This is a genomic window from Winogradskyella jejuensis, assembly GCF_900129745.1.
Classification (GTDB): Bacteria; Bacteroidota; Bacteroidia; order Flavobacteriales; family Flavobacteriaceae; genus Winogradskyella; species Winogradskyella jejuensis.
Genome location: NZ_FQWS01000001.1, coordinates 1,384,117 through 1,441,787 on the forward strand (window position 1 = coordinate 1,384,117; position 57,671 = coordinate 1,441,787).

Sequence of the window (57,671 nt, forward strand, 5' to 3'; positions counted from 1 at the left end):
TATGGAACATATCCTTACGGTGAATTTCAAGCCAGTATTATATCCATCTATACAAAGGCTGGCAAAGGACTTTTTGGTGCTTTAGATATAGATAAGACATTAAATGTGCAAACGATAGAAGCATTTACAATAGAGAAAGAATTTTACGTTCCGGATTATACAAATGCTACTGCAAGAAGTTTCTTTGAGCCCGATTTTCGTTCTACTATTTATTGGAATCCAAATGTTGTAAATAAAAGCGGAGAACCTAAAAATATTAGTTTCAGTCACTCTGATGATTCAGGAGATTTCATTGTTGTTATTGAAGCTATAACTGAAGATGGAAAAATAGGTTATAAAACTCTGGAATATTCAGTGGCGGAAACTAAAGATTAATGTATAATTATAACGATAGATTAAACGTAAATTTAAAGGCAAAATTATCTTCTAAAATAGGTAAATGATAGCCGCCATATCTGTAGGCAAAACTTAATCCAAACCCAAAGATCAATTTGTTAATTTCAAAGCCAGATTCTGAATACAATTTGTCTAATGTTCCAAAACTTATTCCTTGATGTTGGTCAATACTGCGCATGTTTCCTAGTGCATATCTAGAGATTAAGACCATTTGTGGTCTAAAGCGTCTTGATACATTAAAAGGTTTTAAATAATGTTTAAATTGAAATGTAGCAAAACGGTCACTAAAAAATTCATTAAAAAACATCGTTTCGAAACTGTTTAGTCCAGCAACAGAAAAACGCTGCATTATGGTTTCTTTTCTAATGTTATTAGGGTAGGCGTGATAAAGATGTGTTATAGGAGTCTCACCTGAAGAAAGACCGCCTACAAGCGTTAATCTTGTTAAAGATTGATTACCGTGGTCTATTTGCTGAATTGTTCTAAAATCGAGTTTAGTAAAATTAAAATCGCTATTAAAAAGGCGAGAGATACTCTGCGTGACTTGCGCAGTAAATTTGGGATACCCATCTATTTTTTCTTCTACGCGCCTATCTATAATTTCAAATTTACTAAAGGGGCTCCATTGCAAACTAAGTTTTGCTGTAGAGAGATTAAAGGTGTTAAATGTATCTCCATTATACAAGAAATTGTAATTATATGTTGGGTTTACACGACTTACTGCAAATTCTGTTTCAGACAGTAAATGATTGGTAACTCTATGCTGAAGTGAAACGGATTTTGTGATGTGACGGTGGAATAAGTCAATGTTGAGCAATCTAGGTTCAAAAAAAGAGAAGAAACGCTTGTCAGTCAAAAATTTTGAACTTCCAGTTTCCTGAAGATCATCAGTATAAGTAAGGTTTACCCAGGTATCTGTTTGCTCATTAACCCTAAAACCACCTCCAATACTGTATTTAGAGTCTTTATCTCTGAAGCCATAAACAAGATAACCATTAACTCTAAATTTTTCTGAAAATCCATCGTTGGTAATACCGCCAAGACCAGTTCTAAAACCTTCAAACTGATTAAACTTCACTAAATATCTAAGGTCAAAATTAAAATACTTTGTTGGGAGATATCCCAACCCAATATTCTCTAGAAAGACCCTTTTTTTTAAAGAGTCTTTCGTTTTTTCTTTCGCCTGTTCTTCAGAATTATTTTCAGGGTCTATTTGAGCTAAAGCACAAAATGAAATGCATAACAAAATTAGTGCAAAAAAGCGCTTTAACATCTTAAGGGTTTGTAGTTAATGGATTAAAAGAGGGAGCTTGGTAGTAATCCTACACGGTCATAATCTCCTTTTCTTTTACTCCAAGTATATGGTCTACCTTACTAACGTATTTATCAGTTAGTTCTTGTACATCTATTTCTGCATTTTTTTGTAAATCTTCAGAAACATCTGTTTTTTTAATATCGTTATTAGCATCTTTACGTGCGTTACGGATACCTACTTTGGCATCTTCTGCTTCAGCTTTTGCTTGTTTTGCTAAATCTTTTCTACGCTCTTCTGTCAAAGGTGGGACATTAATGATAATAGTTTCGCCATTATTCATTGGATTAAATCCAAGATTAGCCAACATTATACCACGTTCAATTTCTTGTAGCATAGATTTTTCCCAAGGCTGTACGGTAATTGTACGTCCATCAGGCGTATTAACATTTGCAACTTGATTTAGAGGTGTTTGAGAGCCATAATAGTCTACCATAACACTACCTAACATTGCTGGGCTGGCTTTACCTGCTCTAATGTTAACCAATTGCTTTTCTAAATGTTTAATAGCAGCATCCATTGCTTCGTTTGCTGTATCTATTATAAATTGAATGTCTTCGTCCATGTTATATAAATTTAATTGACGTTTATCAAAATTTAAGCCAAACATTTACAAGTTGACTTCAGTACCAATGTTTTCTCCAGAAACTACCTTAAGCAAATTACCTTTTTTGTTCATATCAAAAACGATAATTGGTAATTCATTTTCTTGACTCAGCGTAAAGGCTGTGGTATCCATTACTTTTAAACCTTTTCTTAGAACATCGTCAAAAGTAATATGGTCAAATTTCACAGCTTCAGAATCCTTCTCAGGGTCAGCATTATATATGCCATCTACGCGAGTTCCTTTTAAAATGACGTCTGCTTCAATTTCAATAGCTCTTAAAACAGCTGCTGAGTCTGTAGTAAAATAAGGATTACCTGTGCCGCCTCCAAAAATTACAACCCGCCCTTTTTCTAAATGACGCATTGCTTTACGACGAATAAAAGGCTCAGCTACCTCATTAATCTTTACAGCCGACTGCAATCGCGTAGGAATACCAGCATCTTCTAGAGCACTCTGTAGAGCTAAACCATTAATTACCGTAGCTAACATTCCCATGTGATCGCCTTGTACACGGTCCATGCCGTTACTCGCACCAGCAACACCTCTAAAAATGTTTCCACCACCAATGACTATAGCAACTTGCACGCCTTTGTCCGTAATAGTTTTTATATCATCTGCATATTCCGATAGGCGAACTGGGTCGATGCCATATTGGCGATTACCCATTAAGGCCTCTCCAGATAGTTTAAGTAGTATTCTTTTGAATTTCATTAGGTCATTTCTATTTTTCTGTAAAGTCTAATGTTTTTCACCAATTTATGATTTTTACTAAATTCTAAAATCTTTATGCGGCTCAATTCATCATTTATTTTGAAAGTTAGGCAAAGCTAAACAATTATTGCTAGGTTTAAAAGTGAAAAATTATTCCCAAATCATTAAAGTAATTCAATAAAAAAGCCCTCGGGATACCGAAGGCTTTTTGAATATTTAATATAGGGAATAAATTATCCTACAGTTGCACGTTTAAATCCTGTTACTTCTACTTCACCATAAGTAGCTACGTATTGAGCAACAGTTTTCTTTTCGTCTTTAATGAAGTTTTGGTCTAATAAACACTGCTCTTTGTCTAAAGTTGTGTTGTCAGAGATAAAACGCTCCATTTTACCAGGTAAAATTCTATCCCAGATTTGCTCTGGCTTACCTTCAGCTTTTAATTCTGCTTTTGCAGCTTCTTCCGCTCCAGCTAAAACGTCTTCAGTTAATTGAGACATAGAGATATACTTAGGTACATTCTTTAATGTTTTACCTAAACGCCCTAGCTCTATGTTGTCTTTTTCGATAGCAGCAATACGAGCTTCAGTTTCTGAAGCTACATAAGCTGGGTCAAAATCTTTGTAAGACAAAGTAGTAGCACCCATTGATGCAACTTGCATAGCAACATCCTTTGCTAAAGTTCCGATATTATCTACAACAGATGAGAATCCAACAATAGCCGCAATTTTATTAATATGAACGTAAGCACCAACATAAGCTGCTTCTATAACTTCAAATGCGTTGATGTCTAATTTTTCACCAATTACACCAGTTTGCTCAACTAATTTTTCTGCAACAGTCATTCCGCCGAAATCAGCAGCTAAGAAATCTTCTTTGTTATTGTAGTTTAAAGCAATATCACCTAATTCACTAGCTAACTTTAAGAAGTTTTCGTTTTTTCCTACGAAGTCAGTCTCACAACCTAATACTAAAGCAATACCTTTAGTTTGGTCAGAGTTAATTTTTGCTACTGCAGCACCTTCAGAAGACTCTCTGTCTGCTCTTTTTGCAGCAACTTTTTGACCTTTTTTACGTAAAACTTCGATTGCTTTATCAAAATCACCACCAGCTTCTACTAGTGCTTTTTTACAATCCATCATACCTGCACCAGTTGCTTGTCTTAGCTTGTTTACTTCTGCTGCTGTAATTTTTACTGTGTTTTCCATAGTATATTAAAATTTGAAAAAGCCGCTTAATTGTTTTCGGTTTGGAAAAGAAATTAAACGACTTTTAAATATTGTGTAATTCTTTATTTATTCTTCTTCTTGAGCTGCAACTGGAGCCGCTTTTTTAGCTTCAGCTTTTGGAGCTGGAGCAGCCGCTGCTGCATCTTTATCTGATTTTTCAGCTTTTCTCTCGTTTAAACCATCTGCTACAGCAGAAGTAACAATAGATAAGACTTTGTCAATAGACTTAGAAGCATCATCATTTGCTGGGATAACGTAATCCACCTGACGCGGGTCAGAGTTAGTATCTACCATAGCAAAAATTGGAATATTTAATTTTTGTGCTTCTTTAATAGCAATGTGCTCACGCTTGATATCTACAACGAATAAAGCACCTGGTAAACGTGTCATGTCAGAGATAGAACCTAAGTTTTTCTCTAATTTTGCACGTTGACGGTCTACTTGTAAACGCTCTTTTTTAGATAAAGAGTTGAATGTACCATCCTTCTTCATTCTATCAATAGAAGCCATTTTCTTAACAGCTTTACGGATAGTTACGAAATTAGTTAACATTCCACCAGGCCATCTTTCTGTAATGTATGGCTGGTTTACAGCACCAGCTTTGTCAGCAACGATGTCTTTTGCTTGTTTTTTTGTAGCTACGAATAAGATTTTCTTTCCAGAAGCAGCGATTTTTTTCATTGCTTCTGCAGTTTCGTTAATCTTAGCTGCAGTTTTGTAAAGGTTGATAATATGGATGCCGTTACGCTCCATATAGATGTAAGGAGCCATGTTTGGGTCCCACTTACGTGTTAGGTGACCAAAGTGTACACCTGCTTCAAGTAATTCTTTTACTTCTACTTTTTCCATTTTGTAATAGTTTACGTTCTGTTGAATTAGCAATGCTAAAGTGGCTTGTTTTATAAGGCCTCTAGCATTTAGATGCTAAACTAAACTCTGACGTTTACCGTCATGAGCAACAATAACTGGTTTTTAATTTTGCTGAAATATTCAGCGATTTCAATAAAATAAAATAATTCAGAATCTGAATAAACAGATTCTGAATTAAGAGTTGTTTGGATATTAACGTTTCGAGAACTGGAATTTCTTACGTGCTTTCTTCTGACCGAATTTCTTACGCTCTACCATTCTTGGATCTCTAGTTAATAGACCTTCTGGCTTTAATATTGCTCTGTTTTCAGCATTAAGCTCACACATTGCACGAGATAATGCTAAACGTATAGCTTCCGCCTGGCCGGTGATGCCACCTCCATATACGTTAACAGTAATATCAAAGTTGCCATCATTGTTAGTCATAGCTAAAGGTTGGTTTACTTTATACTGCAATGTTGCAGTAGTAAAATAATCCGCCATGTCTTTTTTGTTCACCGTGATGTTACCTTTTCCTTTGGCAACGTACACACGGGCAACAGCCGTCTTTCTACGGCCAATTTTGTGAATTACTTCCATTAGTTAAATTCTTTTAAATTAATTGTCTTTGGCTTCTGCGCTTCGTGAGCGTGCTCAGTACCAGCAACAACTGTTAAGTTTCTAAAAAGAACAGCACCTAATTTGTTTTTAGGTAACATTCCTTTTACTGACTTCTCTACTAATCTGGTTGGGTCTTTCTCAAACATTTCAGTAGCTGTCAGGCTTCTTTGTCCACCTGGATAACCTGTATGACGGATGTAACTTTTATCTGTCCACTTGTTACCAGTTAAGTTGATTTTTTCTGCATTAATAACAATTACGTTATCACCGCAATCAACGTGTGGCGTAAAGTTAGGTTTGTGCTTACCTCTTAAAAGTATTGCTACTTTTGAAGCTAAGCGACCTAAAGTTTGTCCTTCAGCATCAACTAAAACCCACTCCTTATTAACGGTAGCTTTGTTAGCAGAAACTGTTTTGTAGCTTAATGTATCCACACTAATTTGATTTATTTGCACCACTTTGGCACAATTGATTAAACATTACTCTTCCGAAAAAGAGTTTGCAAATTTACGATAACTTATTGGATTGACAAACCTTAGCTCATGTTTTTTTAAGCTGAAAATCAACGCTTTTGAAATAAGAATTGTACAGGTTTATTTGGTAGCACGTTCTAAACGGTCATTTATAGATTTACCCAATCCATAATCTGGGAATTTTTCAGCGATAATTACATCGAGTTGCATTTTATCTAACTGATGTAATGCATCATAAAGCTTGGAAGCTGCTTCAACTAAATCGCCAGATTCTGAGAGTGCCTTTTGAATTATAATTTCATCAGCTTTAATCACGCTTTTAAAGCTTATTACACCAATATCTTTACCTTTATATTGTGTTAACGATTCTTCAATATTATCAGTTAATATTGTTTTAGTTTTAGGAGCATAATGACGCTCTAACATTCCGGGCGCATCTGGTGCTATTTCTTTTTTGTTTTTTACTTCTACTTTTCCTACCACATCTTCAATTGCTTCAATAGAGGTAGAGCCTAAACGATAGACTATGGGTTCATCGTTTTCAAAACCTATAATGGTAGATTCAATACCGCTTGTGCAAGGACCACCATCTAATACCATTTTAATTTTGTCTTTAAAATAGGTGTTTACATGCTCTGCAGAAGTAGGACTAATGCTACTAAATGGATTTGCACTCGGTGCAGCAAGCGGGAAATCTAAAGATTTCAATAACTCTAATGTCGTTGGATGATTTGGTATACGTACCGCAACGGTATCTTTCCCAGCAGTAATTAAATCAGGGATTATTGACTTCTTTTTTAGAACTAGAGTAATTGGCCCTGGCCAAAAAGCATCAGCTAATAATTGGGCTTTCTTAGGAATGTACTCAACAATTTCATTTAGGTATTCTACCGAAGGAATATGAACAATCAGCGGATTAAACAACGGACGTTGTTTGGTTGCAAAAATAGAATTGATGGCCTTTTCGCTAAAAATATTACCTGCCAAACCATAAACCGTTTCGGTTGGTATAGCTACTAATTCTTCAGCATTTAAAATGGCTACAGCTTTTGATATGTCTTTTGAAATAATGCTCATAAAATTGGATGCAAAGCTACTTCAAAAAAATGACCTTTTAATGCGCCTCTAACCAATTATCACCAATATCTAAATCGACATCTAACGGAACAGAAAGTTTGTAGGCGTTTTCCATTTCGGTTTTAATGAGGGATTTCATAGCTTCTAATTCGGGTTTGTAGATGTCAAAAACCAATTCATCATGCACTTGAAGTAGCATCTTCGATTTGTAATTGCCTTCCTTTAATTTTTGATGAATGTTTATCATCGCAATTTTAATAATATCGGCAGCGCTTCCTTGTATTGGCGCGTTTACAGCATTGCGTTCTGCCGCTCCACGGACTACAGCGTTTCGAGAATTAATGTCTTTTAAATAACGACGGCGTCCTAAAACTGTTTGTACATAACCATTATCTCTCGCAAAATCTACCTGATCTTGTATGTAGTTTCTAAGCTTTGGGTATGTGGCGTAATAGGTGTCAATTAATTCTTTAGATTCAGAACGGGTGAGGTTGGTTTGGTTACTTAATCCAAATGCTGAAACGCCATAGATAATTCCAAAATTAACGGTTTTGGCATTGCTTCGTTGCTCACGAGTGACTTCAGAAATAGGAACATTAAATACCTTTGAAGCTGTTGAGGCATGTATATCTTCACCATTCTTAAAAGCTTCAATCATGGTTTCTTCTTCACTTAAGGCCGCAATAATTCGTAGTTCTATTTGCGAGTAATCTGCAGCTAAAAGAGTGTAATTTTCATCCCGCGGTACAAAGGCTTTACGGACTTGGCGTCCACGCTCAGTTCGGATTGGGATATTCTGAAGATTAGGATTGTTACTACTCAAACGCCCCGTTGCCGCAACGGTTTGCATATAATCGGTGTGTACGCGGCCAGTATTTTCTTCCACTTGCGCAGGTAAGGCATCAACGTAGGTGCTCTTTAATTTTGTAAGCCCACGATAGTCTAATATATCTTGAATAATTTGATGGTCTTTTGCCAAGTAACTTAGCACATCTTCTGCTGTTGAATATTGACCTGTCTTGGTCTTTTTTGGCTTGTCAACTAGCTTTAATTTTTCAAACAGAATCACACCCAATTGCTTAGGTGAACCAATATTAAATTCTTCTCCAGCAGCTTCAAAAATTCGGATTTCTAATGAGGCAATGTCATTAGTCAAATCTTCAGAAAGGGAATTTAGAAACTCCTTATCGAGATTAATACCTTCCAATTCCATATCGGCCAACACGCGCAACAGCGGGACTTCGATATTATCAAATAATTTTTGAATGTTAGCTTCGACTAATTCTTTTTCAAAATGTTCTTTTAGTTGTAGCGTAATATCAGCATCTTCTACAGCATATTCGGTTTGTTTTTCTAACGGAACATCGCGCATGGAGAGTTGGTTCTTTCCTTTTTTTCCAATGAGTTCAGTTATAGAAATTGGTGTATAGTTAAGATACGTTTCTGCTAGCACGTCCATATTGTGACGCATGTCGGGGTTAATTAAATAATGCGCCAACATGGTATCGAATAATTTGCCTTTGACTTCAATATTATATTTGGCTAAAACCTTGATATCGTATTTTAAGTTCTGACCAATTTTTTCGATGTCTTCGTTTTCAAAAAATGGGCGTAATTCTTCGATAAGCAATTGAGCTTCGTCTTTGTCTTCAGGAAAAGGAATATAGAATCCTTTTCCAGCCTCCCAGGAAAATGCAATGCCAACCAGTTCTGCAGTTAATGGATTTAATCCAGTAGTTTCTGTATCAAAACATACTGAAGTCTGATTTAATAAGTTTTTCACGAAGAGTTTGGTGGCCATCCCAGGCGCAATACTTTGGTAAAAATGTGATGTTGTCTCTGCGGTTTTTCTAGTGTATTCTGAAACAGTTTCTGTTGGCGATGAATTGTCTCCACCAAATAATGAAAATTGACCTGCGCCTGCAGATTTTTGTTCTTTTGGCGTTGGTTTAGAATCTGAATTAGCTTCAGTTTTTTCTATATTTTCTGAAGGAGTAGAAGCTTCTTCAGAAAATGTCTTTAGAAAATTATCCGTGAGTCGTCTAAATTCTAATTCCTGAAAGATTTCTTTTACTTTTTCTACATCAGGGTGGTCAAGTTCAAAATCTTTAGCATCAAACTCAACAGGAACATCGAGCATAATTGTGGCTAACTTTTTAGAGAGTAAACCTAATTCGCCATTGGCCTCAACCTTTTCTTTCATTTTACCTTTTAGCTGGTCGGTATTTGCTAAAAGACCTTCCATGCTTCCAAATTGTTGGATGAACTTCTTTGCTGTTTTTTCTCCAACTCCAGGTAATCCAGGAATATTATCGGATGAGTCTCCCATCATACCTAAAAAGTCAATAACCTGCAAAGGACTTTCGACTTCAAATTTTTTCTGAACTTCGGGTATGCCCCAAGTTTCGTAACCACCGCCAAAAACAGGACGATACATAAAAATATTATCTGTTACCAGTTGTGCAAAATCCTTATCTGGTGTTACCATAAAAACTTTATAGCCTTCTTTTTCGGCTTGTCGCGAAAGTGTACCAATAACATCATCTGCTTCAAAACCTTCTTTAACCATTATAGGAATATGCATGGCTTTAAGGATATTATGGATATGAGGAATTGCAGTTCGTATACCTTCAGGCGTTTCATCCCGATTGGCTTTGTATTCCTCATACATTTCTACACGGTCAGCACTTCCACCTTTATCAAAACACACGGCTAAATGGTCTGGTCTCTCACGTTTTATAACATCTAAAAGAGAATTCATGAACCCCATAATTGCTGAAGTGTCTTCACCTTTAGAGTTGATTCTTGGATTTTTTATAAAAGCGTAGTAGCCACGAAAAATAAGTGCGTAAGCATCTACGAGAAAGAGTCGTTTTTGGTCGGACATTTTTTTGAATTTTGAAGTCTATAAAACTACGAAAACAAATTAATGATTACGAATGAATGAGATGTATATTAACCAAAAAATCCGAAGTTTTTTGCTTCGGATTTATTATGTTTTTAATTTGAAATATGATGTTTATGGAGCAGGATTTGGAATCTCTGCATGCACCTCATTAATCGCTTTCATTACATCATCACTTAATGAAATATTGATGCTGTCAATGTTTTCCTCTAGTTGTTCTAAGTTGGTTGCGCCAATAATATTGCTAGTTAAAAATGGACGCTCGTTTACAAAAGCCAAGGCCATTTGTGCTAAAGATATATCGTTGTCCTCCGCAATTTTTAAATAGCGTTTTGTCGCTTCGGTAGCTTGGTTGCTGCTGTATCTTGCAAAACGCGGGAATAATTTTAAACGTGCATTATCTGCCGCATTTCCTTTAATGTATTTACCAGATAGTACACCAAATGCCATTGGCGAATAGGCCAACAGACCAATATTCTCTCGGTGTGCAATTTCTGCTAAATCACCTTCAAACGGTCTGCATAATAACGAATACGCATTTTGTATTGTAATTGGTCTTGGTAAATTATGCCGCTTAGATTCTTCGAGATACCGCATGGTTCCCCAGGCCTTTTCATTTGAAATTCCAATTTGTCTTACCTTTCCGGACTTTACAATTTTATCTAAATTATGAAGGATTTCATTAAAATTATCTTCCCATTGGTCATTAGGATTTGGCTTATAATCTCTAACGCCAAAGGTGTTTGTTTGTCGTTCTGGCCAATGCAATTGGTACAAATCAATGTAATCGGTTTGTAATCGTTTTAAGCTATTTTCAACGGCCTCGTTTAGCGCTTCTTTACTAAATCCTGTAGTTCTTATATGCGCGGTGTAATCGCCTGGGCCAGCTATTTTTGTTGCTAAAACAACCTTGTCTCTATTACCCGTTTTCGTAAACCAATTACCAATAATACGCTCGGTTTCGGCATAAGTTTCGGCTGTTGCAGGCACAGGATATAATTCGGCACAATCAAAAAAGTTAACGCCTTTATCTAAGGCTAAATCCATTTGTGCGAAACCTTCGTCTTGGGTGTTTTGGTTTCCCCAAGTCATTGTGCCAAGGCATATTTTACTAACTTTTATGTCCGTATGTGGTAGGTTGGTGTATTTCATGGCAAATTTTAATTTGTCACCCTGAACTTGTTTCAGGATTTCATTAATAACTATCTCATTTAGGTTTCGACTGCGCTCAACCCGACATTAACAATTAGCAAAAATAAGAAGACCTTTCAGGTTAGTAAAACTTGAAAGGTCTAAATGTATGTTAATCTTCAGTAGAAAAGATTCTGAATCAAGTTCAGAATGACAAAATGGTTTGTTTATATCTCATTCAACAATTTTGAAATCTCATCTAACTTTGGCGTAAGTATCACTTCGATTCTTCGATTTTTTGCGCGACCTTCAGCAGTGTCATTAGAAGCTATTGGCGCATATTCGCCGCGACCTGCAGCTGTTAAATTTTCAGGGTTTATAGAAGCATTTTCACGTAAAATATTTACAATAGCTGTTGCACGTTTGGTTGATAAGTCCCAGTTGCCACTTAATTGCGCGTTGCCTTTGTACGGTACGTTGTCTGTATGCCCTTCGATTAAAACCGCAATGTCTGGATTTTCTGCTAAAACACTTCCTAATTGTTGCACAGCCTTACGTCCTTCAGTCCCAACAGACCAACTACCTGAATTAAAAAGGAGTTTGTTTTCCATAGAAATATACACTTTTCCATCGCGTTGCTCTACCGTTAAACCTTTACCTTCGAAATTGGTTAAAGCTTTAGAGATAGCATCTTTTAGTTTGGTCATTGCTGCATCTTTCGAAGCAATGACATTTTCTAATTCTGCCACGCGTTTAGAACGATTTTCTAATTCCTTTTGAAGCTGATTTAGGCGGTCACTTTCTGCTGCTAAGGCTTGCTCTTTAGCTTCGAGTTGTGCTAAAAGTTCTCTGTTCTTTTTAGAATTTGCAGCGATTGAAGCAGAACTCTGCTCTTCTAAAGCGTTGTAAGACGCTTTTAAGTTTTCGAGATTGGTTTTTGTTGCTGCTAATTCTGTGGTTAATTGGTCACGTTCAGTAATAGCATCTTCGTATGCCTTTTGCAATTTTTCTAAATCATTCTCAAGCTTTGTTTTGGCATCAGAAAGTGATTGATTTTCGTCAGACAATTGACGATGTTCTTTTTTTAAATCGGCATATTTGTCTTCTAAATCGGTGTAAATTTTTTTAGACACACACGATGAAAATAGAATTAGACTTAAGGCTAAGATTGAGATTTTTTTTAGCATTGATTTTGTTATTTGGGTTGATTTAATTTGTTGTGATTTGAACGAGAGTAATTTTATCAGATTGTTTTTTCACTCTTTTTTTAATTACCATACCTTTTCTACTTTCAGGTGACGAAATAACTATAGTCAGCTCGTCATTTTTTAGAGTCCATCTTCCATTATTATTTAATTTTTCTTGACTTCTGTCATTACCACATTTTGCTGAATAACGACTTTTATATTCACCATTTTCTAATAATTGGATACGTAAACCGTAATTCTGAGTTTTGTCTGTCGTCCTTTTTTCATAGGATATTTCTTTTGTTTTTAAATTTAATTTTTGAGACCATATCCCAATTAAATCTTCCGAACTAAATTGAAAATCCTTGTTTACTTGGCTTAAACTAACCTGAGAGGAAAATAAAATAACAGAAATGAAAATTAATATTTTGTATTTCATTTGATGAGAAAATTAAGTTACGTTTAAATCTACTATATTAAACTTCTAATTCCAACATAATCGGACAATGGTCGCTATGTACTGCTTCGGTAAGTATAACGCTGCGTTTTAGATTTTCTTGTAAAGGTTCTGTAGCTAGCGCATAATCCAAACGCCAACCCTTATTGTTAGCCCTCGCATTGGCACGATAACTCCACCACGAAAATTTTTGCAATTCAGGATTTAAATATCTAAAACTATCTATTAATCCGCTCTGTATAAAGTTTCCTAACCACTCGCGTTCTTCTGGTAAAAACCCCGAAACACCTTTCATTTTTGGATTGTGAATATCGATTTCTTGATGACAAATATTATAATCGCCACAAATCACCAAGTTTGGAATATCTTTTCGCAATTCGTTAATATAATTTTGAAACATATCCATGTATTCAAATTTGTGACTCAAACGCGCATCGTTCGTGCCGGATGGTAAATACAAGCTCATAACAGATACATTGTCAAAGTCCGCACGGATGTTACGCCCTTCAAAATCCATAGATTCTATACCAGTTCCAAATTCTACATGGTTTGGTTGAGTTTTACTCAAAATAGCGACACCACTATAGCCTTTTTTCTGTGCGCTGAACCAATAGTTGAACTCATAGCCAGCGTCTTTAAAAAGACTTAAATCTATTTGATCTTCTTGGGCTTTTATTTCTTGTAAGCAAATGACATCAGGGTCTGTAGCTACTAGCCAATCAATAAATCCTTTTTTTAAAGCGGCACGTATGCCATTGACATTGTATGATGCTATTTTCATATTTATCTTCCGCAAAAGCGGAAGTCTCATTTTAAGTTTTAAACATAAATACTGTCTGTTCGAGCGCAGTCGAGAACTATTAAATTGAAATAATATTAAAAACCTCTCGACTGCGCTCGAGGAGACATAATTCTCATTTAGCCAAAAATAAATAATACTGTACTTTTACAATGCTTTTTATTGTGAAATATGTCTTAAATAAAGGCGTTAGTTTTCTATATGCGAATTATAATTACTTTTTTTTGTGTTCTGCTTTCATTTACTGCCTTCGGTCAGAGCAAATCGAGTAACTATCGCACAAAAAGAATAGCTGTAAAGGATTCTATAAAAATCGATTCTGTAAGCATCAACCCTAGTCTTTTTAAGGTAAAATCTAAGACAGGAGAAGTTATCGATTCTACATTATATTCAATAGATTTTTCTAAATCTGTTTTACGATTTAAAACACCTCAAGCTATTGATACCATCATCGTAGAATATTTACGTTACCCAGATTTTATAACCAAAATCTATAGCCAATTAGATGATAATATCATTGTGCAAAATACAGAGGCGAGGCAGAAACTCTATCAATTTCAAAATACAAAACGGAATACCAATTTTACGCCTTTTGATGGTTTAACCACATCTGGAAGCATTTCTCGTGGTGTCACGATTGGAAACAATCAAAACTCAGTTTTGAATAGTGAATTAGATTTGCAGATTTCAGGTAAATTAAGTGAAAAAGTATCTTTAAGAGCATCTATACAGGATGCCAATATTCCGTTACAGGAAAGTGGATTTTCGCAGCGTTTGGATGAGTTTGATCAGATTTTTATTGAAATATTTAGTAAAGATTGGCGTATAAGAGCAGGAGATATCGATTTGATGAATAACACGAGCTATTTTAATGGATTTAGTAAGCGTGTGCAAGGACTTTTTGTTAATGCAAATTTGAGTGAAAAAACATCTGTTTTTGCATCAGGAGCTTTGGTGCGTGGGCAGTTTACCACAAGTCAGTTTACGGCTCAAGAAGGCAATCAAGGCCCTTATAAATTACGAGGGCAAAATGGCGAATTGTTTGTTCTTGTGGTCTCTGGAAGTGAAACTGTTTATGTCAACGGAGTACCTTTAGAACGTGGTGAGAATAAAGATTACATCATCGATTATAATGCAGGCGAAATTATTTTCAACTCTACATTTCCGATAACTTCCGAAATGCGAATCACGGTCGATTACCAATTTAGCGAGCGTAATTATTCACGATTTACAGTTTATGGAGGTGGTAAATACGAAAGTGAAAAGCTAAAAATGAACCTCTCTGTATATTCTGAAAGTGATGCTAAAAATCAACCCCTGCAGCAAAATTTATCTACGGAGCAAGTTCAAATTTTGGCAAATGCAGGTGACGATATGAGTTTAATGACAGCACCATCTGCCGTTGAGGAAACGTTTTCAGAAAATAGAATTCTCTACCGAAAAGAAATGATAGGCGCAGAAGAAATTTTTGTGTTTTCTAACGATTCAAACGACCAATTATTTAGTGTACGTTTCACTTTGGTTGGAGACAACCAAGGGAACTATGTGTTGAGCAACGATAGTACCATTGCTAATATTTACGAATATGTGCCGCCAATAGCAGGAATTCCTCAAGGGAATTTTGAGCCAATTATTCAGTTAATTGCACCAGAGCGTCTACAGATAGCGACGCTTAACGGAACCTATATTCCAACAGAAAAGACAAATGTCTTTTTCGAATTATCTGGAAGTAAAAACGATTTAAACTTATTTTCTGGAATTGACGACAGTAACAATGATGGTTTTGCGGGGAAGTTAAAATTTCAACAAAAAATTATTAAAAAAGATAGCACTTGGAATGTTTCAGCACTTGCAGATGTGGATTATCTTCAAGATAACTTTAGAACGGTCCAACGTTTGTACCGACCTGAATTTGCGCGTGATTGGAATTTAGATAATTCTCAAGCCAATCAAGGCAATGTGAGTTTAGGAAATCAGTTATTATTTAATTCTGGAGTGCAAGTATTTCATCATAAAAAAGGGAGAGCCGCCTATACTTTTGAGCATCTTAATTATTCTGAAAACTTTAATGGAAATCGTCATAATCTCAACGCCGATTTTCGATTGGGGAACTTCACTATTTTTTCAAAATCGAGTGCATTGACGAGTAATTCTACGGTCAATGAGTCTAAATTTACACGTTCTTTTAATCGGGTAGTTTACGGAAAAGGTAATAAATGGGCGGGCGTTAAAGTAGCTTTAGAAGACAACGAACAAACCGAAAAAGTAACAGGAAACCTTACGGCTTTAAGTCAAAAATTCACCTCTTATGAAGCCTTTGCAGGTGTTGGGGATAGTACAAAATTATTTGTAGAGTTGGGTTACATCAACCGCGTTAACGATAGTCTAAGAGATGGCCAATTACAGCGTGTTAATACATCAAACACCTATTACTTAAAGTCTAGATTAATCCAAAGTAAAACCTCGAGTCTTCAACTATTTGTTAATTACAGAAACTTGAAAGCTGAAGACAATTTAGTTGAAGATGAGCAATCTTTAAATAGCCGATTAAACTACAACCAGCGTTTGTTTAAAAACGTGTTGTTGCTGAATACCAGTTACGAAACCAATTCAGGAACCTTACCACAACAAGATTTCACTTTTGTTGAGGTTGAAGCTGGTCAAGGGAACTTTACTTGGATAGATTATAACGAAAACGGCATCCAAGAATTGGGTGAATTTGAAACAGCACAATTTGCGGACCAGGGTAATTATATTCGAGTATTGCTACCTAATCAAGTGTTTGTCCAAACGCATCAAAATCGTTTTAGTCAAACCGTGACTTTTAATCCACAACCTTGGAATGTGTCAGAAAATAAATCGAAGAAGTTTTGGTCACATTTTTACAACCAAACCTCGTTTTTGGTCGATAATAAGTTGAGGCGTAATGGAAGTGATTTTAATCTTAATCCGTTTGAAGCTTTAAATGACGATAACGATAACGACCCAAATCGTTTAGGGCTGAATTTTAGTCTACGAAACGTCTTATTTTATAATCGTGGTAAGCAACGTTACACCACGTCTTACACGTTTTTAACCAATAAGAATCAAACCTTGCTATCTATTGGAGCACAGCAGAACAGATTACGAAGTCATCAAGTGAATTTTAATCACAAGTTTGCTAAAAGTTGGTTGCTAAATACCGAATGGAGCATTAGTAATTCTGAGAGCTTTAATGAAAGTTTTGCAACTAGAAACTTTAATATTGATGAAACCCAATTTCAACCAAAGTTGTCCTACATTTTTAATGAAAACGCACAGTTTGATGTGTTTTATCAATTCACGAATAAGATAAATACCATTGGAAATTCTGAAGAGTTGAGCCAAAATAATTATGGATTTTCTTTCACTTATAATAATGCACAAAAAGTGGCATTGACAGGAGAGTTCAACTACTTTCAGAATGATTATAATGGCAGTGCTAATACGCCAGTGGCATTTCAGATTTTAGAAGGTTTACAACCCGGACGAAATTTTACGTGGAGCTTGATTGCTCAGAAAAAGTTAACTAAGTTTTTAGACCTAAACTTTAATTATTTTGGGCGAAAAACTGAAACGTCGAAGACTATACATACAGGTACCGTACAGTTAAAGGCTTATTTTTAAAAAGTCAGAAATCATACGCAATCTTTTCTAAAACTTTACATCTTTGTGGTGTGATTCTAGATGTAAGAAACAACTAATTTCAATCACTATTAAAAAATGAAAAAAATACTTCTTAGCATCACCTTTTGTTCAATCTTTTTATGGTCTAATTCGCAATCTGCAAGCGTAGAAAAATCTGTTTTCGGAATACAAACGGGATTCTTAGGTATTTGGGCTCATAATGAATCTAAGCTGTCTAACCAGTTTGCATTAAGAACCGAGTTAGGTTTAGATGCGGGTATTTTAAGTAATGGGCCAAATGATTTTGGTTTGGCATTTGTAGCAGCAATTACACTTGAACCTCGTTGGTATTACAACTTCGATAGACGTGTTGATAGAAATAAACGAATAGATGGCAATTCGGGTAATTTTATCTCAATAAAAACGACGTATCATCCAGATTGGTTTGTTATTAATAATAATGACAATATTAATCTCATTGGCGATTTATCTATAATTCCCACGTATGGAATTAGACGACATGTAGGAAAGCACTTTAATTATGAAGCTGGTTTTGGTATTGGATATGTTCGCTATTTTAAAAAGGATAATGTTATTTTGTTCGATGAAGACGATGTCGCAGTTAATTTGCATCTAAGGATAGGGTATCGGTTTTAGAAAGTATCTCTTAAATAAAAAAGCCAACTCATTGAGTTGGCTTTTATTTAATTAGTTGTCAGATTACATTCTCATCAACCATTCCTTAACATCCACTTCTTTTTTTATGATGGATTTTAGGTCTTCAATCTTAACACGTTGCTGCTCCATAGTGTCTCTATGACGTATGGTTACGGTATTGTCTTCTAAACTTTCGCCATCAACCGTAATACAAAATGGTGTTCCATTAGCATCTTGTCTGCGGTAACGACGACCTACAGCATCTTTCTCGTCATAAGCGACGCTAAAGTCCCATTTTAAGTCTTCAATTATTTCTTTAGAGAGTTTAACTAAAGCCTCATCTTTTCTTACGAGTGGTAAAATAGCTGCTTTAACTGGTGCTAAAACTGCTGGTAATTTAAGAACTGTACGCGTCGTATTATTTTCTAATTCTTCTTCAACAAGTGAGTTCGAGAATACAGCCAAAAACATGCGATCGAGACCAATAGAAGTTTCTAATACGTAAGGTGTGTAACTCTCATTAACTTCATGGTCAAAATACTGTAATTTCTTTCCAGAATGCTCTTCGTGTTGTTTTAAATCAAAATCAGTACGAGAGTGTATACCTTCTAATTCTTTAAACCCAAATGGGAATTTAAATTCTATATCAGTAGCTGCATCTGCATAGTGTGCTAATTTTTCATGGTCATGAAAACGGTAGTTGTCTTCACCTAATCCGAGTGACAAATGCCATTTCAAGCGGTGTTCTTTCCAATATTTAAACCATTCAGTTTGCGTACCCGGTTTTATAAAAAACTGCATTTCCATCTGTTCAAACTCACGCATTCTAAAGATAAACTGGCGTGCTACAATCTCGTTTCTAAAAGCTTTTCCGGTTTGTGCAATACCAAACGGAATCTTCATGCGCCCCGTTTTTTGCACATTTAAGAAGTTAACAAATATACCTTGTGCCGTCTCTGGTCTTAGGTACAAGTCCATAGCAGAATCTGCTGATGCACCGAGTTTGGTGCCAAACATAAGGTTAAACTGCTTTACGTCTGTCCAGTTTTTACTTCCAGAAAGTGGGTCAGCAATTTCAAGTTCTTCGATGAGTGCTTTTACATCAGCTAAATCCTCGTTTTCTAAAGATTTACCCATTCGAGACAAAATAGTATTTATCTTTTCTTGGTAGCCTAAAACACGGCCGTTGGTTGAGATGAATTCGTCTTTATTAAAAGCGTCTCCAAAGCGTTTTTCAGCTTTTTTAACTTCTTTTTCAATCTTTGCTTCAATCTTAGCGCAGTAGTCTTCGATTAAAACATCGGCACGGTAACGTTTTTTAGAATCTTTATTATCAATTAAAGGGTCATTAAACGCATCGACGTGACCAGACGCTTTCCAAGTAGTAGGATGCATAAAAATTGCAGCATCAATACCTACAATATTTTCATTCATTTGCACCATGGCTTTCCACCAATAGTCGCGTATATTTTTCTTTAACTCTACACCGTTTTGTGCGTAATCATAAACCGCACTTAAACCGTCGTAAACTTCACTACTCTGAAATACATAACCGTACTCCTTAGCATGAGAGATTACCTTCTTAAATTGATCATCGTTATTTGCCATGCTGCAAAAATAAAAAACCGCCACAATTAATGTCTCTTTTTTCTAATTTATAGTCACTTAAAAATTATGTATTACATTTAAGTTGAAAAGCGAAAGACTTATAATTATTCAACGTGTTTCAAAACTTAATCAATCTCTTCTTTCCACAAATTTGTGAAGCGTGCAAAACGCCACTCAGTGACAACGAGAAAGTGATATGTGTTTCTTGTAGACACGATTTGCCTGTAACCAATTTTCATTTTGAAGCTAATGATGCCATAAAAAAGATGCTTTATGGTCGTGTTCAGTTAGAAAGTGCTACCGCGTTACTTCATTTTTCAAAAAAAGGATTAGTACAAGAATTACTACATAATCTAAAATATCGAGGACATGAACATATCGGTGAATTTTTCGGTAATTGGCTCGGCGCCGAATTAAAGTCTGTAGAAGATTATAAAAATATTGATGTAGTGATACCAGTCCCAATTCACAAAAACAAACTTAGAGAGCGTGGTTACAATCAGGTAACAAAATTTGGTGTGGCTATTGCCAAAGCATTAGAAACCGATTATAGAGAACATGGCTTATTAAAAGTAGAGCTTACTAAAACACAAGTTTTTAAAGATAGAATTACACGCTTTGATGATGCTGAGAAACGTTTTGATAATGGAGATTTCAGTGGGTTAGAGCGTAAGCATATTTTGCTTGTAGACGATGTTATAACCACCGGCGCAACTATAGAAGCTTGTGCAACACTCCTTAAAACAATTCCAGAGGTAAAGATAAGTGTGGCAACCATGGCAGTTGCTGAATAGTTTTGTGAATTATCTTCTTTAAGATTCGCTATTTTCACAACAATTTAGAGAATGATGTTTCGTTATTGATAGAATTAAGTTGTTAATTTGCTTAAATTTTTCAAGTTTATGTTTTCAAAATCCTTAAAGGTATTTCTTGCAATTGCAGTGTCTATTCTTTTTGTAGTAGGCTGCGCCAGTAGAGGTAGACCAGATGGCGGACCAAAGGATGAAACACCACCAGAAATTACTAGTGAATCTCCAGCGAATTTTTCGACTAATTTTAATGCTGAAGAAATTAGAATTTACTTTAATGAGTATGTAAAAATCAAAGATTTACAGAAGCAATTGATTATTTCTCCACCAATGGAGACCCCACCAGTAATTACACCATTGGGAACAGCGAGCAGGTACATAAAGATTAAGATTAAAGATACCTTAAAGCCTAATACCACTTATGCTTTTAATTTTGGAAATAGTATAGTAGATAATAACGAAGAGAACCCGTATCAGTACTACAGGTATGTGTTTTCAACAGGAGATACGATAGATTCTTTGTCTGTAAAGGGCGCTGTTTTTGATGCCGAGAGTAGAAGTGCAGACCCATTTATTTCGGTAATGCTTTACGAGGCAGATACGAGTTATACAGATTCAATTATATTTAAGCAAAAGCCGAAATTTATTACTAATACTCTAGATAGTTTAACCATGTTTAGCATTGAAAATATCAAAGCTGGAACCTATAAAATTGTTGCACTTAAAGACGAAAATGGGAATTTTACATTCCAGTCAAAAACGGATAAAATAGGATTTTATGAAGGTACAATTACTGTGCCTACAGATTCTACATATAATATTAAGTTGTTTAAAGAAGAGCCAGACTTTAAAGTGTTTAAACCAAGTCAAGTTGCTGAGCAGCGTATTATGTTTCCATTTGAAGGAAATTTAGAAACTGTAGACATAGAAATTCAATCAGATTCTATAAAAAATCTAGAATATAAGCTCACCAGAGACAAAGAAACGGATAGTTTATATTATTGGTACAAGCCAAAAGTGGAAATAGATTCTGCTTCATTTTTAGTAAAGAGTGAATCGTTTACAGAGACATTTAAGTACAAGTTTAGAAAAGGCGAAGAAGACTCTCTAGTCGTTACACCACTAAGAGCAGGAACTTTAGGTTTTAATGATGTATTTACACTCGAAGCTACTACGCCTTTCAGTAAAATTGACACTACAAAAATTAAACTTATAGATAACGACTCGTTAAAAGTACCCTATAAAATAGAGCTAGATGAAATTTACAATCGTTATAAATTTAAAGTTGATTTGGAGGAATCTCAAAAGTATAAAATGGAGCTTTTACCATCTGCTATTACAGATTTTTATGGCGAAGTTAATGATACGCTCAACTTTAGTTTCTCTACTCGAAAAAAAGCCGATTACGGCAATATACGCGTTAATTTAGTTAATGCTAAACTCCCTGTTATTGTTCAGCTAACGGATGATAATGGAAAGGTTCTTTATGAACGATATGCAGATGAATATCCTGTAGTAGATTTTAGTGATATTGACCCGAGGCAATACCAACTACGTGTTATTTTTGATGAAAACAAGAATAGAAAGTTTGATACAGGGAATTACCTTAGAAAAATTCAGCCAGAACGAATAAGTTACTATCCGAATTTAGAAGATACTAATGTGCGTGCGAATTTTGACTTCGTAGTTACATTTACCCTTATTGAAGAGTAAAGGAGTCTCTGTCGTTCAAAAAATTGAGTTTATTTCGGTAATAGTCGATATGGTTTTTATCTGAAGTCACGATTTTTATACCACTTTCATTAGGATTAAAATCAGTCAACTTTTCACCCAAAACATCATAGCAAGCCGAATGACCTGGGTAATCATGTCCGCTATCATCTTTACCAATTCTGTTAACACCAATGCAATAGCTCATATTTTCAATAGCTCGCGCTTTTAGCAATGCATCCCAAGCATTTATACGTGGTTTTGGCCAGTTAGCAACGTAAAGCAATACATCGTAACCTTCTGTATTCCTCGCCCAAACAGGAAAACGCAAATCGTAACAAATTAAAGGCCGAATTTTAAAACCTTTATAATTGATTATGGTTTTTGAAGTTCCTGAGGTGTAAACTTTATGTTCTCCAGCAAGTGTAAATGTGTGGCGCTTATCGTAACTATCTATTTTTCCATTTGGATGAATAAAAATTAAACGATTATAATAGTTGCTGTTTTCTGAAATCACTAGACTCCCAACAATAGCAGCCTTTTTTTTCTTCGCTAATTCTTTAAGCCAGGCGATGGTTTCACCATCCATAGTTTCGGCAACTTCTGAAGCATTCATCGTAAAACCAGAAGTAAACATTTCAGGTAAAACAATAAGGTCAACTTGTTCCGAAATATCATTAATTTCATGTTGTAATTGCTCGCGATTTGCAGTTGGATTTTCCCAAACTAAATCGGTTTGTATGAGTGCAACTTTAAGTTCAGTTTTCATCTAATTGAATTCTTGAAAAATCTGTTTTATAAGATTTACTTCGTTAGTTATAATTGCTCTTTTTCGTCAAACGTCCACAATAGACTTCCATGATTTAAAATTAGTAAATTTACGATGCTTATAAAATTAATTAACGCCAATTGTAATATGTTTCTAACACGTGCTTGTTTTATATTCGTTCTACTTACGTCATTCTCTCACCTTACGGCTCAAATACAATATTTCCCAGAACGAAATGCAACTTGGGAAACAAAATCGCCAGCAGATGTAAAGGTTGATTCCGAATGGTTGAATGATGCAGTAGAATTTGCAGAAGCTAACGAATATTCTGGCTCTAGAGATTTGCGCATTGCCATTTTAAAGGGTTTCGCTCGTGAGCCATTTCATGAGATTTTGGGGCCTACAAAAAAACGTGGTGGACCAGCAGGACTCATTCTAAAAGATGGTTATCTTATTGCAAAATGGGGCGATACTAAACGAGTGGATATGACCTTTAGTGTTACCAAGAGTTTTCTCTCTACGGTAACTGGCTTGGCTGTAGATGAAGGTTTAATTAAAGACGAAACTGATTTTGTAAAAGACTATGTTTGGGATGGCACATTTGCAGGTGAACATAATTCAAAAATTACTTGGCAGCATTTATTACAACAGAATAGCGATTGGTCTGGCGAAATCTGGGGCGGAAAAGATTGGGCAGACCGACCACCAAGAGAAGGCGATTTGGACGATTGGAAAAACAGAAAATATAAAGAACCAGGGACACATATGGAATATAATGATGTACGTGTAAATGTACTGGCATATTCGGCATTACAAGTGTGGCGCAAACCTTTACCACAAGTGCTAAAAGATGAGGTTATGGATAAGATTGGGGCTTCAACGACTTGGCGCTGGTTCGGTTACGATAATGCATGGACAACCATAGACGGGCTTAAAATGAAATCAGTTACTGGCGGAGGACATTCTGGTGCTGGATTATTTATTTCGGCAGAAGATATGGCACGTTTTGGCTTATTGTTTTTGAATAACGGCAAATGGAAAAACGAGCAAATTATAAGTGAAAATTGGATTAAACGTGCCATTAAACCATCAAAACCTAATGTAAATTATGGTTACATGTGGTGGCTAAACAAAAAAGGACCACGTCACTGGGAAAACGTTTCAGAAGATATTTATTACGCTGCAGGTTTTGGCGGAAACTTTATAATTATAGACAAAAAAACCAACGTCGTCGTAGTGACACGCTGGTTAGAACCTTCAAAAGTTGGTGAGTTTATGCAAACTTTAACCAAAGCATTTAATTAACGTATAGCTTCTAGTTGTTTTTTTGTTTCAATCACCTTTTCTCTTAGTTTTAAGATGTCTTTTTCGTAATCAATTTTGTCTTTGTCTGAAAGATTCCCGTTTTTCTTCAGTTTTTCAAATTCACGTTCTTTAGTTATCAAAGCCATTTTAGCATCAATATAAGCTTCTCTAGCTTTTTCAAGATTTCGTTTTTTATCTTGGATGGTTTCGACCTTGTCTTCTAAAGTCTTTATTTGGTCTTTTAGACTTTTAATTTGGTTATTCAAATTTTCAAGTTCCTCTGCACGCTGTTCTTCTGCTTGTAAACGGTCTTGTAAAACGCTTTTAATATCACTTTTTTGTTGAGATGTTAACTCTTCAGTAACGTTTTTTTCACCTATAAAAAAGTCGTCATTTTTAATCGAATAGACTTTTCCAGAGTCCATAATTACTTTTTGTGTACCGCCGCAGGACAACAAAATTGATAAAATAATGAATAAGCTTGCTAGTTGTTTAAAATTTCTAATTGTCATAATGTGGTTTTATCTTTAATATAATTTCAAGATTACCAAATTGCAAAAAAGCAGCGTTAAACGTTTTCTAAATTTTGTTAAGGATTTCTGAAGCTTTTAAAAGGGTTTCGTCCGTTTTAGCAAAGCAAAAGCGTAACACTTTATCATCTTTTTGATTGAGATTAAATACCGATAGCGGAATACAAGCAATACCGAATTCTGTTGTTAATCGCTTGGCAAAATCTACATCATTTTCATCAGTAATGTCTGAATAATCCAACACTTGAAAATAGGTACCTTTTGAAGGTGTAAACTTGAATTTTGAATCTTTTATCAAACTTAGAAACAAATCTCTTTTTTGCTGAAAAAATTGATTTAGACCCAAATAGGTGTTGGCATCTTCCATATAATCGGCAATGCCTTTTTGCGATGGATGGTGCACCGAAAACACATTGAATTGATGCACTTTTCTAAATTCTTGCATTAAATATTCTGGAGCGCAAGTGTAGCCAATTTTCCAACCTGTGTTATGAAATGTTTTCCCGAAAGATGCCGTAATAAAACTACGTTGTTTTAAACCTTGAAATAAGCATGCACTTTGATGCTGCTCGCCGTCAAAAACAATATGCTCGTAAACCTCGTCACTTAATACGATAATATCTGTGCCTTCGGTTAGTCTTTGAAGTTGAAGCATATCATCTTTAGACCAAATGGTTCCGCTTGGATTGTGAGGTGAATTAATCAAAATCATCTTTGTTTTAGACGATAGTTTTGAGGCGACCTTATTCCAATCAGGTTTGTAATCTGGAGCAGACAATTGGATAGGAATTACTTTTCCACCATTAACTTCAACCGCAGGTTCGTAGCAATCGTAAGCAGGTTTAAAGACAATAACTTCATTATTTGGTCTTACAAAAGCAGATACAATACAATAAATGGCTTGGGTCGCTCCAGCAGTTACTGTGATTTCTTTTTCAGGATGATAGGTGCTGTTGTACAACCTTTGGTATTTATTGGCAATGGCGAGCCGCAAATCTAAATTCCCAGCCATAGGCGCATATTGGTTGTAGCCACTATTCATAGCGTTGTTGACCAAATCAATCAACTTTTGGTCACTTGCGTAATTTGGGAAACCTTGAGATAAATTAATGGCATTATGCTGATTTGCCAATGCGCTCATTATCGTAAAAATGGTGGTGCCGACGTCTGGGAGTTTGGAGGTAAAATTCATAAGAATAAAGATACTTTAAAATCCGATATTTCGAGTTGGCAAAAGCCTATCCTTTTTTATCTTTACTGTAATTAAAAATAGTAGAGATTATGCGTATTTTAAAAGTCATTATTTTATTTCTTGTTTTTCAAGTTTCGGCACAACAAGGTGGTATGTGGATTCCTTCGCTCTTAGAGGGAATGAATGAAAGCGAAATGCAAAGTTTAGGAAGTAAACTTACAGCCAAAGATATTTACGACGTTAACAATTCTAGCTTAAAAGATGCTATTGGTCATTTTAACGGTGGTTGTACAAGCGAAGTAATTTCTCCTAAAGGGCTCTTACTTACCAATCATCACTGCGGTTTTAGTCAGATTCAGTCCCATTCATCTTTAGAAAACGATTATTTAAAAGATGGTTTTTGGGCTATGAATTTTGAAGAAGAAATTCCAAATGAAGGGCTTTTTGTAGAGTTTATTGTTAGAATTGAGGACGTTACAGATGCAATGCTTAAGAATGTTTCAGATGCGATGAGTCCTCGCGAAAAACAATCGCAAATCGATAAGAATAGAAATGCTGTTGAAAAAAATATAGTTAAAGAAGAATGGCAAGATTTTAAGATTCGTCCGTTTTATAAGGGCAATCAATATTATTTATTTATTACCGAACGTTTTGAAGATGTACGTTTAGTAGGAGCGCCACCGAGTAGTATTGGTAAATTTGGTAGTGACACCGACAATTGGGTTTGGCCAAGACATACGGGAGACTTCTCTCTATTTAGGATTTATGCCGATAAGAATAATAGACCTGCAAAATACAGTAAGGACAATGTGCCTTACACGCCTAAGCATTTTTTACCAGTTTCTTTGGATGGTGTTGAAGAAGGTGATTTTACGATGGTTTTTGGTTTTCCTGGACGTACAAACGAATATCTTCCTGCTGTAGCTGTAGAGCAGATTACGCAAAAGCTAAATCCGTCTAACATTGCAATTAGAGAAGCTGCTCTAAAAGTTATTGATGCCAGTATGAAAGCCGATGACCAAATACGCATTCAATATGCATCAAAACAAGCGCGTATCGCCAATGCCTGGAAGAAATGGATAGGAGAAAATCAAGGGATTGAAAAAAGTGGTGCTGTAGAAATAAAAAGACAGTTCGAAAAAGAGTTTGTTAAGGCTCTAACGGACCAAGGAAAAGAAGCAGCATACGGAAATATTTTACCAGAATTTGAGAAGCTTTACAAAGAGTTTGAGACAGTAAATGTAAAGCGTAACAATTTTGTGGAGGTCTTTTTACGCTCTAACGAGCTAATGCAAATGATGTTCCGATTAGTTCAAATGGAAAATACGGCGAATAGAGGCGAAGAAGCTTTTGAAAAGGCAAGAATGTCAATGGTAAATCAATTAAAAGGAATTCATAAAAACTATAATTCTGCTGTAGACAAAGGTGTTTTCGAAGCTGTAATGCCGCTATATAGCTCTAATTTTGATGCTTCTATTTATGATAATACAGCTTTTGTAAATTTAGAAAGCGCACTAAAATTATTAGAAGGAGACTCTAAAACTGTCTTACAAAAATTAAATGACGATGCGGCTTACCAATACGCTAAACCTCTTGTTTTAGAGTTTTATACCAATTTAGAGCCAGAATTTCAGCGAATTAATACCCAAATTAATGCATTGCAAACCAAATACATGAAAGCCTTGATGGAAGTGCTTCCTGAAGAACGGTATTTCCCAGATGCTAACAGCACGCTAAGGGTTACTTATGGTAAAGTAAATGGTTATGCGCCTAGAGATGCTGTTTATTATAATCCTGTAACCTATTTAGATGGTGTTATGGAGAAATATGTACCAGGCGATTACGAGTTTGATGTGCCACAAAAACTGAGAGATTTATACGAAGATAAAGATTATGGACCATATGCAGACAAAAATGGAAAATTACCTATTTGCTTTTTAGGAACCAATCATACGACTGGAGGAAACTCTGGTAGTCCGGCCATTGATGCTGAAGGTAATTTAGTCGGTTTAAATTTTGATCGCGTTTGGGAAGGCACCATGAGTGATATTTATTACGACCCAGAAATTTGCCGAAATATAATGGTGGATTTACGTTATGTCTTGTTTATTATAGATAAATATGCTGGTGCAAAACACTTAATAGAGGAAATGAAATTAGTACATCCGAAGAAGTAAGGTTTAGATTATTTATTTGTCATATCACTAATAATTTTTAGATGATGCTTAGTATGTATTTCTAAAAATCGAGTCACACGTTTTTTGTTGATATGTCCAAACATTGGGTGCTTAAAATAAGCGTTTTGGGGTAAAGAATTAATAGTTTCAATATTTTTTTTGGCGTTAGCAACTTGGTTAATAAGGTCCGCTTTTTCTATAACTTCTGGTGGTCTAACGTGTTTTGGAGCTTTGGCTTTTCCACGTGGGAATTTTCCAAGGGTTAGTAAAAATCTTCCAACAAGTGTTATATTTTTTTTGTAGGTGTTTGGGTCAGAGGATTGCATGGCTAAGCACACATTATTTATCACTTTTAGACTATGGTCTATTTGCCAACCCACCGTAGATTCTGAGACTTTTGGATTCGTAAATTCGTGTTGCGGAATATAAGACTCTAAGGTTTTTATATAGTCGGAAAGTTTATTTTGTGGTGTCATTAGATATATTTTAGGAAAGGTAAATAAAAAAATCCCAAACATTGCTGCTTGGGATTTTGTAGCATGAGATGCTGAATCTCCCGACGTTTCAGGACAGCATGACAAATTGATAGTTTTAGTAACGGTAATGTTCTGGCTTGTATGGCCCTTCAACAGTTACACCAATATATTCAGCTTGGTCAGATTTAAGCTCTGTTAGCTCCACACCAATCTTTTCTAAGTGTAATTTTGCTACTTTTTCGTCTAAGTGCTTTGGTAACATGTACACTTCGTTTCCGTAAGCTTCACTGTTGTTCCAAAGTTCGATTTGTGCTAAAGTTTGGTTTGTAAATGAGTTACTCATTACAAAACTTGGGTGACCAGTTGCACAACCTAAGTTTACTAAACGACCTTCTGCTAATACAATGATGTCTTTTCCATCAACAGTATATTTATCTACTTGCGGCTTAATCGTGTTTTTTGTATCACCGTAGTTATCGTTTAACCAAGCCATCTGGATTTCGTTATCAAAGTGACCGATGTTACAAACGATAGTTTTATCTTTCATAGCTTGGAAGTGCTCAGCACGTACAATATCTTTGTTTCCTGTCGTAGTGATTACAATATCAGAATTTCCAACAACTGTTTCTAAACGCTTAACTTCAAAACCATCCATTGCTGCTTGTAACGCACAAATTGGGTCAATTTCAGTTACCGTAACGATAGAACCTGCACCTTTAAAAGAAGCAGCAGTACCTTTACCAACATCTCCGTAACCACAAACTGTTACACGCTTACCAGCTAACATAACGTCCGTCGCACGACGAATGGCGTCTACTGCAGATTCTTTACAGCCGTATTTATTATCAAATTTAGACTTCGTCACTGAATCGTTAACATTGATTGCAGGCATTGGTAATGTTCCGTTTTTAACACGCTCGTATAAACGGTGAACACCTGTTGTTGTCTCTTCAGAAAGTCCTTTGATGCCATCAGCTAAGTGAGGATACTTGTCTAAAACCATGTTAGTTAAATCGCCACCATCATCCAAAATCATATTTAATGGTTTGCGGTCTTCACCAAAGAATAACGTTTGCTCAATACACCAATCAAACTCTTCTTCTGTCATATCTTTCCAAGCATAAACAGCAGTTCCGGCAGCAGCAATAGCAGCAGCTGCTTGGTCTTGTGTAGAGAAGATGTTACAAGAACTCCAAGTGACTTCTGCACCAAGGGCTTGTAATGTTTCGATTAATACAGCAGTTTGGATGGTCATGTGTAAACATCCAGCAATACGTGCACCTTTTAACGGTTGCTCGTTTTTATACTCTTCGCGTAAACTCATTAAACCTGGCATTTCTGCTTCGGCTAATTCAATTTCTTTTCTTCCCCAAGCCGCTAACGACATGTCTTTTACTTTGTTTGGAACGTAAGCAATAGTCTTTGTACTCATTTTTTATTTTTTCTTGTGTTTATATGGAATGATAACGTTGGGAAACGAACTTAAAATTGGTTAAATTCGCCTTTCAAAATTAATCATCCTGCCTTAGGCGGTGCAAAGATAATCAATAACATTTATAATACTAAATGCCGCTGTATAAATCCATTAGCGTTAACACACAAACTACTGTTAAAATTTGGAAGATTGAAGAATCTTATGATGATTTAATGAGGCCTCTTGACCTTAAACCAAACAGTTTGGAGCGTGTATTAGGCATGAAAAGCGAGTTGCACCAACGTGGATTTTTAAGTGTACGTCATTTGCTTCGCGAATTTGGATATACCGACCAAGATTTGTTTTACGATGAATATGGAAAGCCACATCTTAAAGACGGAAAGCATATATCCATTACACACAGCTTTACATTTTCGGGAGTGATTGTAAGTGATGCTGAAGTTGGTATCGATATTGAAAAACAACGGGAAAAGATAGCTATCATCGCTAAGAAATTTGTGGATTATGAGTTTAATTATCTAAAACCAGAAGCTGAAGATTATGTGCGAAAACTAACCGTAATTTGGGGAATAAAAGAATCGCTCTATAAATTGTTCGCTACACCTGGCATGTTGTTTAGAGAACATTTTTTGGTGATTCCGTTTACGTTTGAAGATGATGAAACGGTGTGTTGGATTGATTATGATGGACGAAAATACAGATACAATTCGTATTATTTAGAGTTCGAAGGTTTTACTTGTGCATATGTTTTAGGCTGATGAGTGCGATTTATCACAACATAAAGTCAGCTGCAAAACAGAAAAAGAAACAATTAGCCATTTTAATCGACCCAGATAAAGTGAAGATTGAAAATTTGGGCAAATTCGCTCAAAAAATCAATAAATCCATAGCGACTCATATTTTTGTTGGTGGAAGCACGGTTGAAGAAAATGAAACAGAAAACGTTGTTCTTGAACTAAAAAAGCATACCAAATTACCAGTAATTTTATTTCCTGGAGATGTAACACAAATCACAGACAAAGCCGATGGTATTTTGTTTTTGTCTTTAATATCAGGTCGGAATCCAGATTATTTAATAGGAAAACACGTCGAAGCTGTGCCGAAGTTATTTAGGTCTGGATTGGAAGTCATCCCAACAGGATATATTTTAATTGAAAACGGAAAAGAAACTTCGGTTGAACGCGTAAGCCAAACAAAACCAATACCAAAGCAAGACATTGAAATCATAATAAACACCGCAAAAGCAGGCGAATATTTAGGACAAAAATTAATATATCTCGAAGCCGGAAGTGGCGCAAAAGAGCCTGTAAATTTTAAAGCTATTTCAGAAGTCAAAAAAAGATTAGAAATCCCGCTAATTGTTGGTGGCGGAATTAGAACCAAAGAAGCCTTAGATTTGGCATACAATTCTGGAGCAGATTTGGTAGTCATAGGAACAGCTTTTGAGGAAGATGAAAGTTTCTTCGAGGAAATAAAAGTATAAGATGAAAATATCTATAGAACTCACATTTACGCCACTAAAAGACGATTACGAACCGCATATTATTGCATTTATAAAAGCGCTTCGGAATTCAGAATTTACGGTTTTAGAAAATCCCCTAAGTACACAAGTTTATGGTGATTATAATAAAGTGATGCCTTTTCTTCAAACTGAAATTGAAAAAGCATTTACAGACGTGGATATTGCCGTTTTGCAAATGAAATTGGTAAAAACCGATAGAAGTGATTATGAGCCAGATTTTTAATTTCTTTTTCGGGCAATATTTAGACTATTCGACGATTGATATCGTTTTAGAAATCACTGCTGTAGTTTTTGGATTTCTCTCAGTTTGGTTTTCAAAACAAAATAAGATTTGGGTATTTCCAACAGGAATGATAAGCACTCTCATTTTTGTTTATCTATTATTAAAATGGGAACTTTTAGGCGATATGATGATAAACGCCTATTACTTTATAATGAGTGTTTACGGTTGGTATATCTGGACACGAAAGGTTGATGATAGTCATGTCACACCAATTTCTATAACCACATTAAAGGAAAAGAAAATAAGCGCTCTTATTTTTATAGCCACTTTAATTTTTGTCTTTTTAGTCTATAAAACCTTTGATAAGTGGAATGGTTGGGTTGCTTATGTCGATACTGTTACAACAGCCATTTTCTTTGTCGGTATGTGGCTCATGGCAAGACGAAAATTAGAAAATTGGATATTTTGGATAATAGGAGATATCATTTCTGTTCCTTTGTATTTTTATAAAGGTTTTACATTTACGAGCTTTCAATATTTGGGCTTTACAATTATTGCCATTTTTGGCTATCTCGCATGGAAGAAGAACTTAGACAGCAAAAAAGCAATTGCATAAAAATTGTATTATTCGGACCAGAATCTACAGGAAAAACTACGCTTTCTAGACAACTAGCCGAACACTACAACACACTTTGGGTACCCGAATTTGCGCGAGACTATCTTCAAGAAAAATGGGATAGAGAACAAAAAACCTGTGAGCCAAAAGATTTAGTGCCAATTGCTATTGGACAAATGAAATTAGAAAATGAATTGAGCCAAAAAGCTAATAAAGTCTTAATTTGTGATACCGATTTGTTAGAAACTAAAGTTTATAGCGAGGTATATTACCAAGGAAGTTGCGATCCAATTTTAGATAAATACGCTATCCAAAATCAGTATGACTTATATTTTTTAACTTATATTGATACGCCTTGGGAGGCTGATGATTTAAGAGACAAGCCTAATGAAAGAGAGCGAATGTTTAAGGCATTTGAAAATGCTTTAAAACAAAATGAAAGACCTTACGTTTTGCTCAAAGGCGGAAAGAATGAACGCTTAGAAAAAGCGATTTTTCATATTGATGAATTATTAAAAATAACAGATTGAAGTTTTCAGAAAACGACATAAAACAAATAGAAAACCATAACCTGACTCTTGCACAAGTTAAGAATCAAATTCAGCAGTTTAAAGACGGTGTTAACTACTCAGATATTTGTGCAGCGGCAACAGTTGGCGAAGGTATTTTGGCCCCTACTTACGAGCAAGTCGATGAGTTCATTAAATATTTCGATTCAAAAAAAGATGATATTTCTATCGTAAAATTCGTGCCCGCGTCTGGCGCAGCAACACGGATGTTTAAGTTTCTGTTTGAATTTTTAAAAGAATACAATCCGGTACTTCAGTCTCTAAACGCCTACATCAATCGCAATGGTTTAAAAGATTTACCATTATTTTTAATTGCCTTAGAAAAGTTTCCATTTTACGAGCGCGTTTTGGAACAGATACACAATAATGGTATTGATTACAAAAGTCTAAATCCAAACCAGAAAGCGTACGAGTTTGTAAAGGCAATGCTTGAAGAAGACCAATTAAATTTTGGCAGTTTCCCAAAGGGATTGTTTCCTTTTCATAAATACAACAACGATATTTCCACAGCTTTTGAAGAGCATTTGTTCGAGATGGCATTTTACGGCTCTCGAAAAACACCACTAAGAGTCCATTTCACTATTTCCGAAAAGCATAAAGACAAATTTACCGAGGAGTTTAGGCGTATCGAAGAACGGGTTGAAGCTATAACTGGTTTTCCTTATGAGATATCCTTTTCGTACCAGCACCAATCAACAGATACTATTGCGTTGACTACTAAAAATGAACCGTTTAGAAACGAAGATGGGAGTCTGTATTTTAGACCTTCAGGTCATGGTGCATTGTTGAAAAATCTGAACGAAATTGACGCTGATTTAATATTTATCAGCAATATTGATAACGTCGTTGTAAAGCATTATAAAGCCGAAGTTGCCAAATATAAAAAAGTGTTGGCTGCAATTTTACTTCAGTCCAAAGCGCAGGTATTTCAATATATTCAGCTATTAAAAAATGAAGAGGTTACTGAAGCGCAACTAAACGAAGTTGGCGAATTTATTTCAAACAAGCTCAACTATTCAATTTCTGAAGAGTTTGAGAGATATTCTCATAAATATAAAGTCGAATATCTTATGGAAGCCTTAAACAGGCCAATTCGGGTTTGCGGAATGGTGCAAAATGAAGGCGAACCAGGTGGCGGACCTTTTTGGGTGAAAGATGAATCTGGTCGTTTATCACTTCAAATTGTAGAATCTGCTCAAGTGAATAAAAAGGATAAAGAGCAAAAACGTATTATGGCAAATGCGACACATTTTAATCCGGTTGACATTGTGTGTTCTATAAAAGATTTTGAAGGAAATACCTTTGATTTACAACAATTTGTCAACGAAAAAGCAGGCTTTATTACCATGAAAACAAAGGTTGGTAAAGACATTAAAGCGCTTGAATTACCTGGACTTTGGAACGGAAGTATGGCGTATTGGAATACTATTTTTGTTGAAGTTCCTATTTTAACCTTCAACCCAGTGAAAACGGTAAATGATTTGCTGAAACCATCGCACCAATTAAGCTAAGATGGAGTTTTCAGAATTACTCAAAGAAGTTAATTACAGAGCTGTTCGAAGCTCTGGAAGTGGCGGACAAAACGTCAATAAAGTGGCTACAAAAGTGGAATTGTATTTCAATTTGAAAAACACTACTTTTTTTACAGAAGAAGAAAAACTTAGACTTCAAGACTACTTCAATAACAGATTAACTAAAGATGGTATTTTAATTTTAAGCTGTGGCGAAACCCGAAGTCAGCTTAAAAATAAAACTATCGTTACCAAACGTTTTACCGAACTTATTACAGAAGGTTTAAAGGAAGAAAAAGATAGATTGCTAACTAAAATCCCGAAAGCCGTTAAGCGTAAAAGACTTCAAAACAAGCGAAAAACTTCAGAAAAAAAGGCAAACCGAAAACCGCCAAAGATTGATTAAAAAATCTTAAAATCTTACTCTTAAAACCGTAAATCCATATTATCTTTGCACCGTTCTCAAAAAAGGGGTGCCAATAAGTGGCTGAGATCATACCCATTGAACCTAGAACAGGTAATGCTGTTTAGGAAGCGAGCGTAAAGAAAATGTCTAGTAGACATTTTTAGCGAGTGCAATTAGGTTATCAATGTTGGTTTCACTTCTGAATATTTTGATAGAAAATTTTCTATCACACCATTCAAGATGAAATCAATTTTTAGTTTAAGATCACTAGTTAAACGTTCGAAATTTAATTATTAATAAAGAATAATTACCTCTTTTTATTCGATTATAAAACGCTATAGTCGTATGAAATCTAGTATTCTTAAACTTAAATCTTTTAACCATCTATTATGGTCTAGATTCAGTTTCGTCTTTCAAAATAATATAAGCGAAACTAAATTTTTATTCAAAAATTTGTCGCAATTTAAGCGGCAAAAACTTACAGTAGTACTTATTGTATTAGGCTTATGTTCTGCTTTTGGGCAAGAAAAAGAACAAGAAAAAGTAAAAGATTCAACTAAACCCGAAAAATTAGATGAGGTTTTGGTAAAAGCCGTCCGTGTGGACGCAAAATCGCCAATTACGCACTCTAACGTAGACAAAAAAGAATTGGCAAAACGTAATTTAGGACAGGATATTCCTGTGTTACTTAACTTTTTACCATCTGTGGTAACCACAACAGATGCTGGTGCGGGTATTGGTTATACTGGTGTTAGAGTTCGTGGTGTAAGTAGTCAATCGACTAATGTTACTATTAATGGTATTCCGTATAACGATGCGGAATCTTTAGGTACGTTTTGGGTTAATCTGGGAGACTTTTCGTCTTCAGTAGAAAGTCTACAATTGCAACGTGGTGTTGGTACATCAACTAATGGTTCTGGTGCCTTTGGAGCAAGTATTAATGTATTAACAGATGCGGTTTCTAAAGAAGCTAATGGACAAATTGCTAATTCTTTCGGGAGCTTTGGAACAAGAAAACACACGGTGAAATTTAGTACAGGTTTACTAAATAAGCATTTTGAAGTTGCTGGCCGTTTATCAAACATTCAGTCCGATGGTTTTATAGATCGAGCATCTTCAAACTTAAAATCGTATTTTCTTCAAGGGTCTTACGTAGATGACAATACCTTGATTAAAGCTATTACTTTTGCTGGTAATGAGGTGACATATCAATCATGGTATGGATTTGAAGCAGCTACAGTTGAGGCTATTGGTTTCAACCCTAACATTGATGAAAACAGACAATTCAATATTGCGGGAATTAAATTTGATGACCAAGGCAATTTTGAAGGCTACCATAACAATCAAGTCGATGATTACAGTCAAGATCATTACCAACTGCACTGGAATCAACGTTACAACAGCCAATGGTCAACAAACGTGGCATTAAACTACACATACGGCCGTGGTTTCTTTGAGGAATATGTAGATAATTATTTATACTCAAACATCTATTTTTCAGGAGATGCGACGTTTGATTTCCTAGGTCTAAATCCTATTACAGTAGATGGGGAAACCATAGATTCTATGGACTATATCCGTAGACGTTGGTTAGATAACAATTTTTATGTAGTTAATGCAAGTGCAAATTACAAAGCCGATAACTTAAATGCATTTTTTGGTGCGTCTTACAGCCGTTATGAAGGTGAACATTTTGGTGAAGTTATTTGGGCAGAGTACGCAAATCAAATTGATTTTGAAGAACGTTATTACGAAGGAAATTCAGAAAAAACAGATTTCAACGTTTTTGCAAAAGCTAATTATAGATTGAATGATAAATTGAGTTTATATGGTGATTTACAAGTGCGAAATGTAAAGTATGTTACCGAAGGGCTTAACTCAGATTTAGATGTTTTTGAGGTGGACAAAAAATTTACATTTTTTAACCCAAAAGCTGGAATTACTTACGATTTGAATGATAAAAACAGCTTCTATTTCTCATATGCTAGGGCAAATAGAGAACCAAACCGTTCAGACTTTGAAAACGATAATAATGTAAAACCAGAACAATTAAACGATTTTGAATTGGGTTGGAGACATACATCAAACAAACTGCGTTTCAATGCTAATATGTACTACATGTTGTACAATGAGCAATTGGTTTTATCTGGTCAGTTAGATAATTCAGGCTTCCCTATTAGAACAAATAGCGGTGAGAGTTACCGTTTAGGTTTAGAATTAGAAGCGGTAATTCCGGTGACTTCAAAATTTACAATTCAACCAAACGCAACATTTAGTACTAATAAAAACAAGGAAACTATTGTGTCTAGAGATGGCGCTATTGTTAATTTAGGGTCAACTGATATTTCATTTTCACCAGAATTGGTTGCAGCTAATGCTTTAGTTTTTCAACCAAACGAAAATTTACAGATGTCTTTACTGACCAAATATGTTGGTGAGCAATTTTTAAGTAATACCGAATCGGAATTTTCAAGATTAGATAGTTACCTAACTAATGATTTCAACATCAATTATACCATTAAAACAAAATCGGTTTTCGATTCTATTATATTAACAGGTTTGGTAAATAATATTTTCAACGAAAAATATGTATCAAATGGATATTACTACACGTTTGATGATGATTTTTCAAACCCAGGAACAGTAACAACTGTAGAAGGTGGCGGATTTTATCCTCAAGCAGGAACAAACTTTCTTTTAGGAGTTACACTTAACTTCTAATTAGAAATTACATATTGGTTATTACCTACAAATTCAACCCTGTATTCTTTTAGTGTGCAGGGTTGATTAGTTCCATTTAATACCTGACCCGTAATAAGGCTATACTCATTAGCATCTGCACATCCGCAGACAGCATTAATGCCATTGATGGTTAATATAGAGCAATTTTCAAAAGTGTGGTTAGGGTCTGCTGCGTCCCAAGCTCTAATTGTAGAGCTGTTAACCCTAGTAATAATTAGACCACCATTACCCTGTCCTTCTAGTCTTACAGAATTACCAGTATTTATAAGTTGACTAAATTGGGGTAGGTTAAGATTAATAGATGTATTAACCCCAACATTAAGTAAAAAGTTACAATTATTAATATTATCATTTCGGCTACAACCTAGTATAGCTAAGCATAGAAGTACCAATAATTTGTTTTTCATAGCAGTAATTTTCTTTTGTCGCAATTTACACAAATTAACACATCAGATAAATATTTTATATATTTGTATAGTTATCTCGTGAAAGCGGGATTTTTTCATTAAGTCCCGAATTCGTTTCGGGATATTTTGAATATAGCAACCAACGGATTGCTACCTAAAAACGAATAAAAGATGAGTAAAGTATCATATTATACCGCAGAAGGATTAAAAAAATTAAGAGACGAGTTAAATCATTTGAAAGATGTTGAGCGACCTAAAGCGTCACAAGCTATTGCCGAAGCTAGAGATAAAGGCGATTTGAGTGAAAATGCTGAATATGATGCAGCAAAAGAAGCGCAAGGAATGTTAGAAATGAAAATTTCTAAGATGGAAGAAACCTTAGCTAATGCTCGCGTTATAGATGAATCTCAACTAGACACATCAAAAGTTTTGGCATTATCTAAAGTGAAGATTAAAAACCAAACTAACGGTATGGAAATGACCTATACCTTGGTCGCAGAGAGTGAAGCGGATTTAGCGTCAGGAAAAATTTCTGTAAACTCACCAATTGGTAAAGGGTTATTAGGTAAATCTGTTGGAGATGTTGCCGAAATACAGGTGCCGAGCGGAATTATGAAGTTTGATATCTTAGAGATTTCTAGATAAAACGCATTACAAATTATAATTTTTAAGATTCCTGTCTATCTTCTTAAGCAGGAATCTTTTTATATTTACATACCTAATCCCCTTAATTATGGCATCAATTTTCACAAAAATTATTAATGGCGAACTACCTTCCTATAAAATAGCTGAGACCGAAGATTTTTATGCCTTTTTAGATATAAATCCAAATAGTAAGGGTCATACATTGTGCATTCCAAAAAAAGAGGTCAATAAAATTTTTGACCTTGATGAATCTACATATATGGGGCTTATGGCATTTTCACGTAGAGTTGCAAAAGCATTAGAAAAAGCAGTGCCATGCGAGCGAATAGGGATGTCTGTTATTGGTTTAGAAGTGCCACATGTACATGTACATTTAATTCCATTACATACTATGGAAGATGCTAGATTTGTCTCAAAACAAAAGCTATCAAAAGAGGAGTTTGAAGCATTAGCGGCTTCTATTGCTGCACATTTGACTAGAGCTTAATAATACCAAGCATTACAAGCGCTATGACTATAAATAGTAATATGTCTATTGCTATAAATACATAGCCAAATGGTTTAAGTTTCCAAGAACTTTTCTTAGGTACAATAGCACGTTCGTGGTAAGCCACAACACGTTCTATATCATCATCCCAACGTACAGGGTAAATTGTAGTATTACAGTTCTTACAATGCATTTCGTTAGAAGTATCACTTGTAATAGCTTTAAAAAAGATGTTCTCCGTCATTCTTTGTTTAAAGGTAAGTTGCAGGCCTTCGTTACTGTAACACTCGGGGCAGTTATTGTTTAGTTGAAATTCTTTTAATGTAAAATAATTTGAAGCTTTCATAACTCTAGTTTTAAACATGTTTTTTTAGAGCGATTTGAAAAGTAGTGCCTTTGTTCAGTTCGGATTGAATAACTTTTATTTTGCCATTATGATAATCTTCAATAATGCGTTTAGCTAAAGATAATCCAAGTCCCCAACCACGCTTTTTTGTAGTATAACCTGGTTGAAAAACAGTTTGCCATTGACTTTTAGGGATACCTTTTCCGGTATCAGATATTTGTATCAACACTTGTTTGTCATTTTCTTTTAGACTAAGGTTAAGCTCACCTTTTCCTTTCATGGCATCGATGGCATTTTTCACTAAATTTTCTATAGTCCAGCTATAAAGCTGCTCATTAAATTTTACTTTGATTACTTTTTCGGGTATTTCAATATTAAAATCAATAAGCTTCGATGTTCTAGATTGTAGGTAAGCAAAAGACTCTTTTGTTTCAGAAACAATATCACTTGATTTTAGCTCAGGGACAGAGCCTATTTTACTAAAACGCTCGGTAATGGTTTTAAGACGGTCTACATCCTTTTCCATTTCTTTTATGTAATCTGGATTAACGTTTTCAGATTTTAGTATTTCTGTCCAACCGACTAGTGAAGATAAAGGTGTTCCTATTTGATGGGCTGTCTCTTTAGCCATTCCGGTCCAGAGTTTATTTTGCTCAGCTGTTCTTGAGCTTTTATAAAAGAAATACACAACTGCTGCGAATAGAAAAATAATTAGCAATAAAGCGAGAGGATAATATTTTAGACGATTAATTAATGATGAGTTCCCATAATAGAGTGTGTGCCCTAAATCTTCCATAATTAAGGGTTGATTTTCTTTTTCAAATTTTGAAATAAGAAAATCTTTATTTGTTTCAACATAAGTGTCGTCTATACTATCGTTAAAAACTTTTGCTATTTCAGTTTTTTCAGAGAGCCTTGGTTTTCCAAAAATATTTCTATAACTGATAATATTTTTATCATTATCTATAAGTAGCATTGGAGTATTTAAGGTGGAATCTAAAACTATATACTCAGCTACAAGATTAACTTCAAAATCATCTAAATTTTCAGAATTATCAAGTGCCGCTTTTGCAAATTCAGAATAGGCAAAAGTCCAGCTTTTCATTTTGGCGCGTTCTTCAGATTTAAAATGCTGAAAAAACACATAAGTGTTCCAAAGAATTAAGGAAACAATTACAAATGATGAAATGATAATAATCCATCGGATTACATTTCTGTTAAGAAATAGACGCATTTATGAGCTAGTTAATGGTTCTAAATATAATGTAATTATGTAAAATTTATTGTTCTTAAAGGCTATAGAATTCATTTTATATCCTTAGCATTATCATTATATTTGATGAAAACAACTTTTACATGGTTTCTTACCAACCCAAAGACCTAACAACAGCTAAATTACATGGATATTTGCTAAGTGCTGTGGCGCCTAGGCCAATTGCATTTGCGAGTACTATTGATAAAGACGGTAACCCTAATCTATCGCCCTTTAGTTTTTTTAATGTGTTTAGTGCTAATCCACCTATTCTCATATTTTCTCCTGCGCGTCGTGTTAGAGATAATACTACAAAGCATACTTTGGAAAATGTTGAAGAGGTCAAAGAAGTGGTCATTAATACGGTTAATTACGATATCGTACAGCAGATGTCGTTGAGTAGTACAGAGTATCCTGAGGGCGTTAATGAGTTTGAAAAAGCGGGATTAACCATGTTGAAATCAGATTTGGTTAAACCATTTAGAGTGGCTGAATCTCCAATACAGATTGAATGTAAAGTCAATGAAATTGTAAAACTGGGTACAGAAGGTGGTGCAGGAAACTTAATTATTTGTGAGGCTTTAAAAATTCACATGTCCGAAGCTATTTTGGATGAAAACGGAAGTGTCAATCAAAAAAAGCTAGATTTAGTAGCAAGAGCAGGAGGCAGTTATTACAGTCGAGCCAAAGATGGATTTTTTGAAATACCAAAACCACTAACAACATTAGGAATAGGTGTTGATAAATTGCCTAAATCGGTGATAAAAAGTTCTGTATTATCGGGTAATGATTTAGGAATTTTAGGTAATTTAGCAGCCTTTCCAAGTGATTCTGAAGTAGAAAATTATCTAAGAACCTCGGAGGAGTTCGCTAATATTTCGCACGTTAATGATTTTGAAAATTTTATTCATAAAAAAGCAAAAGATTTAATAGAAAAGAATGAAGCTGAAAAAGCATTATTAATGCTACTAGCAAAAGAAAAAACTAAATAATATCAATAAATTACAACATGGAAGTACAAGGAAGAATCAAAGTGATTGGAGAGACACAAACCTTTGGTAGTAATGGATTTAGAAAGCGCGAGCTTGTAGTAACCACAGAAGAGCAATACCCACAGCACATAATGGTAGAGTTTGTTCAAGACAAAACAGACTTATTAAACAACTATCAAGTAGGACAACAGGTAAAAGTAAATATTAATCTTAGAGGTCGTGAGTGGACAAATCCACAAGGAGAGGTTAAGTATTTTAACTCCATTCAAGGTTGGCGTATAGAGGCTGTGCAATCTGAAGCTGCACCAGCAGACATGCCACCAGTGGTGCCAGCTGCTGCTTTTGAGCCTGCTACAGATTTAAACACAGAAGAGCATGACGATTTGCCTTTCTAGTCAATTTAAAGAGTATAGATAAAATAAAACCCATTCTGTTGAATGGGTTTTTTATTAATAAAAAAGTCCTGATAAAATCAGGACTTAATATTGTGGTTTTAGGTTTAACCTTTACGAACAAACTCAAAAAAAAGCAATGATGAACAAAATTCGTAACATAAAGGTTACTTCAAATATGAGAAAAAAAGCTAATTTACCAAAGCTAATCGCCTGATTTAACACTACTAAAGCATACTACAACGTTGTAGTTAATAAAGATTTGTACTTTTTAAATGATAAAATAGAGTTCCCAAGAGTATCCGAAGCATCAGCAGATGGGTTACTTGCTATAGGAGGAGATTTAAATCCTGAACGTATACTTCATGCCTATAATTCTGGAATTTTCCCTTGGTTTGAACAAGAAGAACCTATTCTCTGGTGGTCTCCAGACCCGCGTTTTGTTATTTTTCCAGAAGAGCTTAAAGTCTCAAAAAGTATGAAACCTCTTTTTAAAAAGAAGAGATTCAAGGTCACTAAGAATAAAGATTTTCGTTCAGTAATTACCAATTGTTCTGAGGCTTATAGAGAAGGGCAAAATGGCACATGGATTACAGATAATATGATAGAAGCCTATACAAAGCTTCATGAGTTGGGTTATGCTATTTCAGTTGAGGTTTGGCAAGATAAAGTCTTGGTTGGTGGACTTTACGGAGTTGATGTAGGTAACGGTGTGTTTTGTGGAGAATCTATGTTTACAAAAGTGAGCAACGCAAGTAAATATGGTTTTATCCATTTTGTACAAAATTCTAACTACAAATTGATTGATTGTCAGCTTCACACCAATCATTTAGAAAGTCTCGGCGGAACCTATATTTCTCGAAAAGAATTTTTAAGGTTCTTATAGTTTATACTTCATTGTATCTAAAACAAGACACCTCATGGTCATTTACCATTCCTGTGGCTTGCATATGGGCATAAATTACGGTAGAACCTACAAACTTAAAACCTCGTTTTTTTAAGTCCTTACTTATTTTATCGCTGAGCGGTGTATTTGCAGGGGCATCTTTATAATTTTTGAACTTATTTTTAATCGGTTTCCCATCAACAAATCCCCAGATGTATTTAGAGAATGAGCCAAATTCGTCTTGCACTTTCATAAAGGCTTTGGCATTACTAACAGTAGCATTTACTTTAAGTTTATTTCTAATTATTCCAGAATCACTAAGCAAATCTGCGATTTTATCGTCATCGTAGTTGGCGATTTTTTTATAATCGAAAAAATCAAAAGCTTTCCTAAAGTTTTCACGCTTTCGAAGAATAGTTATCCAACTTAATCCAGCTTGAAAAGTTTCAAGAATCAGAAACTCAAATAATTGGTCATCTGCGTAAACTGGCACACCCCATTCTAAATCATGATAAGCTTCATAAAGTGGGTCTCCAACACACCAGCCGCATCTGTGTTTCTCCATTATCTTCCTCTTTTTTTAATACCGTATTCAATAAGTTTTATAACAACATATATTCCAACTAAAACATGCCTCAAATCAAATAAGGTTATGCTTTCGGTAATCATCCTGTTCTTAAATAATTTCAGGTAAACACCTGCTAATAGCACAAAGAATAGAATGATGATAATGCCTTTAGTAACCTCTAAAATCTTCATAATGTAAGTTTCTTGATATTACACTACTAATGTAACAACTGTTGCACAATTTTAGGCAATAGAACATTAATTTTGTAATATGGAAACTTTAGAAGATAAAATGATAAAAGATATAATTTCAGAAAGCTTAGGTAAGAGTATGTCTTATAAAGCTTACAGAGACTTAGTTGAAGAATTAACCGCAAATAACTCTACAACAGGCACTGAAAAAACAGAAGCATTAGTTAATTATACGATGCTTAATGACCGACGCATGAAGCGTTGGGACAAGACTGTAAAAGTTTCTGAAGAGGCTAAAACAAAGGTTCATAATTTTGAAAGAAAAGTAACTTGGCTAGTTATTACCGAAAGTTGGTGTGGCGATGCAGCACATATTATGCCTGTAATTAATAAGATTGCTGAATTGAATGATAACATTGATTATAAGGTGGTTTTACGTGATGAAAACGACGGATTAATGAATGCATTTTTAACCAATGGCGGCAAAGCAATTCCGAAGTTAATTATGATAGATAACCAAACTGGAGAAGTAGAAAATACATTTGGTCCTAGACCTTCTGTTGCTACTAATATGGTTAATGATTACAAAGCTGAACATGGTGGCTTAACTCCAGAATTTAAAGAAGACTTGCAACGTTGGTATAACAAAGACAAAGGGCAATCGACAATTGAGGATTTAGTAGATTTATTAGCCTAAGAAAAATTATTTCCCTTTAAAATAAAAAGTAATGGAACCCAATTGGTCCGTACGGTTTGAGTTGTTAAATCGTACCGATTTTGCATATTCTAAAGCATGTTCAGTAAGGCATTCATTACCACTATTTGAGGCGCCATTAATATAAGCTTCGGTAACTTGTCCTTGCCCATTAACTTTAATGTTTACGACTATCTTCCCTGAACGCTCGCACAGGTATCTCGGCGTGTTATAATTAAGAAGTCTACGGTCTTTTAGAGAATAGGTTAGTGTACTGCCACCAGAGGCATGTTCTGCAATTCCATTCTGTTTTTTATTTAGTAAATCTTGAAGTTTCTTGTAGGATTCTGTCTCTTTCTGTTTTAGAGCATAGGCTTTATTCGCTTCAAAACTAGAATTAGTTTCGGTTTCAACTTCTTTTTCAGAGTTACTTTCCTCTAACGCTTTCGTCGTTTTTTCAAAATCGTCTGAACTAACAGTTTTAAAATTCTTCATGAGTTTTTTAAACTCTTCATCCTCATTAAAAGCTTTGTTAGTCGTTGGCGATTTTAAATCTTCGATTTGCTCTTCTTCTTGCTGAATTTCTTCTTCAGTTTTCGCCTCAACCTCATAGATAGTTTCGGCAATGAGTTTTGGTGTCTTAGTTAAATGAAAACTAAACAACGAAAACACCACAATTCCTGTTAAGAGGAAAGTGATGAGTCCAGCCTTATATTTATCTATGTTTTGCATTTAGTTGTTTAGAGCAAAAATTGTACCTAAATGATATACGTTTATAAGCATGAAAAGGTTTATATATTTCTGTTTCGTCATGCTAAACTGTCCCACTGAGCGCAGTCGAAGTGTGTTTGAGCATCACATAATTTATTGATTTAAATAGAATCACTTAATGTGACCCTGAAACAAGTTCAGGGTGACGATTAGGTTAACCTTTATCCTTCTAAAGGAATCGTAGCAATAAATTCTTCGGGTGTTAAGCCATCTGTAACTTTAAAATCTCCAATACGCGTACGTCGTAAAACGGAAAGGTGTGCGCCAGAGTTTAACGCTTTTCCAAAATCGTACGCTAAAGAACGTATATAAGTGCCTTTGCTGCAAACGACCCTAAAATCTAATTCCAATCCACGAATTGCAGTAATTTCAAATTCTGTAATTTCGACTTGACGTGATTTTATCTCGACGTCTTCACCAGCACGAGCAAATTCATACAAGCGTTTTCCGTCTTTTTTTATCGCAGAAAATACGGGTGGAAATTGATTGATTACGCCTGTAAATTGTTCGGTAGTTTTATGAATTAAAGCATCGGTAATATGTTCTGTAGGAAAGGTGGCGTTGATTTCAGTTTCAAGATCATATGAAGGTGTTGTGCTTCCTAATACAAAAGTACCCGTGTATTCTTTTTCTTGACCTTGAAAGGTGTTGATTTGCTTTGTCATTTTACCCGTACAAATCACTAACAAACCAGTAGCTAAAGGGTCTAAAGTTCCGGCATGACCAACCTTTATTTTTTTAATGTTGTAGGCTTTTCTAATCGCCCAACGCAGTTTATTTACAGCTTGAAAAGACGTCCACGTTAGTGGTTTATCTATTAATAAAACTTGTCCGTTTTTAAAGTCTTCTTCTGTCTTCATATTAACTAAAGAATAATGAAAAACAGATGGCAATCAACCCAACAATAACGCAATAAATCGCGAAATAAGACAACTTACTTTTCTTTACTAAAGCAATCATCCAAGTGCAAGCAAAAAGCCCGGCGATAAATGCAGCGACAAAACCAATGGCCAATGGTGTAAAGTTGGTTGAGTCGTAAGTGAGCTCGCCTCCCAAAATGTCTTTTGCAATTTTTCCGAATATTAATGGCACGACCATTAAAAACGAAAATCGAGCAGCTTTGGTTTTATCGTTTCCTAATAATACCGAAGTGGAAATCGTTGCGCCAGACCTCGAAATTCCTGGTAACATCGCAATCGCTTGAGAAATACCAATGACAAAAGCATTACTAAAACTTACTTTTTTCTGTGTGTCTTTTGCTTTATCTGCCATAAAGAGAAGTAACGCTGTAATAATAAGCATACAACCGACGAGTAGAATATTTCCACCGAAAAGGGCTTCTAATTGTTCTTCAAAAAACAAACCAACAATGACTGCAGGAATCATTGAAATGGCAATTTTTACAGCAAACTGTAAATCTTCATTCCATTGAAATTTAAAGATGCCTTTGAGTAGCGATAAGATGTCTTTTCTAAAAACAACAATTGTACTTAATGCTGTTGCAAAATGCAATACAACGGTAAATAATAAACTTTCTTTTGGGATAGAATTATCACCTAAAATAGCTTTTCCTAATTCTAAATGTCCACTAGATGAGACAGGTAAAAACTCGGTTAACCCTTGAATAATTCCTAATACAATGGCATCGATTATTTCCATGTTGGCAAATATCAACTATCGGGTTGCAAATTCCAAGAAAAAAGCAATCCATCAATAACTGAATTTAAAGGTATGTATTTTGGAAATTAAAAATTTAATCTTTGGAATTTTCTTCCTTATCCGGATTTAAAAGAATAGCATACACCTGAATACCAAAACCAATAAGCACTAAAGTCGGTGCTAAACGGATACGTCTCCAGTGAAAAATAGATTCGTCAAAAACGTTAGGGTCATCACTACCGCCACCGGCCATTAAGATAAAACCAACAGCAATAAAGGCTAAACCGATAAATAGCCATTTGTAGTTTTTCTTACCGAAAATAAAATTGGATTTAGATGTTTGCTTTCGTTTTTGTTCGCCCATGATTCGTGTTATAGGTATTGCAAAGTAAACATATTATTTGTGATTGTATTGTTAAGGTCATCAAAAAAATAAATGCTCAACATTGAAATTTTTAGTCAATATTGAGCATTTACTGTAGTTATGACTTTAAAGTCTAATTGAACTCGCCTTGATAGTGTTCTTTAGCTATCTTAGTTTTAGGCTGTTCTTTCAAATCTTGGTCTGCATTTGCAAACACAAAAACCATAATCCCTACAAGGCATAAACCTACAAATACAATACGATTCATAATCAAAGATTTTTAAGTTAAACTTCTCTTTGGTTGGCGTATAGTTATGTCATTAGCTTATGTTAGGGTTTTGGTGTAAGTATAACTCAAGTTCTATTCCGTTATTGTAATAAAAATGGTAAAATGCTGTTAAACTTGCTGTAATAATTGTTAATAGTAGAGCTGGTCCGTCTTTAAATTTAAGAAACGTTGCGTCGCAATAAACGTGCTTAGCCAAGTAATAAGAATACCTAGTAGAAATATTCCAACAAAAAGTGCAGCGATAAGAAGAGTGTTTTCGAGTAGGCGAAGCTCTAAAAATGTAATGTCAAGGTAATAAAGTATAACCGCCATGCCTATTAATGCAATCACAGCGCCGATAATGCCTAGTTTTACACTTTGCCAAACAAAAGGTCGGCGGATAAAACGTTTAGTTGCTCCAACCATTTGCATGGTTTTAATAATAAAACGTTTAGAATACACCGCTAATCGTATAGAACTATTAATTAACAACACCGCAATTAAGGTAAAGAGCCCGCTGATAATTAATACCCAAAGCGAGATTTTCTTTACGTTGTCATTCATCAATTCAACAAGGTCATTATCGTAGCGTATTTCTTCTACAAAGCTCTTATCGGAAATTGATTCCGAAATTTCAGTGAGTTTTTCAGTGGTTACAAACTCAGCTTTTAAGTAAACATCAATCGAATTTTTCAAAGGATTATAACCCAAGAAGTCCATAAAATCTTCGCCTGTATCCGCTTTCATTAATTCGGCAGCTTCTTCTTTGGAAACATAGACCGCTTTTTTAGAATAGTCGGCCATGATTAAGCTTTTTTCGAGTTGTTTTACTTCAACATCTTTAGCAGTATCATTTAAATAAATGGTTATGACTACCTGTTCTCTAAAATGGTCTGCCACTTTTTTGGAGTTAATTACCAGCAGCCCAAGACATCCCAAGATAAACAAAACCAAAGCAATACTAATCACTACAGAGATGTAAGAAGAGATGAGTTTTCGTTTTTGATAGTTGTCAAAAGATGAGGCCATAAATGGATAATTAATTAGGGTAAAAATAAAAAAGAAATCTGTTATGCTGAGTATTACAACGTTTAGTTTTTAATTGTGTTGTAATAGCCCTAAATTTGCGGCTTATTTCAAGGAAGATACTGCAATGCGATACGATTTTAATCAAATTGAAAAGAAGTGGCAAGAGTACTGGGCCAAAAATGAAACGTTTAAAGCGTCTAACGCTAGCGATAAGCCAAAATATTATGTGCTAGATATGTTCCCTTATCCAAGTGGTGCAGGTTTACATGTTGGGCATCCGTTAGGTTATATTGCCAGTGATATTTATGCACGTTATAAGCGCCATAAAGGATTTAACGTATTGCATCCGCAAGGTTACGATAGTTTTGGTTTGCCTGCGGAACAGTATGCCATTCAGACTGGTCAACACCCAAGAATTACTACAGAAGAAAACATAAAAACTTACCGTCGTCAGTTAGACCAAATTGGTTTTTCTTTTGATTGGAGTCGTGAGGTACGTACCTCTAATCCTGAATACTACAAATGGACGCAGTGGATTTTCATTCAGTTATTCGAGTCGTGGTTTAATAATGAGACCAATAAAGCTGAATCGATTGATACACTAATCGAAATTTTTAATGCTGAAGGAAACGCAAACATTAATGCGGCTTGCGATGATAATATTGAAGCCTTTACAGCTGAAGATTGGAAAGGCTACTCCTCTGAAAAGCAACAAGAAATTCTTTTAAAATATAGACTTACCTATTTGGCGGAGACCGAAGTAAATTGGTGCCCAGCTTTAGGAACCGTTTTAGCTAATGACGAAATCGTCAACGGTGTGTCGGAGCGTGGTGGACATCCAGTAGTTCGAAAAAAAATGACCCAATGGAGTATGCGAATTTCTGCTTATGCAGAACGTTTACTTCAAGGTTTAGATACGATTGATTGGACAGATTCTTTGAAAGAAAGTCAACGTAACTGGATTGGAAAATCCGTTGGAGCATCAGTAACATTCAATGTCAAATCACATGACGAAACTGTAGAGGTTTTCACAACACGTCCAGACACCATTTTCGGAGTGTCATTCATGACACTCGCGCCAGAACACGAACTCGTATCACAAATTACAACAGCAGAGCAAAAAGCTGAGGTTGAAGCTTATGTTGAAGCCACAGCAAAACGTAGCGAACGTGAGCGTATGGCAGACGTAAAAACCATTTCTGGTGTGTTTACCGGAGCTTATGCGGAACATCCGTTTACAAAAGAACCAATTCCAATTTGGATTGGCGATTACGTGTTAGCTAGCTACGGAACAGGCGCAGTTATGGCAGTACCTTGTGGTGATCAGCGCGATTACGATTTCGCGAAGCACTTCAATATCGAAATTCCAAATATTTTTGATGGTGTTGACATTTCTGAAGAAGCCTTTGCTTCTAAAGACAATGTAAAAATTACCAATAGCGATTTCCTAAACGGGATGAACTACAAGAAAGCAACAAAGCGCGCTATTTTCGAATTAGAGCAAATCGGTCAAGGCGAAGGTAAAACCAATTACCGTTTGCGTGATGCGGTTTTTAGTCGTCAGCGTTATTGGGGCGAGCCATTCCCGGTGTATTACGTCAATGGTATGCCGCAAATGATTGATGCCAAACATTTGCCATTAACCTTACCAGAAGTCGAGAAATATCTACCAACCGAAGAAGGCGAACCACCATTAGGTCGCGCCGATGTTTGGGCTTGGTGTACGGAAAGTAATGCTGTAGTTTCAAACGAAAAGATTGATAATAAAACCATTTTCCCATTAGAGTTAAACACTATGCCAGGTTGGGCAGGAAGCTCGTGGTATTTTTTCCGTTACATGGAAGAAGCAGAAAATCGAGGCGAATCTTTTGCTAGTGAAGATGCGCTTAAGTACTGGGGAAATGTCGATTTATATATTGGCGGAAGTGAGCACGCGACAGGTCATTTATTGTACTCACGTTTTTGGGTAAAGTTTTTAAAGGATAGAGGTTTTGTTGGCGTGGATGAGCCATTTAAAAAGCTGATTAACCAAGGTATGATATTGGGAACAAGTGCTTTCGTGTATAATGTTATACCAGTAGTATTAGAAAAAGAATTTTTGAAGCCTACTAATATTTTTGTTTCAAAATCTGTTTATGATAAGATATGTTTGGACTCTGAAAAGGAAGAAGATTTCGTCAAAGAGGTTGTGCAACAATATTTTTCTGATAAAAATGACAAGGAAGCTTCGATTCCCAAAATAACAGGAATAATATTTAATGATTTACATGTTGACGTCTCTTTAGTTAATTCTTCAGATGAGTTAAATATTCAGGGTTTTAGAAACTGGAGGAATGAGTATGCTGATGCTATTTTTATAGGTGAAGAATGCAATGTGATTGTTGAAGAAAATGATATTTACAAAGTAGGTCGTGACGTCGAAAAAATGTCAAAATCCAAATACAATGTTGTCAATCCAGACAGTATTTGCGAAGATTACGGTGCAGACAGTTTAAGACTTTACGAAATGTTCCTTGGACCATTAGAGCAATACAAACCTTGGAATACTGCGGGAATCACAGGCGTGCATAATTTCTTAAAGAAACTTTGGAAGTTATACCATCAAGGCGAAAACGGCAGTTTTTATGTGGACTCTTCCCCTTTTGGGAAGTCGGATGGGGCTGCTTTAAAGACGCTTCATAAAACCATCAAAAAAGTAGAAGAGGATATTGAGAATTTCTCTTTCAATACGTCAGTTTCAACCTTTATGATTGCCGTTAATGAGTTAACAGCTCAAAAGTGTACAAGCCGCGACATTTTAGAACCATTATTGATTCTAATTTCACCTTATGCGCCTCATATCGCGGAAGAATTATGGTCTAAATTGGGTAATGCAGAATCCATTTCAACAGCACCTTTCCCAAAATTTGAAGAAAAATATTTGGTAGAAAGCGCTAAAAATTATCCAATTTCGTTTAATGGTAAAATGCGTTTTACACTTGAGTTGCCTTTGGATATGAGTAAAGAAGTGATTGAGAAAACGGTTTTAGCTCACGAAAAAACGCAAGAACAATTACAAGGTAGAACACCTAAAAAAGTGATTGTTGTTCCTGGTAAGATTGTAAATATTGTAGGATAAGCTTATGAAACTAAGGCTAAAAAGAAAAGACCAAATTGGATTCACGTTCTTTTTAGCTTTTGTTATTAGTACATCTCTAATTTGGTTTTTCGAAGAACGTTTCAATCAAGAAATCTGGCATACTACTCCAGAAAAACGCTACGAAATGTTGGATGATATTCTTGAGAATAAGTTCCTTGTAGGTAAAACCAAAACAGAGGTTATTTCAATTTTAGGAGAACCAGATAAAAATTTAATTTCTGAAGGAGATTTTTTTGTTTATGACTTAGGTAAACCACCTAGTTTTTTCGATTCTGAACCACAGTATTTACTAGTGACTTTTGAAAACGAAAAAGTAGTTAAGTTGAGTAAAGCCATAGATTAATTTTCAGCACTTTTTATTGATTTAATAGTATTTGAGCTTCAAATTATCATATTCGTAATTATTTTAAATATCTCATTTTTAGAGCTATTCGTTTCAGAATTTAAATTTAAATTCAAGTCCAATTACTAATCTCAACACAACTTAGAGAATGAAAATTGGAGTTCCAAAAGAAATCAAAAACAATGAAAACCGCGTGGGTATGACACCTGCAGGCGTTTTCGAGTTAACACGTAAAAATCATACCGTATTTGTACAAAAAGACGCTGGATTTGGTAGTGGTTTTTTTGACCAAGACTACAAAGACGTCGGTGCAATTATTCTAGATACTATTGAAGAGGTCTATGCTTTCAGCGAGATGATTGTAAAGGTAAAAGAACCCATAGAGAAGGAGTATTCTTTAATAAAACCGCATCATGTGGTGTTTACCTATTTTCATTTTGCATCAAGCGAGCCGTTAACTAAAGCCATGCTGAAGAGTAAAGCAGTTTGTATTGCATACGAAACTGTTGAAGACAAGGATGGGTCATTGCCATTGTTAACGCCAATGTCTGAAGTTGCTGGACGAATGGCAATTCAGCAAGGTGCAAAATATTTGGAAAAACCAATTAAAGGGAGAGGTGTGTTACTTGGAGGTGTTCCAGGAGTTCCGCCAGGGAAAGTTTTGGTTTTAGGAGCAGGAACTGTTGGTATACAAGCAGCTAAAATGGCGGCAGGTTTGGGTGCGCATGTGACCATTATGGACATAAACATGAAGCAACTACGCTACGTAAATGATGTTATGCCAAACCATGTTGTTACAGAATTCTCTAGCGAATACAATATTAGAAAGCGAATTAAAGACCACGATTTAATTATTGGTGGTGTATTGATTAAAGGTGCTAAAGCACCAAAATTGATTACAAAGGATATGTTAAAAGAGATGCGTCCTGGAACTGTAATTGTCGATGTTGCCGTAGACCAAGGTGGATGTTTTGAAACAACTAAGGCAACTACTCACGAAGACCCAACCTACATCATTGATGATGTGGTGCATTATTGTGTTGCTAATATGCCAGGTGCCGTACCTTACACGTCTACATTGGCATTAACTAACGTTACATTACCATATGTTTTGAAACTTGCAAATCTGGGTTGGGAGGATGCTTGTAAGATAGATAAAACCTTAGAAAAAGGCTTGAACATAGTAGATGGTAAAATTGTTTATGAAGAAATCGCTGAGGCTTTCAATTGGTCAATAGAAGCTATGTGATGACGTATACTGACAAAATTTCTTAACACAGATTTGGCGTACTTTTTGCTTACAATATTGTAATTTTAAAAAGTAAAAAAAGAAAAATTATGTTAGGATATTATATTTTAATCGGTGCCATAGCTTTAGTTAGTTGGTTAGTTAGCAGTAAGCTAAAGCAAAAATTTGCGTATTATTCAAAACGTCAGCTTCAAAATGGAATGTCAGGTCGAGAGATTGCAGAAAAGATGTTGGCAGATAATGGCATTTACGATGTTGAAGTCATATCGGTAAGTGGACAATTAACGGACCATTACAACCCAAAAAATAAGACAGTTAATCTTAGCGAAGCTGTGTATAATCAGCGTAATGCAGCGGCGGCGGCAGTTGCAGCACACGAAGTAGGTCATGCAGTACAACATGCCACAGCTTATGGAGCTTTACAAATGCGTTCTCAATTAGTGCCTATTGTTAGTGTAACTTCTGGGATGAGTCAATGGCTTGTTATTGGCGGATTAATATTAGGTGCAGCAGCAGGTGTAGGATTAGGTTACTGGGTTGCTGTCGCGGGATTAGTTTTTATGGGTTTTGCTACACTTTTTAGTTTTATAACATTACCAGTGGAATACGATGCTAGCAATCGCGCATTAGCTTGGTTAAAAACTAAAAATATGGTTACACAACAAGAATACGAGGGAGCTGAAGATGCATTGAAATGGGCAGCTCGCACTTATCTAGTTGCTGCAATTGGAGCTTTAGCTTCTCTATTGTATTGGGCTCTACAAGTATTTGGAGGAAGAGATTAAACGTTATTTAGATAAATGGAAATGGCTCTGAGAAATCAGAGCTTTTTTTGTCAGTGTCATTTAAACTTTTAAATTTATAACATTAATGATTAATCAATTAATATAACAAATGGAAAACCAAATCCAAGGTCCACTTCTTGTTGGGCAATTAGAAGACACTGAAAAAGCAGCATTTTACAGAAAAACATACACGCATGTCGCTCTAGCGTTATTAGCATTTGCCTTTTTAGAATACGTATTTATAGGTTATTTCGAAGAGACTGTAGTCAGCCTAATCAACCTCATGTTCGCCAACAACTTTTCATGGCTTATTGTGTTAGGTTTATTTTGGGTTGGTAGCACCATGGCAGATAAATTAGCACATCACGAATCTCAGCAAACCCAATATCTCGGTTTAGGATTGTACGTGCTTCTTGAAGCAATAATTTTTTTACCATTGATTTACATGGCTTATGCATATTCAGGTGGCGAAAATATGTTAGTTCAGGCTTCAGTAGTAACGCTTTGTTTATTTGGAGGATTAACAGCGGTTGTATTTATGACGCAGAAGAATTTTTCATTTTTAAAAACAGGATTAGTCATCGGTAGTTTTATAGCTATAGGTCTTATTGTAGCCGGGAGTCTTTTCGGGTTTAATTTAGGGTTATGGTTTTCTGTAGGTATGGTCGTATTTGCTGGTGCTGCAATTTTATACCAAACTTCTAAAGTAAAATATGAATATTCTGGAGACCAATACGTAGGTGCTGCATTGGGTATTTTTGCTTCAGTAATGTTACTGTTCTGGTATATCCTAAATATCTTTTTATCTAGAGATTAAGCTTTGAAAGTATTAAAAGAAAAGGCTCTGAATTTTCAGAGCTTTTTTTATTGAAATAACCTTCTAGTGTGACAATTGTCACATTATAATTGTTGATGATTTCGGATATTTAATGTTCAATTAAATCCAAATCAGTCATGAAAAATTTTCTTATCTCTTTAGTCTTTCTTTTAGGAGTATTTAGTTGTAATAATTCTAATAATTTATCTGATGTAAGCTATGGTAAAAAAACAGAGCATCCTGGAAAAGTTCTTATGGAAAAGAATTGTAATGTTTGCCATAGTCCATCTGCAAGTCATGATTCTAGATTAGCGCCTCCGATGATTGCTGTAAAAAAGCATTATATAAATTCTGAAACGTCAAAACAAGAATTCATAGCAGCGATGAAAGCTTGGGTTGAAAATCCTAATAAGCAAGACGCTAAAATGTTTGGAGCCGTGAGACGTTTTGGTGTTATGCCAAAAGCCAATTATTCCGAAAAAACTATCGAACAAATCGCAGATTATATTTACGACCATGACATAGATCAGCCCGAGTGGTTTCAAGAGCATTTTGAAAATCGAAAAGGGAAAGATAGGATGAATTAAATCTTTATCTGTCTATCAATCTGTTGCTGTAACGAAATAAAAGTTTCAGTTCTAGAAACGCCACTTATACTCTGTATTTGAGTATTTAAAACATACATTAAATGTTCATTATCTTTTGCAAGAATTTTAATGAATATACTCCAATGTCCTGTAGTGTAATGACATTCTATAACCTCAGGAATACGTTTTAGTTGCTTTACGGCTTCAGGATTACTCACAGCCTTATCTAAGTAAACACCAACAAAAGCCATAGTAGTATATCCCAAAACTTTTGGATTTACAATAAATTTTGACCCTGCTAAAAGTCCCGATTTTTCAAGTTTACGAAGACGTTGATGAATTGCAGCACCAGAGATGCCAACATTTCTGGCTATTTCTAATATAGGTGTACGCGCATCTTCCATAAGCGCGCGAAGTATCTTTTTATCAATACCATCAATAAAAATACCTTTATCGTTAATCTTCATCTTTTATTTGCTTTAAGATTGAAAGCTAAAAGTACTAAAAGAATCAGAATATGTAACCTTAGTTCAGATGTTTAATGGATTATAGCCTAAATATTCAACTTCCTTTTCTGTGAACGCAATACCATATTCGGTAAGCTCTTCAAGAATTGGATTGTAGACTTCTTTTGTAATTGGTATTTGCACACCAGGAGTTTTTATTTTTCCGTTGAGTATGTCTAATGTTGCCATAGCCACAGGTAAACCAACAGTTTTTGCCATAGCCGTATAGGTTTGGTCTTCGCCTACAACTACCATTGTCGCGTCAATTTGATGTTGCTTTCCGTTAAGTTCATAACCAAATTTATGATACATCACTATCATATCTTTGTCGTCGTTGTTTAGCGTCCAGCTGTCCATTAATATTTTTTGTAGAATTTGAGCAGGTGTAGCTTTTTTAAGCTCAACCATTTTTGTGCCACTAAAAATATCTAACTCCAAAAATTTATCCCAAACAATATCATCTTGGTCTATTTTAAGCGCATGTCTAAACTTCAATTCTACTGAATCTGTAGGGCTGTATGGCAAAAAGGCATTCACAAAATCACGATAGCTCATGTTTTCACTATCATCTATGGTATAACTATCATCTGTCATACCCAGTTGTACAAAGACATTCCATGCACGGCTAAAACCTACGCGTCGCATGGTGCCACGATACAATGTTTTAATAGAGTCAAGTCCGTAAACATGTTGGTATTTTAAAGAATCTCTATTGGCATAAGCTTCAAAACGTCCGTAATTATCTATATCTAAAAACTCTGTTCGTCTAAAGAGTCTGTTATACGGAATGTATTTAAACTGATTCTCCTGCAAAAATTTGGCAGCGCCGCCTTGTCCTGCAGTCACTACATTGCGCGGATTCCAGGTAAACTTGTAATTCCAAAGGTTGTTATCGCTTTCTGGAGCAACTAGACCGCCAGTAAACGACTCAAACAAAATCATTTTTCCACCATTGTCTCGTATGCGGTCAATCACTTGCATTGCACTCATGTGGTCAATACCAGGGTCAACACCGATTTCGTTCATGAAAACTAGGCTGTTGGCTTTTGCTTCTTCATCCAAAGCTTTCATTTCTTCGCTAACATAAGAAGCCGTAACCATATGCTTTTTGTAAGCGATACAGTCTTTAGCAGCTTCGATATGAAAACGCGCAGGTAGCATTGAGACAACAATATCAGCCTTCTTTATAGCCGCAGTTCTAGAGTCCGCATCAAAAACATCTAAATACACAACAGATGCATTTGAGTGATTACCAACAAGTTTTTTGGCATTTTCCAAATTAAGGTCTCCAATGGTAATATGTAGATTATCGGATGTCGACTTGTCTAATAGATATTTTATAAGATAAGAGGAAGATTTCCCAGCTCCGATGATTAAAATCTTTCGCATAATGGCTTTATATGACTAATTTTGTTAAACACGAATGTAATAAATACTCAAACGATTTAGCATTAAAAAATAACTTTAATTATGAACAAAAAACTATTGATTACTGGTGCTATTTTAGGAATTTTAGCCATAATTCTTGGTGCTTTTGCAGCACATGGTTTAGAAAAATTGGTAGACGAAAAGGCTATAAAATCGTTTGAAACAGGCGTGCGCTACCAAATGTATCATGCATTTTTTCTGTTGCTATTA

59 protein-coding genes (2 of these 59 only partly in view) are annotated in these 57,671 nt (G+C 35.2%); 28 read left to right on the forward strand and 31 right to left on the reverse strand.

The window, feature by feature from the left end:
* A protein-coding gene (locus tag BUB95_RS06440) for a hypothetical protein (RefSeq protein WP_073084439.1) crosses the window boundary here: on the forward strand, positions 1–375 show its final stretch. Its footprint begins 2,121 nt before the window's first position; the window shows 375 of its 2,496 coding nt (coding positions 2,122–2,496); its start codon lies beyond the left edge, outside the window; the stop codon is at positions 373–375.
* 7 nt (positions 376–382) lie between these two features.
* Here the strand turns inward: BUB95_RS06440 and BUB95_RS06445 are convergent, their stop codons facing one another.
* The 13 genes from BUB95_RS06445 to BUB95_RS06505 all read right to left on the reverse strand — a co-directional run bounded on the left by BUB95_RS06445 (position 383) and on the right by BUB95_RS06505 (position 13,736).
* Positions 383–1,669, reverse strand: a complete 1,287-nt coding sequence (locus BUB95_RS06445) for a DUF5686 family protein (RefSeq protein WP_073084441.1) — start codon at positions 1,667–1,669, stop codon at positions 383–385.
* Between the two features lie 49 nt (positions 1,670–1,718).
* Complete coding sequence (frr, locus tag BUB95_RS06450) at positions 1,719–2,273, reverse strand: ribosome recycling factor (RefSeq protein ID WP_073085130.1); 555 nt, start codon at positions 2,271–2,273, stop codon at positions 1,719–1,721.
* Positions 2,274–2,318: 45 nt separating this feature from the next.
* Positions 2,319–3,026 carry a UMP kinase gene (gene pyrH / locus BUB95_RS06455; protein WP_073084443.1) on the reverse strand — a complete coding sequence of 236 codons (708 nt, stop codon included), beginning with the start codon at positions 3,024–3,026 and terminating at the stop codon, positions 2,319–2,321.
* A 233-nt stretch (positions 3,027–3,259) separates the two neighbouring features.
* A complete protein-coding gene (gene tsf, locus BUB95_RS06460) occupies positions 3,260–4,234 on the reverse strand; it encodes a translation elongation factor Ts (protein WP_073084445.1) in 975 nt (324 codons plus the stop codon).
* 87 nt (positions 4,235–4,321) lie between these two features.
* Positions 4,322–5,104: a 30S ribosomal protein S2 gene (gene rpsB / locus BUB95_RS06465; RefSeq protein WP_073084447.1), complete on the reverse strand. Its 783-nt coding sequence runs from the start codon at positions 5,102–5,104 to the stop codon at positions 4,322–4,324.
* Positions 5,105–5,317: 213 nt separating this feature from the next.
* The gene (gene rpsI, locus BUB95_RS06470; protein WP_073084448.1) at positions 5,318–5,704 is read right to left on the reverse strand and encodes a 30S ribosomal protein S9; all 387 of its coding nucleotides are present in this window, start codon (positions 5,702–5,704) and stop codon (positions 5,318–5,320) included.
* Positions 5,704–6,159, reverse strand: a complete 456-nt coding sequence (gene rplM, locus BUB95_RS06475; RefSeq protein WP_073085131.1) for a 50S ribosomal protein L13 — start codon at positions 6,157–6,159, stop codon at positions 5,704–5,706. Before rplM ends, rpsI begins: the two co-directional genes overlap by 1 nt.
* 159 nt (positions 6,160–6,318) lie before the next feature.
* Entirely contained in the window at positions 6,319–7,275 is a 957-nt protein-coding gene (locus BUB95_RS06480) for an L-threonylcarbamoyladenylate synthase (protein WP_073084449.1), read from the reverse strand.
* Positions 7,276–7,312: 37 nt separating this feature from the next.
* Positions 7,313–10,162 carry a DNA polymerase I gene (gene polA / locus BUB95_RS06485; RefSeq protein ID WP_073084451.1) on the reverse strand — a complete coding sequence of 950 codons (2,850 nt, stop codon included), beginning with the start codon at positions 10,160–10,162 and terminating at the stop codon, positions 7,313–7,315.
* Positions 10,163–10,294: 132 nt separating this feature from the next.
* A complete protein-coding gene (locus tag BUB95_RS06490) occupies positions 10,295–11,332 on the reverse strand; it encodes an aldo/keto reductase (RefSeq protein ID WP_073084454.1) in 1,038 nt (345 codons plus the stop codon).
* Positions 11,333–11,538: 206 nt separating this feature from the next.
* Complete coding sequence (locus BUB95_RS06495) at positions 11,539–12,498, reverse strand: OmpA/MotB family protein (RefSeq protein WP_073084457.1); 960 nt, start codon at positions 12,496–12,498, stop codon at positions 11,539–11,541.
* Between the two features lie 22 nt (positions 12,499–12,520).
* Complete coding sequence (locus BUB95_RS06500; RefSeq protein WP_073084460.1) at positions 12,521–12,937, reverse strand: hypothetical protein; 417 nt, start codon at positions 12,935–12,937, stop codon at positions 12,521–12,523.
* 37 nt (positions 12,938–12,974) lie between these two features.
* Positions 12,975–13,736 carry an exodeoxyribonuclease III gene (locus tag BUB95_RS06505; protein ID WP_073084461.1) on the reverse strand — a complete coding sequence of 254 codons (762 nt, stop codon included), beginning with the start codon at positions 13,734–13,736 and terminating at the stop codon, positions 12,975–12,977.
* Positions 13,737–13,955: 219 nt separating this feature from the next.
* Between BUB95_RS06505 and BUB95_RS06510 the strand changes: the two genes are divergently transcribed.
* Both BUB95_RS06510 and BUB95_RS06515 read left to right on the forward strand, forming a co-directional pair.
* Positions 13,956–17,399: a hypothetical protein gene (locus BUB95_RS06510; RefSeq protein ID WP_073084463.1), complete on the forward strand. Its 3,444-nt coding sequence runs from the start codon at positions 13,956–13,958 to the stop codon at positions 17,397–17,399.
* A 96-nt stretch (positions 17,400–17,495) separates the two neighbouring features.
* A complete protein-coding gene (locus BUB95_RS06515) occupies positions 17,496–18,056 on the forward strand; it encodes a hypothetical protein (RefSeq protein WP_073084466.1) in 561 nt (186 codons plus the stop codon).
* A 63-nt stretch (positions 18,057–18,119) separates the two neighbouring features.
* Here the strand turns inward: BUB95_RS06515 and BUB95_RS06520 are convergent, their stop codons facing one another.
* Positions 18,120–19,664, reverse strand: a complete 1,545-nt coding sequence (locus tag BUB95_RS06520) for a glycine--tRNA ligase (protein ID WP_073084468.1) — start codon at positions 19,662–19,664, stop codon at positions 18,120–18,122.
* A gap of 113 nt (positions 19,665–19,777) precedes the next feature.
* On the opposite strand from BUB95_RS06520, the gene BUB95_RS06525 reads away from it, so the two are divergent.
* On the forward strand, positions 19,778–20,458 hold the full coding sequence (locus BUB95_RS06525) for a ComF family protein (RefSeq protein WP_073084470.1): 681 nt from the start codon (positions 19,778–19,780) through the stop codon (positions 20,456–20,458).
* 108 nt (positions 20,459–20,566) lie between these two features.
* Complete coding sequence (locus BUB95_RS06530; protein ID WP_073084473.1) at positions 20,567–22,186, forward strand: Ig-like domain-containing domain; 1,620 nt, start codon at positions 20,567–20,569, stop codon at positions 22,184–22,186.
* Here the strand turns inward: BUB95_RS06530 and BUB95_RS06535 are convergent.
* The gene (locus BUB95_RS06535; RefSeq protein ID WP_073084474.1) at positions 22,173–22,952 is read right to left on the reverse strand and encodes an amidohydrolase; all 780 of its coding nucleotides are present in this window, start codon (positions 22,950–22,952) and stop codon (positions 22,173–22,175) included. The two genes, BUB95_RS06530 and BUB95_RS06535, sit on opposite strands and share 14 nt — an antisense overlap.
* Before the next feature lie 114 nt (positions 22,953–23,066).
* Between BUB95_RS06535 and BUB95_RS06540 the strand changes: the two genes are divergently transcribed.
* A complete protein-coding gene (locus BUB95_RS06540; protein WP_394333618.1) occupies positions 23,067–24,257 on the forward strand; it encodes a serine hydrolase domain-containing protein in 1,191 nt (396 codons plus the stop codon).
* Here the strand turns inward: BUB95_RS06540 and BUB95_RS06545 are convergent.
* Both BUB95_RS06545 and BUB95_RS06550 read right to left on the reverse strand, forming a co-directional pair.
* Positions 24,254–24,769, reverse strand: coding sequence for a coiled-coil domain-containing protein (locus BUB95_RS06545; protein WP_073084479.1), 516 nt, complete (start codon positions 24,767–24,769; stop codon positions 24,254–24,256). The two genes, BUB95_RS06540 and BUB95_RS06545, sit on opposite strands and share 4 nt — an antisense overlap.
* A gap of 67 nt (positions 24,770–24,836) precedes the next feature.
* Positions 24,837–25,979 carry a methionine aminotransferase gene (locus BUB95_RS06550; RefSeq protein WP_073084481.1) on the reverse strand — a complete coding sequence of 381 codons (1,143 nt, stop codon included), beginning with the start codon at positions 25,977–25,979 and terminating at the stop codon, positions 24,837–24,839.
* Positions 25,980–26,068: 89 nt separating this feature from the next.
* Between BUB95_RS06550 and BUB95_RS06555 the strand changes: the two genes are divergently transcribed.
* Positions 26,069–28,156: a S46 family peptidase gene (locus tag BUB95_RS06555; protein WP_073084483.1), complete on the forward strand. Its 2,088-nt coding sequence runs from the start codon at positions 26,069–26,071 to the stop codon at positions 28,154–28,156.
* Positions 28,157–28,164: 8 nt separating this feature from the next.
* Here BUB95_RS06555 and BUB95_RS06560 read toward each other — a convergent pair whose 3' ends face one another.
* A complete protein-coding gene (locus BUB95_RS06560) occupies positions 28,165–28,632 on the reverse strand; it encodes a DUF1569 domain-containing protein (protein ID WP_073084485.1) in 468 nt (155 codons plus the stop codon).
* Between the two features lie 115 nt (positions 28,633–28,747).
* Positions 28,748–30,064 (reverse strand): adenosylhomocysteinase, encoded by a 1,317-nt coding sequence (ahcY, locus tag BUB95_RS06565; RefSeq protein ID WP_073084487.1) that lies wholly within the window; start codon positions 30,062–30,064, stop codon positions 28,748–28,750.
* Between the two features lie 134 nt (positions 30,065–30,198).
* On the opposite strand from ahcY, the gene BUB95_RS06570 reads away from it, so the two are divergent.
* The 8 genes from BUB95_RS06570 (at position 30,199) to BUB95_RS06605 (ending at position 37,635) form a co-directional block, all read left to right on the forward strand.
* Positions 30,199–30,825 carry a 4'-phosphopantetheinyl transferase family protein gene (locus tag BUB95_RS06570; RefSeq protein ID WP_073084489.1) on the forward strand — a complete coding sequence of 209 codons (627 nt, stop codon included), beginning with the start codon at positions 30,199–30,201 and terminating at the stop codon, positions 30,823–30,825.
* Positions 30,825–31,550 (forward strand): phosphoglycerol geranylgeranyltransferase, encoded by a 726-nt coding sequence (locus tag BUB95_RS06575; RefSeq protein ID WP_073084492.1) that lies wholly within the window; start codon positions 30,825–30,827, stop codon positions 31,548–31,550. Before BUB95_RS06570 ends, BUB95_RS06575 begins: the two co-directional genes overlap by 1 nt.
* Before the next feature lies 1 nt (position 31,551).
* Positions 31,552–31,812 carry a hypothetical protein gene (locus BUB95_RS06580; protein WP_073084494.1) on the forward strand — a complete coding sequence of 87 codons (261 nt, stop codon included), beginning with the start codon at positions 31,552–31,554 and terminating at the stop codon, positions 31,810–31,812.
* Positions 31,796–32,428 (forward strand): nicotinamide riboside transporter PnuC, encoded by a 633-nt coding sequence (pnuC, locus tag BUB95_RS06585; RefSeq protein ID WP_073084496.1) that lies wholly within the window; start codon positions 31,796–31,798, stop codon positions 32,426–32,428. Before BUB95_RS06580 ends, pnuC begins: the two co-directional genes overlap by 17 nt.
* Positions 32,389–32,958, forward strand: coding sequence for an AAA family ATPase (locus tag BUB95_RS06590; protein WP_073084498.1), 570 nt, complete (start codon positions 32,389–32,391; stop codon positions 32,956–32,958). Before pnuC ends, BUB95_RS06590 begins: the two co-directional genes overlap by 40 nt.
* Entirely contained in the window at positions 32,955–34,508 is a 1,554-nt protein-coding gene (locus BUB95_RS06595; protein ID WP_073084500.1) for a DUF4301 family protein, read from the forward strand. Before BUB95_RS06590 ends, BUB95_RS06595 begins: the two co-directional genes overlap by 4 nt.
* 1 nt (position 34,509) lies before the next feature.
* Positions 34,510–34,914 carry an alternative ribosome rescue aminoacyl-tRNA hydrolase ArfB gene (arfB, locus tag BUB95_RS06600; protein ID WP_073084502.1) on the forward strand — a complete coding sequence of 135 codons (405 nt, stop codon included), beginning with the start codon at positions 34,510–34,512 and terminating at the stop codon, positions 34,912–34,914.
* Positions 34,915–35,259: 345 nt separating this feature from the next.
* A complete protein-coding gene (locus BUB95_RS06605; protein WP_083573325.1) occupies positions 35,260–37,635 on the forward strand; it encodes a TonB-dependent receptor in 2,376 nt (791 codons plus the stop codon).
* On the opposite strand, the gene BUB95_RS06610 is transcribed toward BUB95_RS06605, so the two are convergent.
* Positions 37,632–38,063, reverse strand: coding sequence for a hypothetical protein (locus BUB95_RS06610; RefSeq protein WP_073084504.1), 432 nt, complete (start codon positions 38,061–38,063; stop codon positions 37,632–37,634). The genes BUB95_RS06605 and BUB95_RS06610 overlap by 4 nt on opposite strands.
* Before the next feature lie 171 nt (positions 38,064–38,234).
* On the opposite strand from BUB95_RS06610, the gene greA reads away from it, so the two are divergent.
* Together greA and BUB95_RS06620 are read left to right on the forward strand one after the other, a co-directional pair.
* Entirely contained in the window at positions 38,235–38,708 is a 474-nt protein-coding gene (gene greA, locus BUB95_RS06615) for a transcription elongation factor GreA (RefSeq protein ID WP_073084507.1), read from the forward strand.
* An 88-nt stretch (positions 38,709–38,796) separates the two neighbouring features.
* The gene (locus BUB95_RS06620; protein ID WP_073084509.1) at positions 38,797–39,195 is read left to right on the forward strand and encodes an HIT family protein; all 399 of its coding nucleotides are present in this window, start codon (positions 38,797–38,799) and stop codon (positions 39,193–39,195) included.
* Here BUB95_RS06620 and BUB95_RS06625 read toward each other — a convergent pair.
* Positions 39,185–39,541: a hypothetical protein gene (locus BUB95_RS06625; RefSeq protein ID WP_073085134.1), complete on the reverse strand. Its 357-nt coding sequence runs from the start codon at positions 39,539–39,541 to the stop codon at positions 39,185–39,187. The two genes, BUB95_RS06620 and BUB95_RS06625, sit on opposite strands and share 11 nt — an antisense overlap.
* A 10-nt stretch (positions 39,542–39,551) precedes the next feature.
* Entirely contained in the window at positions 39,552–40,775 is a 1,224-nt protein-coding gene (locus tag BUB95_RS06630; RefSeq protein ID WP_073084511.1) for a sensor histidine kinase, read from the reverse strand.
* Between the two features lie 122 nt (positions 40,776–40,897).
* Here BUB95_RS06630 and BUB95_RS06635 point away from each other — a divergent pair, with 122 nt between their 5' ends.
* The 3 genes from BUB95_RS06635 to aat all read left to right on the forward strand — a co-directional run bounded on the left by BUB95_RS06635 (position 40,898) and on the right by aat (position 43,063).
* Positions 40,898–41,785 (forward strand): flavin reductase family protein, encoded by an 888-nt coding sequence (locus BUB95_RS06635; protein ID WP_073084513.1) that lies wholly within the window; start codon positions 40,898–40,900, stop codon positions 41,783–41,785.
* 17 nt (positions 41,786–41,802) lie between these two features.
* Complete coding sequence (locus tag BUB95_RS06640) at positions 41,803–42,180, forward strand: DUF3127 domain-containing protein (protein WP_073084516.1); 378 nt, start codon at positions 41,803–41,805, stop codon at positions 42,178–42,180.
* A 259-nt stretch (positions 42,181–42,439) separates the two neighbouring features.
* A complete protein-coding gene (gene aat / locus BUB95_RS06645) occupies positions 42,440–43,063 on the forward strand; it encodes a leucyl/phenylalanyl-tRNA--protein transferase (RefSeq protein ID WP_073084518.1) in 624 nt (207 codons plus the stop codon).
* Between the two features lies 1 nt (position 43,064).
* On the opposite strand, the gene BUB95_RS06650 is transcribed toward aat, so the two are convergent.
* On the reverse strand, positions 43,065–43,628 hold the full coding sequence (locus BUB95_RS06650) for a DNA-3-methyladenine glycosylase I (protein WP_073084520.1): 564 nt from the start codon (positions 43,626–43,628) through the stop codon (positions 43,065–43,067).
* 273 nt (positions 43,629–43,901) lie between these two features.
* Here BUB95_RS06650 and BUB95_RS06660 point away from each other — a divergent pair, with 273 nt between their 5' ends.
* Entirely contained in the window at positions 43,902–44,519 is a 618-nt protein-coding gene (locus BUB95_RS06660; protein ID WP_073084524.1) for a thioredoxin family protein, read from the forward strand.
* Positions 44,520–44,525: 6 nt separating this feature from the next.
* Here BUB95_RS06660 and BUB95_RS06665 read toward each other — a convergent pair whose 3' ends face one another.
* From BUB95_RS06665 to BUB95_RS06685, 6 genes are all read right to left on the reverse strand, one after another.
* Positions 44,526–45,248: a TonB family protein gene (locus BUB95_RS06665; protein ID WP_073084526.1), complete on the reverse strand. Its 723-nt coding sequence runs from the start codon at positions 45,246–45,248 to the stop codon at positions 44,526–44,528.
* A 200-nt stretch (positions 45,249–45,448) separates the two neighbouring features.
* A complete protein-coding gene (gene truB, locus BUB95_RS06670) occupies positions 45,449–46,147 on the reverse strand; it encodes a tRNA pseudouridine(55) synthase TruB (RefSeq protein WP_073084528.1) in 699 nt (232 codons plus the stop codon).
* 1 nt (position 46,148) lies between these two features.
* Positions 46,149–46,946, reverse strand: a complete 798-nt coding sequence (locus BUB95_RS06675) for an undecaprenyl-diphosphate phosphatase (RefSeq protein WP_073084530.1) — start codon at positions 46,944–46,946, stop codon at positions 46,149–46,151.
* 94 nt (positions 46,947–47,040) lie between these two features.
* On the reverse strand, positions 47,041–47,310 hold the full coding sequence (locus BUB95_RS06680) for a DUF3098 domain-containing protein (protein WP_073084532.1): 270 nt from the start codon (positions 47,308–47,310) through the stop codon (positions 47,041–47,043).
* A gap of 133 nt (positions 47,311–47,443) precedes the next feature.
* A complete protein-coding gene (locus BUB95_RS14420) occupies positions 47,444–47,578 on the reverse strand; it encodes a hypothetical protein (RefSeq protein WP_262508109.1) in 135 nt (44 codons plus the stop codon).
* Between the two features lie 150 nt (positions 47,579–47,728).
* Positions 47,729–48,607 (reverse strand): cell division protein FtsX, encoded by an 879-nt coding sequence (locus BUB95_RS06685; RefSeq protein WP_073084534.1) that lies wholly within the window; start codon positions 48,605–48,607, stop codon positions 47,729–47,731.
* A 124-nt stretch (positions 48,608–48,731) separates the two neighbouring features.
* On the opposite strand from BUB95_RS06685, the gene BUB95_RS06690 reads away from it, so the two are divergent.
* The 6 genes from BUB95_RS06690 to BUB95_RS06715 all read left to right on the forward strand — a co-directional run bounded on the left by BUB95_RS06690 (position 48,732) and on the right by BUB95_RS06715 (position 55,527).
* Entirely contained in the window at positions 48,732–51,725 is a 2,994-nt protein-coding gene (locus tag BUB95_RS06690) for a leucine--tRNA ligase (RefSeq protein ID WP_073084537.1), read from the forward strand.
* 4 nt (positions 51,726–51,729) lie between these two features.
* The gene (locus BUB95_RS06695) at positions 51,730–52,089 is read left to right on the forward strand and encodes a hypothetical protein (RefSeq protein WP_073084540.1); all 360 of its coding nucleotides are present in this window, start codon (positions 51,730–51,732) and stop codon (positions 52,087–52,089) included.
* A 148-nt stretch (positions 52,090–52,237) separates the two neighbouring features.
* Entirely contained in the window at positions 52,238–53,338 is a 1,101-nt protein-coding gene (gene ald / locus BUB95_RS06700; RefSeq protein WP_073084542.1) for an alanine dehydrogenase, read from the forward strand.
* A gap of 89 nt (positions 53,339–53,427) precedes the next feature.
* Entirely contained in the window at positions 53,428–54,123 is a 696-nt protein-coding gene (locus BUB95_RS06705) for a zinc metallopeptidase (protein ID WP_073084545.1), read from the forward strand.
* Positions 54,124–54,232: 109 nt separating this feature from the next.
* Positions 54,233–54,940, forward strand: a complete 708-nt coding sequence (locus BUB95_RS06710; protein ID WP_073084547.1) for a Bax inhibitor-1/YccA family protein — start codon at positions 54,233–54,235, stop codon at positions 54,938–54,940.
* A 137-nt stretch (positions 54,941–55,077) separates the two neighbouring features.
* Positions 55,078–55,527 (forward strand): c-type cytochrome, encoded by a 450-nt coding sequence (locus BUB95_RS06715; RefSeq protein WP_073084550.1) that lies wholly within the window; start codon positions 55,078–55,080, stop codon positions 55,525–55,527.
* Here the strand turns inward: BUB95_RS06715 and BUB95_RS06720 are convergent.
* Both BUB95_RS06720 and BUB95_RS06725 read right to left on the reverse strand, forming a co-directional pair.
* The gene (locus tag BUB95_RS06720; protein WP_073084552.1) at positions 55,524–55,994 is read right to left on the reverse strand and encodes an Lrp/AsnC ligand binding domain-containing protein; all 471 of its coding nucleotides are present in this window, start codon (positions 55,992–55,994) and stop codon (positions 55,524–55,526) included. The genes BUB95_RS06715 and BUB95_RS06720 overlap by 4 nt on opposite strands.
* A gap of 63 nt (positions 55,995–56,057) precedes the next feature.
* Positions 56,058–57,422, reverse strand: coding sequence for a saccharopine dehydrogenase family protein (locus BUB95_RS06725; RefSeq protein WP_073084554.1), 1,365 nt, complete (start codon positions 57,420–57,422; stop codon positions 56,058–56,060).
* Positions 57,423–57,503: 81 nt separating this feature from the next.
* On the opposite strand from BUB95_RS06725, the gene BUB95_RS06730 reads away from it, so the two are divergent.
* A protein-coding gene (locus BUB95_RS06730; RefSeq protein WP_073084557.1) for a DUF423 domain-containing protein crosses the window boundary here: on the forward strand, positions 57,504–57,671 show its start. It continues 222 nt past the right edge of the window; 168 of the gene's 390 nt are visible here — the first part of the coding sequence; the start codon lies at positions 57,504–57,506; the stop codon falls past the right edge of the window.

Excerpts from the sequence above, each read along its gene's own strand:
- BUB95_RS06680 (WP_073084532.1), bottom strand. The coding sequence starts at position 47,310 with ATGGGCGAACAAAAACGAAAGCAAACATCTAAATCCAATTTTATTTTC.
- rpsB (WP_073084447.1), bottom strand. The coding sequence starts at position 5,104 with ATGGAAAAAGTAGAAGTAAAAGAATTACTTGAAGCAGGTGTACACTTT.
- BUB95_RS06625 (WP_073085134.1), bottom strand. The coding sequence starts at position 39,541 with ATGAAAGCTTCAAATTATTTTACATTAAAAGAATTTCAACTAAACAAT.
- BUB95_RS06665 (WP_073084526.1), bottom strand. The coding sequence starts at position 45,248 with ATGCAAAACATAGATAAATATAAGGCTGGACTCATCACTTTCCTCTTA.
- BUB95_RS06690 (WP_073084537.1), top strand. The coding sequence starts at position 48,732 with ATGCGATACGATTTTAATCAAATTGAAAAGAAGTGGCAAGAGTACTGG.
- BUB95_RS06630 (WP_073084511.1), bottom strand. The coding sequence starts at position 40,775 with ATGCGTCTATTTCTTAACAGAAATGTAATCCGATGGATTATTATCATT.
- BUB95_RS06580 (WP_073084494.1), top strand. The coding sequence starts at position 31,552 with ATGAAAATATCTATAGAACTCACATTTACGCCACTAAAAGACGATTAC.
- BUB95_RS06640 (WP_073084516.1), top strand. The coding sequence starts at position 41,803 with ATGGAAGTACAAGGAAGAATCAAAGTGATTGGAGAGACACAAACCTTT.
- BUB95_RS06685 (WP_073084534.1), bottom strand. The coding sequence starts at position 48,607 with ATGGCCTCATCTTTTGACAACTATCAAAAACGAAAACTCATCTCTTCT.
- BUB95_RS06660 (WP_073084524.1), top strand. The coding sequence starts at position 43,902 with ATGGAAACTTTAGAAGATAAAATGATAAAAGATATAATTTCAGAAAGC.
- BUB95_RS06505 (WP_073084461.1), bottom strand. The coding sequence starts at position 13,736 with ATGAAAATAGCATCATACAATGTCAATGGCATACGTGCCGCTTTAAAA.
- BUB95_RS06510 (WP_073084463.1), top strand. The coding sequence starts at position 13,956 with ATGCGAATTATAATTACTTTTTTTTGTGTTCTGCTTTCATTTACTGCC.
- rpsI (WP_073084448.1), bottom strand. The coding sequence starts at position 5,704 with ATGGAAGTAATTCACAAAATTGGCCGTAGAAAGACGGCTGTTGCCCGT.
- polA (WP_073084451.1), bottom strand. The coding sequence starts at position 10,162 with ATGTCCGACCAAAAACGACTCTTTCTCGTAGATGCTTACGCACTTATT.
- BUB95_RS06480 (WP_073084449.1), bottom strand. The coding sequence starts at position 7,275 with ATGAGCATTATTTCAAAAGACATATCAAAAGCTGTAGCCATTTTAAAT.
- pnuC (WP_073084496.1), top strand. The coding sequence starts at position 31,796 with ATGAGCCAGATTTTTAATTTCTTTTTCGGGCAATATTTAGACTATTCG.
- BUB95_RS06515 (WP_073084466.1), top strand. The coding sequence starts at position 17,496 with ATGAAAAAAATACTTCTTAGCATCACCTTTTGTTCAATCTTTTTATGG.
- BUB95_RS06500 (WP_073084460.1), bottom strand. The coding sequence starts at position 12,937 with ATGAAATACAAAATATTAATTTTCATTTCTGTTATTTTATTTTCCTCT.
- BUB95_RS06555 (WP_073084483.1), top strand. The coding sequence starts at position 26,069 with ATGCGTATTTTAAAAGTCATTATTTTATTTCTTGTTTTTCAAGTTTCG.
- BUB95_RS06530 (WP_073084473.1), top strand. The coding sequence starts at position 20,567 with ATGTTTTCAAAATCCTTAAAGGTATTTCTTGCAATTGCAGTGTCTATT.
- BUB95_RS14420 (WP_262508109.1), bottom strand. The coding sequence starts at position 47,578 with ATGAATCGTATTGTATTTGTAGGTTTATGCCTTGTAGGGATTATGGTT.
- BUB95_RS06495 (WP_073084457.1), bottom strand. The coding sequence starts at position 12,498 with ATGCTAAAAAAAATCTCAATCTTAGCCTTAAGTCTAATTCTATTTTCA.
- BUB95_RS06620 (WP_073084509.1), top strand. The coding sequence starts at position 38,797 with ATGGCATCAATTTTCACAAAAATTATTAATGGCGAACTACCTTCCTAT.
- BUB95_RS06560 (WP_073084485.1), bottom strand. The coding sequence starts at position 28,632 with ATGACACCACAAAATAAACTTTCCGACTATATAAAAACCTTAGAGTCT.
- BUB95_RS06710 (WP_073084547.1), top strand. The coding sequence starts at position 54,233 with ATGGAAAACCAAATCCAAGGTCCACTTCTTGTTGGGCAATTAGAAGAC.
- BUB95_RS06705 (WP_073084545.1), top strand. The coding sequence starts at position 53,428 with ATGTTAGGATATTATATTTTAATCGGTGCCATAGCTTTAGTTAGTTGG.
- ahcY (WP_073084487.1), bottom strand. The coding sequence starts at position 30,064 with ATGAGTACAAAGACTATTGCTTACGTTCCAAACAAAGTAAAAGACATG.
- pyrH (WP_073084443.1), bottom strand. The coding sequence starts at position 3,026 with ATGAAATTCAAAAGAATACTACTTAAACTATCTGGAGAGGCCTTAATG.
- BUB95_RS06590 (WP_073084498.1), top strand. The coding sequence starts at position 32,389 with ATGGAAGAAGAACTTAGACAGCAAAAAAGCAATTGCATAAAAATTGTA.
- BUB95_RS06570 (WP_073084489.1), top strand. The coding sequence starts at position 30,199 with ATGCCGCTGTATAAATCCATTAGCGTTAACACACAAACTACTGTTAAA.
- greA (WP_073084507.1), top strand. The coding sequence starts at position 38,235 with ATGAGTAAAGTATCATATTATACCGCAGAAGGATTAAAAAAATTAAGA.
- BUB95_RS06720 (WP_073084552.1), bottom strand. The coding sequence starts at position 55,994 with ATGAAGATTAACGATAAAGGTATTTTTATTGATGGTATTGATAAAAAG.
- BUB95_RS06675 (WP_073084530.1), bottom strand. The coding sequence starts at position 46,946 with ATGGAAATAATCGATGCCATTGTATTAGGAATTATTCAAGGGTTAACC.
- BUB95_RS06695 (WP_073084540.1), top strand. The coding sequence starts at position 51,730 with ATGAAACTAAGGCTAAAAAGAAAAGACCAAATTGGATTCACGTTCTTT.
- frr (WP_073085130.1), bottom strand. The coding sequence starts at position 2,273 with ATGGACGAAGACATTCAATTTATAATAGATACAGCAAACGAAGCAATG.
- ald (WP_073084542.1), top strand. The coding sequence starts at position 52,238 with ATGAAAATTGGAGTTCCAAAAGAAATCAAAAACAATGAAAACCGCGTG.
- arfB (WP_073084502.1), top strand. The coding sequence starts at position 34,510 with ATGGAGTTTTCAGAATTACTCAAAGAAGTTAATTACAGAGCTGTTCGA.
- BUB95_RS06605 (WP_083573325.1), top strand. The coding sequence starts at position 35,260 with ATGAAATCTAGTATTCTTAAACTTAAATCTTTTAACCATCTATTATGG.
- BUB95_RS06650 (WP_073084520.1), bottom strand. The coding sequence starts at position 43,628 with ATGGAGAAACACAGATGCGGCTGGTGTGTTGGAGACCCACTTTATGAA.
- BUB95_RS06535 (WP_073084474.1), bottom strand. The coding sequence starts at position 22,952 with ATGAAAACTGAACTTAAAGTTGCACTCATACAAACCGATTTAGTTTGG.
- BUB95_RS06725 (WP_073084554.1), bottom strand. The coding sequence starts at position 57,422 with ATGCGAAAGATTTTAATCATCGGAGCTGGGAAATCTTCCTCTTATCTT.
- BUB95_RS06715 (WP_073084550.1), top strand. The coding sequence starts at position 55,078 with ATGAAAAATTTTCTTATCTCTTTAGTCTTTCTTTTAGGAGTATTTAGT.
- BUB95_RS06575 (WP_073084492.1), top strand. The coding sequence starts at position 30,825 with ATGAGTGCGATTTATCACAACATAAAGTCAGCTGCAAAACAGAAAAAG.
- truB (WP_073084528.1), bottom strand. The coding sequence starts at position 46,147 with ATGAAGACAGAAGAAGACTTTAAAAACGGACAAGTTTTATTAATAGAT.
- BUB95_RS06610 (WP_073084504.1), bottom strand. The coding sequence starts at position 38,063 with ATGAAAAACAAATTATTGGTACTTCTATGCTTAGCTATACTAGGTTGT.
- BUB95_RS06520 (WP_073084468.1), bottom strand. The coding sequence starts at position 19,664 with ATGGCAAATAACGATGATCAATTTAAGAAGGTAATCTCTCATGCTAAG.
- tsf (WP_073084445.1), bottom strand. The coding sequence starts at position 4,234 with ATGGAAAACACAGTAAAAATTACAGCAGCAGAAGTAAACAAGCTAAGA.
- BUB95_RS06545 (WP_073084479.1), bottom strand. The coding sequence starts at position 24,769 with ATGACAATTAGAAATTTTAAACAACTAGCAAGCTTATTCATTATTTTA.
- BUB95_RS06550 (WP_073084481.1), bottom strand. The coding sequence starts at position 25,979 with ATGAATTTTACCTCCAAACTCCCAGACGTCGGCACCACCATTTTTACG.
- BUB95_RS06445 (WP_073084441.1), bottom strand. The coding sequence starts at position 1,669 with ATGTTAAAGCGCTTTTTTGCACTAATTTTGTTATGCATTTCATTTTGT.
- BUB95_RS06490 (WP_073084454.1), bottom strand. The coding sequence starts at position 11,332 with ATGAAATACACCAACCTACCACATACGGACATAAAAGTTAGTAAAATA.
- BUB95_RS06635 (WP_073084513.1), top strand. The coding sequence starts at position 40,898 with ATGGTTTCTTACCAACCCAAAGACCTAACAACAGCTAAATTACATGGA.
- BUB95_RS06540 (WP_394333618.1), top strand. The coding sequence starts at position 23,067 with ATGCTTATAAAATTAATTAACGCCAATTGTAATATGTTTCTAACACGT.